At 71.7% G+C, this 57476-nt stretch carries 48 protein-coding genes, 3 pseudogenes and 2 riboswitches (2 of these 53 running past the window's edge); of the genes and pseudogenes, 33 read left to right on the top strand and 18 right to left on the bottom strand.

What is annotated here, in order from left to right:
* Positions 1-957, top strand: partial view of a hypothetical protein gene (locus M6G65_RS08435; protein WP_238199000.1) — the 3' portion only. Its footprint begins 186 nt before the window's first position; the window shows 957 of its 1143 coding nt (coding positions 187-1143); its start codon lies beyond the left edge, outside the window; its stop codon occupies positions 955-957.
* Between the two features lie 37 nt (positions 958-994).
* Here M6G65_RS08435 and M6G65_RS08430 read toward each other — a convergent pair whose 3' ends face one another.
* The gene (locus M6G65_RS08430; RefSeq protein WP_238198999.1) at positions 995-1888 is read right to left on the bottom strand and encodes an AraC family transcriptional regulator; all 894 of its coding nucleotides are present in this window, start codon (positions 1886-1888) and stop codon (positions 995-997) included.
* A 97-nt stretch (positions 1889-1985) separates the two neighbouring features.
* On the opposite strand from M6G65_RS08430, the gene M6G65_RS08425 reads away from it, so the two are divergent.
* Positions 1986-2732, top strand: a complete 747-nt coding sequence (locus tag M6G65_RS08425) for an SDR family oxidoreductase (protein WP_238198998.1) — start codon at positions 1986-1988, stop codon at positions 2730-2732.
* Between the two features lie 683 nt (positions 2733-3415).
* Here the strand turns inward: M6G65_RS08425 and M6G65_RS08420 are convergent.
* The 6 genes from M6G65_RS08420 to M6G65_RS08395 all read right to left on the bottom strand — a co-directional run bounded on the left by M6G65_RS08420 (position 3416) and on the right by M6G65_RS08395 (position 10777).
* Positions 3416-5125, bottom strand: coding sequence for a DEAD/DEAH box helicase (locus M6G65_RS08420; RefSeq protein ID WP_250103817.1), 1710 nt, complete (start codon positions 5123-5125; stop codon positions 3416-3418).
* 9 nt (positions 5126-5134) lie between these two features.
* Positions 5135-5923: a precorrin-6A synthase (deacetylating) gene (gene cobF, locus M6G65_RS08415; RefSeq protein WP_238198996.1), complete on the bottom strand. Its 789-nt coding sequence runs from the start codon at positions 5921-5923 to the stop codon at positions 5135-5137.
* A 47-nt stretch (positions 5924-5970) separates the two neighbouring features.
* On the bottom strand, positions 5971-6909 hold the full coding sequence (locus tag M6G65_RS08410) for an ornithine cyclodeaminase family protein (protein WP_238198995.1): 939 nt from the start codon (positions 6907-6909) through the stop codon (positions 5971-5973).
* 143 nt (positions 6910-7052) lie between these two features.
* Positions 7053-8174, bottom strand: coding sequence for a DSD1 family PLP-dependent enzyme (locus M6G65_RS08405; RefSeq protein WP_250103816.1), 1122 nt, complete (start codon positions 8172-8174; stop codon positions 7053-7055).
* 44 nt (positions 8175-8218) lie between these two features.
* Complete coding sequence (locus tag M6G65_RS08400; RefSeq protein WP_238198993.1) at positions 8219-9358, bottom strand: pyridoxal-phosphate dependent enzyme; 1140 nt, start codon at positions 9356-9358, stop codon at positions 8219-8221.
* Between the two features lie 156 nt (positions 9359-9514).
* The gene (locus tag M6G65_RS08395) at positions 9515-10777 is read right to left on the bottom strand and encodes a D-amino acid dehydrogenase (RefSeq protein ID WP_238198992.1); all 1263 of its coding nucleotides are present in this window, start codon (positions 10775-10777) and stop codon (positions 9515-9517) included.
* A 67-nt stretch (positions 10778-10844) separates the two neighbouring features.
* A riboswitch (glycine riboswitch) is annotated at positions 10845-10954 on the bottom strand.
* Positions 10955-10957: 3 nt separating this feature from the next.
* A riboswitch (glycine riboswitch) is annotated at positions 10958-11060 on the bottom strand.
* Between the two features lie 151 nt (positions 11061-11211).
* On the opposite strand from M6G65_RS08395, the gene M6G65_RS08390 reads away from it, so the two are divergent.
* The 4 genes from M6G65_RS08390 (at position 11212) to M6G65_RS08375 (ending at position 13463) form a co-directional block, all read left to right on the top strand.
* Entirely contained in the window at positions 11212-11547 is a 336-nt protein-coding gene (locus tag M6G65_RS08390; RefSeq protein ID WP_238198991.1) for a hypothetical protein, read from the top strand.
* A gap of 345 nt (positions 11548-11892) precedes the next feature.
* Complete coding sequence (locus tag M6G65_RS08385) at positions 11893-12261, top strand: hypothetical protein (protein WP_238198990.1); 369 nt, start codon at positions 11893-11895, stop codon at positions 12259-12261.
* A 252-nt stretch (positions 12262-12513) separates the two neighbouring features.
* On the top strand, positions 12514-12759 hold the full coding sequence (locus M6G65_RS08380) for a hypothetical protein (RefSeq protein WP_238198989.1): 246 nt from the start codon (positions 12514-12516) through the stop codon (positions 12757-12759).
* Between the two features lie 98 nt (positions 12760-12857).
* On the top strand, positions 12858-13463 hold the full coding sequence (locus M6G65_RS08375; protein WP_238198988.1) for a glutathione S-transferase: 606 nt from the start codon (positions 12858-12860) through the stop codon (positions 13461-13463).
* A 21-nt stretch (positions 13464-13484) separates the two neighbouring features.
* On the opposite strand, the gene M6G65_RS08370 is transcribed toward M6G65_RS08375, so the two are convergent.
* On the bottom strand, positions 13485-13958 hold the full coding sequence (locus tag M6G65_RS08370) for a DoxX family membrane protein (RefSeq protein ID WP_238198987.1): 474 nt from the start codon (positions 13956-13958) through the stop codon (positions 13485-13487).
* A gap of 97 nt (positions 13959-14055) precedes the next feature.
* Positions 14056-15270, bottom strand: coding sequence for an acetylornithine deacetylase (gene argE, locus M6G65_RS08365; protein ID WP_250103815.1), 1215 nt, complete (start codon positions 15268-15270; stop codon positions 14056-14058).
* A 181-nt stretch (positions 15271-15451) separates the two neighbouring features.
* Here argE and M6G65_RS08360 point away from each other — a divergent pair, with 181 nt between their 5' ends.
* From M6G65_RS08360 to M6G65_RS08330, 7 genes and pseudogenes are all read left to right on the top strand, one after another.
* The gene (locus M6G65_RS08360) at positions 15452-15766 is read left to right on the top strand and encodes a hypothetical protein (protein ID WP_238198985.1); all 315 of its coding nucleotides are present in this window, start codon (positions 15452-15454) and stop codon (positions 15764-15766) included.
* A gap of 72 nt (positions 15767-15838) precedes the next feature.
* The gene (locus M6G65_RS08355; RefSeq protein ID WP_238198984.1) at positions 15839-16339 is read left to right on the top strand and encodes a GlcG/HbpS family heme-binding protein; all 501 of its coding nucleotides are present in this window, start codon (positions 15839-15841) and stop codon (positions 16337-16339) included.
* Between the two features lie 66 nt (positions 16340-16405).
* Positions 16406-17271: pseudogene (locus M6G65_RS08350) on the top strand (alpha/beta hydrolase).
* A 348-nt stretch (positions 17272-17619) separates the two neighbouring features.
* Positions 17620-19371, top strand: coding sequence for a sensor histidine kinase (locus M6G65_RS08345; RefSeq protein ID WP_238198981.1), 1752 nt, complete (start codon positions 17620-17622; stop codon positions 19369-19371).
* Positions 19372-19740: 369 nt separating this feature from the next.
* Positions 19741-20052: a hypothetical protein gene (locus M6G65_RS08340; protein ID WP_238198980.1), complete on the top strand. Its 312-nt coding sequence runs from the start codon at positions 19741-19743 to the stop codon at positions 20050-20052.
* Positions 20053-20211: 159 nt separating this feature from the next.
* Positions 20212-20889, top strand: a complete 678-nt coding sequence (locus tag M6G65_RS08335; RefSeq protein WP_238198979.1) for a carbonic anhydrase — start codon at positions 20212-20214, stop codon at positions 20887-20889.
* A gap of 133 nt (positions 20890-21022) precedes the next feature.
* A complete protein-coding gene (locus tag M6G65_RS08330; protein ID WP_238198978.1) occupies positions 21023-21331 on the top strand; it encodes a hypothetical protein in 309 nt (102 codons plus the stop codon).
* A gap of 31 nt (positions 21332-21362) precedes the next feature.
* Here the strand turns inward: M6G65_RS08330 and M6G65_RS08325 are convergent, their stop codons facing one another.
* From M6G65_RS08325 to M6G65_RS08315, 3 genes are all read right to left on the bottom strand, one after another.
* Complete coding sequence (locus M6G65_RS08325) at positions 21363-21599, bottom strand: hypothetical protein (RefSeq protein ID WP_250103814.1); 237 nt, start codon at positions 21597-21599, stop codon at positions 21363-21365.
* A gap of 158 nt (positions 21600-21757) precedes the next feature.
* On the bottom strand, positions 21758-22447 hold the full coding sequence (locus M6G65_RS08320; protein ID WP_238198976.1) for a winged helix-turn-helix domain-containing protein: 690 nt from the start codon (positions 22445-22447) through the stop codon (positions 21758-21760).
* A 121-nt stretch (positions 22448-22568) separates the two neighbouring features.
* Complete coding sequence (locus M6G65_RS08315; protein ID WP_250103813.1) at positions 22569-23666, bottom strand: replication protein RepA; 1098 nt, start codon at positions 23664-23666, stop codon at positions 22569-22571.
* A 739-nt stretch (positions 23667-24405) separates the two neighbouring features.
* Between M6G65_RS08315 and M6G65_RS08310 the strand changes: the two genes are divergently transcribed.
* The 4 genes from M6G65_RS08310 (at position 24406) to M6G65_RS08295 (ending at position 28380) form a co-directional block, all read left to right on the top strand.
* A complete protein-coding gene (locus tag M6G65_RS08310) occupies positions 24406-25251 on the top strand; it encodes a TrmH family RNA methyltransferase (protein ID WP_238198972.1) in 846 nt (281 codons plus the stop codon).
* 162 nt (positions 25252-25413) lie between these two features.
* Entirely contained in the window at positions 25414-25668 is a 255-nt protein-coding gene (locus tag M6G65_RS08305; RefSeq protein ID WP_238198970.1) for a hypothetical protein, read from the top strand.
* A 199-nt stretch (positions 25669-25867) separates the two neighbouring features.
* Entirely contained in the window at positions 25868-27298 is a 1431-nt protein-coding gene (locus M6G65_RS08300; RefSeq protein WP_250103812.1) for an MFS transporter, read from the top strand.
* Between the two features lie 224 nt (positions 27299-27522).
* Positions 27523-28380: an amidohydrolase family protein gene (locus M6G65_RS08295; RefSeq protein ID WP_238198966.1), complete on the top strand. Its 858-nt coding sequence runs from the start codon at positions 27523-27525 to the stop codon at positions 28378-28380.
* A 105-nt stretch (positions 28381-28485) separates the two neighbouring features.
* Here M6G65_RS08295 and M6G65_RS08290 read toward each other — a convergent pair whose 3' ends face one another.
* Together M6G65_RS08290 and M6G65_RS08285 are read right to left on the bottom strand one after the other, a co-directional pair.
* Positions 28486-30534 carry a methyl-accepting chemotaxis protein gene (locus M6G65_RS08290; RefSeq protein ID WP_250103811.1) on the bottom strand — a complete coding sequence of 683 codons (2049 nt, stop codon included), beginning with the start codon at positions 30532-30534 and terminating at the stop codon, positions 28486-28488.
* Positions 30535-30635: 101 nt separating this feature from the next.
* The gene (locus M6G65_RS08285) at positions 30636-30995 is read right to left on the bottom strand and encodes a winged helix-turn-helix transcriptional regulator (RefSeq protein WP_238198964.1); all 360 of its coding nucleotides are present in this window, start codon (positions 30993-30995) and stop codon (positions 30636-30638) included.
* 110 nt (positions 30996-31105) lie between these two features.
* On the opposite strand from M6G65_RS08285, the gene M6G65_RS08280 reads away from it, so the two are divergent.
* Positions 31106-32125 (top strand): zinc-binding alcohol dehydrogenase family protein, encoded by a 1020-nt coding sequence (locus M6G65_RS08280; RefSeq protein WP_238198963.1) that lies wholly within the window; start codon positions 31106-31108, stop codon positions 32123-32125.
* Between the two features lie 10 nt (positions 32126-32135).
* Positions 32136-32561 (top strand): cupin domain-containing protein, encoded by a 426-nt coding sequence (locus M6G65_RS08275; RefSeq protein WP_238198962.1) that lies wholly within the window; start codon positions 32136-32138, stop codon positions 32559-32561.
* 3 nt (positions 32562-32564) lie between these two features.
* On the opposite strand, the gene M6G65_RS08270 is transcribed toward M6G65_RS08275, so the two are convergent.
* A complete protein-coding gene (locus M6G65_RS08270) occupies positions 32565-33743 on the bottom strand; it encodes an MFS transporter (RefSeq protein ID WP_238198961.1) in 1179 nt (392 codons plus the stop codon).
* A gap of 419 nt (positions 33744-34162) precedes the next feature.
* Between M6G65_RS08270 and uvrA the strand changes: the two genes are divergently transcribed.
* From uvrA to M6G65_RS08220, 10 genes are all read left to right on the top strand, one after another.
* Complete coding sequence (gene uvrA, locus M6G65_RS08265; protein ID WP_238198960.1) at positions 34163-37321, top strand: excinuclease ABC subunit UvrA; 3159 nt, start codon at positions 34163-34165, stop codon at positions 37319-37321.
* Positions 37322-37854: 533 nt separating this feature from the next.
* A complete protein-coding gene (locus tag M6G65_RS08260) occupies positions 37855-38838 on the top strand; it encodes a transporter (RefSeq protein ID WP_238198959.1) in 984 nt (327 codons plus the stop codon).
* Between the two features lie 247 nt (positions 38839-39085).
* Complete coding sequence (locus M6G65_RS08255; protein WP_238198958.1) at positions 39086-40060, top strand: S1C family serine protease; 975 nt, start codon at positions 39086-39088, stop codon at positions 40058-40060.
* A gap of 166 nt (positions 40061-40226) precedes the next feature.
* Positions 40227-40487: a GCG_CRPN prefix-to-repeats domain-containing protein gene (locus tag M6G65_RS08250; protein WP_238198957.1), complete on the top strand. Its 261-nt coding sequence runs from the start codon at positions 40227-40229 to the stop codon at positions 40485-40487.
* Between the two features lie 276 nt (positions 40488-40763).
* The gene (locus tag M6G65_RS08245; RefSeq protein WP_192711280.1) at positions 40764-40910 is read left to right on the top strand and encodes a DUF1127 domain-containing protein; all 147 of its coding nucleotides are present in this window, start codon (positions 40764-40766) and stop codon (positions 40908-40910) included.
* A 75-nt stretch (positions 40911-40985) separates the two neighbouring features.
* Positions 40986-42413, top strand: a complete 1428-nt coding sequence (gene trmFO, locus M6G65_RS08240; RefSeq protein ID WP_238198956.1) for a methylenetetrahydrofolate--tRNA-(uracil(54)-C(5))-methyltransferase (FADH(2)-oxidizing) TrmFO — start codon at positions 40986-40988, stop codon at positions 42411-42413.
* 50 nt (positions 42414-42463) lie between these two features.
* The gene (locus M6G65_RS08235) at positions 42464-43681 is read left to right on the top strand and encodes a Zn-dependent hydrolase (protein WP_238198955.1); all 1218 of its coding nucleotides are present in this window, start codon (positions 42464-42466) and stop codon (positions 43679-43681) included.
* Positions 43682-44248: 567 nt separating this feature from the next.
* Positions 44249-45064, top strand: coding sequence for a glycosyltransferase family A protein (locus tag M6G65_RS08230; RefSeq protein WP_238198954.1), 816 nt, complete (start codon positions 44249-44251; stop codon positions 45062-45064).
* 78 nt (positions 45065-45142) lie between these two features.
* Entirely contained in the window at positions 45143-46405 is a 1263-nt protein-coding gene (locus M6G65_RS08225; RefSeq protein ID WP_238198953.1) for a glycosyltransferase family 4 protein, read from the top strand.
* Between the two features lie 2 nt (positions 46406-46407).
* Positions 46408-47589 carry a DegT/DnrJ/EryC1/StrS family aminotransferase gene (locus M6G65_RS08220; protein WP_238198952.1) on the top strand — a complete coding sequence of 394 codons (1182 nt, stop codon included), beginning with the start codon at positions 46408-46410 and terminating at the stop codon, positions 47587-47589.
* Positions 47590-48151: 562 nt separating this feature from the next.
* Here the strand turns inward: M6G65_RS08220 and M6G65_RS33425 are convergent.
* A complete protein-coding gene (locus M6G65_RS33425) occupies positions 48152-48994 on the bottom strand; it encodes a CatB-related O-acetyltransferase (RefSeq protein WP_284042373.1) in 843 nt (280 codons plus the stop codon).
* A pseudogene (locus M6G65_RS33420) lies at positions 48991-52924 on the bottom strand (glycosyltransferase). Before M6G65_RS33420 ends, M6G65_RS33425 begins: the two are co-directional and overlap by 4 nt.
* 346 nt (positions 52925-53270) lie before the next feature.
* Here M6G65_RS33420 and M6G65_RS08195 point away from each other — a divergent pair.
* The 4 genes from M6G65_RS08195 to M6G65_RS08180 all read left to right on the top strand — a co-directional run bounded on the left by M6G65_RS08195 (position 53271) and on the right by M6G65_RS08180 (position 56882).
* Positions 53271-53903, top strand: coding sequence for a PadR family transcriptional regulator (locus tag M6G65_RS08195; protein ID WP_238196456.1), 633 nt, complete (start codon positions 53271-53273; stop codon positions 53901-53903).
* Positions 53904-53927: 24 nt separating this feature from the next.
* The gene (locus M6G65_RS08190; protein WP_238196455.1) at positions 53928-54848 is read left to right on the top strand and encodes a glycosyltransferase family protein; all 921 of its coding nucleotides are present in this window, start codon (positions 53928-53930) and stop codon (positions 54846-54848) included.
* Positions 54845-55825, top strand: a complete 981-nt coding sequence (locus tag M6G65_RS08185; protein ID WP_238196454.1) for a glycosyltransferase family 2 protein — start codon at positions 54845-54847, stop codon at positions 55823-55825. Before M6G65_RS08190 ends, M6G65_RS08185 begins: the two co-directional genes overlap by 4 nt.
* A 157-nt stretch (positions 55826-55982) precedes the next feature.
* On the top strand, positions 55983-56882 hold the full coding sequence (locus tag M6G65_RS08180) for a DUF2142 domain-containing protein (RefSeq protein ID WP_238196453.1): 900 nt from the start codon (positions 55983-55985) through the stop codon (positions 56880-56882).
* Between the two features lie 7 nt (positions 56883-56889).
* Here the strand turns inward: M6G65_RS08180 and rutD are convergent.
* Positions 56890-57476, bottom strand: a pseudogene (gene rutD, locus M6G65_RS08175) (pyrimidine utilization protein D) (it continues 204 nt past the right edge of the window).

Below are 57476 nucleotides of genomic sequence, written 5' to 3'. Positions count from 1 at the left end.
TTCGCGGATTTCGGCGTGCCGGGGGACCTGCGGCTCTCCGTGAGTTCCGGCGGCACCTATTACTGCCACAGCGTGGCCTACAACATCTGGGCGAACACCGGGCACCCGGCCGGCTCGATCGAGCCGGAGGTGCTGCTGGAGCGGGAATACGGCCGGCTGGCCCATCTCAAGCGCAAGATGCTGGATGACCTCGCCGACGGCTCGAAGATCCTGGTGCGCAAGGTCGGCCGCGACGAGCCCGAGGCCGACTTCGCCCGCCTGGCCGAGGCGGTCTGGGCGCACGGGCCCTCGACGCTGCTGCGCGTGACCGAGGCCGGCCCGGACTGGGCTCCCGAACCGGCCCGGCGCGTCGCCGACCGGCTGATCGCGGGACAGGTCCGCCGCTTCGCGCCGGTGGAGCAGGCCTGGGACGTCGACCTCGAACCCTGGATGCACCTCGTGGACAGCGCCTACGCGCTGGAGCGCGGCGCGGCGCCGACCCGCCTCGACGCCGCCGCCTTCCCGGAAGCGCTGACGCTGCCGGGGCGCCTGCGCCGGCATGTCGGCCGGCACCGGGCGACGGCGCTCAGCGCCTACACGCGGGCGGTGGACCCGGCCGGCCTCCGCGCCGACACGGTCCACGTGTTCTCGAGCTGGGTGTGGATTCCGGAGGATTTTGCCGGGGACCGGGTCTTCGCGGCGGCCGGCTACGCGCGGCTCGGCTGGCGGGATGCCGACCTGTCGCGGCGCCGGTGCTGGCAGCGCGTCTGGGCGGCAGGGCGTCTGCGGCCCGACGCGACGCGCGAGCCCGTCGGGCTCGGCATGATCGGCACGCGGCGGGACGGGTTCTGGTCCGCCGGGGCGCGCTTCGCCGAGGGCCCCATCCCGGGCGATGAGCCCGCGCCGGATCTGCCGATGCCGCCGTTCCGGTTCCCGGGCCGGGATCTCCTCGGCCGGCTGCGGCCGCGGTTCCTGTAAGAGCGGACGCTCCGCTCTTCCGCCTCAGCCTCGCCCCTCAAGCTCCCCGGGCGTAGAGCGCGGGCGGCGTCCCCACATGGCGTGTGAAGGCCACGCTGAACGTGCTGGCGGAGCTGTAGCCCACCCGTCCGGCCGCCTCCGCGACGGTGATCCCCTCCCGGCGGAGGAACGCCTTGGCCAGCGCCATGCGCCAGCCGGTGACGTAGGCCATCGGCGCGACCCCGACCGCGCGCTGGAACCGGTCGAAGAAGGCAGACCGTGAGAGCGCGGCCTCCCGGGCGAGGGCGGCCACCGTCCAGGCCTGAGCCGGCCGGTCATGGATGCATCGCAGAGCGGCGGCGAGATGATCGTCGTGAAGACCGCGCAGGAGCCCGGCCGATGCGGACGGACCCGCGGCCGAACGCAGCGCCTCGATGAGAAGAACTTCGAGAAGCCGCCCCAGGATCGCCTCCCGACCCGGCCGGTCCGAGCGCGTCTCGTCATTCACGAGTTCCACCAGCGCGATCAACCGCGGCTCGCCGCGCACATGCACATGGTGCGGCAGGAGCGAGACCAGCAGGCCGGCGGCGTCCGAGGCGAAGGCGCAGTGCCCGACCAGCATGCGGATGTCGGGCTCGGCGTGCTCCGGCCCGAGCTGGAACAGGCCGGGACTCGTCTCGACATGCGCCGTCGGCGCATCTGCTGGCGGCGGCTCGAGGCTGGAGACCGCGAAGGCGCGGGCCGCCGGAACCAGGATGAAGTCGCCCGCTTCGAGCACGATCGGCGCGCACCCCGCCACGTCCAGACGGCACCGCCCCTCCAGGATCGCGCCGTAGAAGGGCCGGCCGGCATCCGCGCGCGTCACCCGCCACGTGCCGCCCGCAACGACGCGCTTCGCGATGTCGGGCTCGGGCCGGAGCAGCCCGACCATCTGGCTCAGGGGATCCGTCATATCTGGACGATCGCAAATGTAATCCGGACTTTCAATCATAGATCGTCCGGCTTTGACCGCCTACTCTCGGGGCGCCACCGTCCGGAGATCATCGTCCATGCGCACCATCCTCATCACCGGTTGCTCGTCCGGCTTCGGCCTGGAGACAGCCCGCTTTTTCCTCGACCGGAATTGGTCGGTCGTCGCCACCATGCGGACGCCGCGCCCCGACATCCTGCCCGCCTCTGACAGACTCCGCGTCCTGCCGCTCGACGTGACGGAGGCGGACAGCATCGCGGCGGCGGTTGGCGCGGCGGGCCCGATCGATGTCCTCGTCAACAACGCCGGCGTCGGCCTGCTCAACGCCCTCGAAGGCGTGACACCCGACAGGGCCTACGAGGTCTTCGCGACCAACACGCTCGGGACCATCGCGGTGACCCGGGCGGTGCTGCCGCAGTTTCGGGAGCGGCGCGCGGGCGTCATCGTCAACGTCACCTCGGCCGTAACGCTCCGGCCGCTGCCCTTCCTGTCGGTCTACACGGCCAGCAAGGCGGCGGTGAACGCCTTCACCGAAGCGCTCGCGGTGGAGCTGGAACCGTTCGGCGTGCGCACGCGCCTCGTCATCCCGGGGCGGGCCCCCGACACGGCTTTCGGCGAGAACGCCCGCGCCCGCATGGGGATGGACATTCCCGAGGCCTATGCAGACCGGGCGGCCACGCTCTTCGCCGAAATGCGCCGTTCCACTGAGCCCCTGACACGGCCGCTGGACGTGGCGGCCGCGATCTGGCGGGCAGCGACCGATCCGGCTTGCCCGATGCGCCTTCCGGCCGGCGCGGACGCCGAGGCCTGGGCCGCGGCTGCTTGACGTTGCTTCGCTTCCGGCGTCGAACGAGATCCAACGGCCTGCCTCGGGGAGGGCGGGCCGGGCAGAGGACGGCCGGGCGCGCCGATACGGGCCTTCCGCGCCGAGCACCCGAGGCCAGCGGACGGGCGCGCGTGACGCGTTCGCGGGGAGGGGGCCCAGACCGCCCTCGCCCGGTCCGCCTGGCAGGGCCCAGCCGGTCGTCCGCGGTCATCACCGCCCGAGGCGAACCCAGCATAGGCCGGTCATCCACCCTGTCGCATTGAGGATCGAGGCGCGGCCAGCTCTCAGGCGTCGATGTCTCAAAGGCACGAATCGCTGCGGTCACGAAGCCTCCGGCGGGAGCTCGCTAGGTATCGTTCGGCTTTTATTCTCTTTTTGTTCCAAGGCTGACAACTCTGTACCGGCTCCAGCCGCCCCCACGCACCGTCCTCCATTATTCGCATAAGATATATTATGGAACATACGAGCCGGTAGGATCGGGCGAGGGGGTTGGCATGCCAGTTTAGCCGCCAGATTGCGAGCCCCGCTCAGATGCCGCTTCGGACCGTGTCCAGTTCCATGCAGCACGACCTCCAGACGACGTGACTTCGGCGTTGCCAGACGTGCGGCCCGGATCGCGCCCCGATCGGGTGAGGGCGGTCCGAGCCCCCTCCCCGCGGCGGCCATTGCACCAACGCGTGGTCTCACGCGGCACGGCTCGCCAAGCGGCGCACATCGCCGAGGATCCGGCCGTCCTGCGTCCGACAGTCGATGTGCTCCGACAATCGGCCGGGCCGGATCCGGATCGCCGCTGGCCGGGCCAGAAGCGCGGCGCGCTCCACGAATTCCGCGGCGCTCATCGGCGCGTCACGGCCGCCGCCGAGGCCGCGCCACCAGGACACCGCCTTCTCCCGCTCGTAGCCGCTGCGCTCGGGCCGCAGGCGGACGCGCCACGCTGCCTCGGCGGGGCCGTCCCGCCAGCCGAGGACGAGGTCGAGCCCGTCGGGCGCGGCCTCCAGATTCAGGGCCGTGACGGGATGCCAGACGGCCTCGTGCCAGCCGGTCTCCGCCATCGGGGCAGGGCCGGCCGGTTCGGGGCCGGGTCGGCCGGGGTCCGCCGAGAGGATCGCCAGCTCGTCGTCGGCTGCGGCTTCGTGCGGCGCCTCCGCATCCGGGTCTGCCTCCGGCTCGATCCAGCAGGCCTCGCAGGTGGAGGCGTTCAGCGCGATCAGGGCGCCGCAACCGGGGCAGGGCTTGGCGCGCGAGGCCCCTGCCCCGCCCAGGCCCTGGGTGGCGCTCCGGACCGTCACGGCGTCCACGGGCCCGTGCATCCGCACCAGCCCGGCATAGTCGAGGATCAGCGCGTTTTCCTTGCCCGGGGCGCGGCGCAACGCCCGGCCGACCTGCTGCACGTAGAGCCCGGTGCTGCGGGTCGGGCGCAGCAGCGCCACCAGATCGACCTCGGGCACGTTGAAGCCGGTGCCAAGCACACCGACCGAGGTCAGGCAGCGGATCTGTCCGGCCCGGAACGCCGCCACGATCCGGTCGCGCTCCCGGCGGGGTGTCTCGCCCGAGACGCTCTCGCAGGAGTACCCTTCCGCCCGCACCGCGTCGCGCACGGCGTCCGCGTGGGCGAGCCCGGCGCAGAAGGCGAGCGAGGCCCGTCGGGAGCGCCCGTATTCCGCGAGTTCCGCGACCGCTGCGCGGGTGATCCAGTCGCGGTTGACCGCCGCCTCCAGCTCGCCGGGGATGTAGTCGCCCCCGCGCCGGCCGACCCCCGACACGTCGAGCTGGGTGAGCGTCGCCTTGGAGACGAGAGGCGCCAGGAAGCCGTCCCGGATCAGCGTGAACGTGTCGGCCTCGTAGGCGATGCCGGAAAACAGCCTGTGCTCGCCTTCGCCGAGGCGGCCCGAATCGAGCCGGTAGGGCGTGGCCGTGAAGCCCGCCACCCGCAGCCCGGGTGTCAGCGCCCGCAGGCCGGACAGGAAGCGGCCGTAGCGGGTATCGGCGGCGCGGGGGATCAGGTGGGCCTCGTCGACGATCACGAGGTCGCGGGCTCCCACCGCGTCGAGCCGGTCGGCCACCGATTGGATGCCGCAGACCAGCACCTGCGCTCCGGCCTCGCGCCGCCCGAGCCCGGCCGAGAAGATTCCGGCCGGCGCCTCCGGCCAGGACCGGGTCAGCTCGGAGAAGTTCTGGGCGACCAGCTCGCGGCTGTGGGTGACGATCGCCACCCGGGCGAGGGGGTTCTCGTCCAGGGTCTCCCGGGCGAGGGCCGCGATCACGAGCGCCTTGCCGGCGCCGGTGGGCAGCACGATCAGGTGGCCGGGCGCCGCGTCGTCCGCCCCTCCCCGCGCCCAGGCGGCCGAGAGTGCGTCGAGGCTGGCGCGCTGATAGTCCCGCAGACGCAGCATGGCGGCGGTCTAGCCGGCCGCGCCGGCGCTGTCCGTGGCGGCGCGGTCACGGCGCAGCAGGTAGATGTCCATGATCCAGCCGTGCCGGGCCCGGGCCTCGGCGCGGACGCGGCGGATCTCGTCGCCCGCGTCGCTCAGCCGGCCGGAGACCAGGATCTCGTCCGGGCTGCCGAGATAGGCACCCCAGTAGATCGTCAGGTCCGGGTCCAGATGCGCGAAGGTCGGGTCGCCGTCGAGCATCACCACGACGCTCTCCGCCTCCGCCGGCCACCCCGCGGCGAGGCGACGGCCGGTGGTGATCAGCACCGACCCGCCGATGCCGTTCAGCGGCACGCCGTGGCGGGCGGCGAGGACCTGCACGCTGGACAGTCCGGGCACGACGAGGCGCCGGAACGGCACCCGTCCGCGGGCCAGGATGTGGTCGAGGATGCGCAGGACGCTGTCGTAGAGGGCCGGGTCCCCCCAGGCCAGGATCGCCCCCACCTCCCCGGCCCCGAGATGGGCCGCGAAGGCCGCCTCCAGCCGCTCGGCCCGGGCCGCGTGCCAGGCCTCGACGGTGCGCCCGTAATCGGCCGGGCGGCGCTCCCGGGGCGGGTCCTCGACCGTAACGACCCGGTGGGGTTTTCGGATATGGGCCGCGCAGATCCGGCGGCGGATCTCAACCAGGTCGGCGGTCTCGGCGCGCTTGTCGAGGACGAACACCGCGTCGACGTCGGCGAGCGCCCGCACCGCCTGGAGGGTCAGGTGCTCGGGATCGCCCGTGCCGATGCCGATGACCCGGATCTGCCTGTCCTGCATGCCGTCCTGTCCTCCGCCGGGGCGGGGAGGGCCGGCGCCGGCCTCCCCTACAAGCGCGCGTCGGCTTTGGCGAGGATCGCCTGGGCGATGGTCAGGTCCTGCAGGGCGATGCCGGAGGAATCGAACACGGTGATCTGGTCCCGGTCCGTCCGGCCCCCCTCCCCGCGCCGCAGCACATCGCCGAGCGCCGTGAGGCCGCCTTGAGCCTGCGCGGAGGCGTGCTGGAACTCGCCGATGGTGCGCGACTGCTCCGGCAGGTCGCAGAACAGGGCCGCCCGCTCCAGCAGGGCCGGGGGCAGCTCCTGCTTGCCCTTCGCGTCCGCGCCCATGGCGGCGACGTGCGTGCCGGGGCGGACCCAGTCGGCCTCGAACAGCGGCGCGCGGGCCGGCGTCGCCGTGACGATCACGTCGGCCGCCGCGCAGGCCTCCCGGGCGGAGGCCGCCCGCACGTCGATCCCGGACGCCCCCTGCCCCGCCAAGCGCTCGGCAAAGCCCGCGACCTTGGCTGCGTCTCGGGCGACGACCAGCACCGTCCGGATCGGCAAGACCCGGGCGAGCGCCGCGCACTCGAACTCGGCCTGGTTGCCGGCCCCGAACACGGCGAGCACCGCCGAATTCGGCCGCGCCAGGACACTGGCCGCCACCGCGTCGGCGGCGGCGGTCCGGTAGGCGTTCACCCGCCCGGCCTCGATCACCGTGTCGACCCGGCCGACGGCCTGGTCGAACAGCAGGATCACCGAATTGTGCCGCGGCAGGCCCCGGTCGGGGTTGCCGGGCCAGAACGAGCCGACCTTCAGGCCGGCATAGTCCGCCGTGGAGCCCGACTTGATCGAGAACCGGTTGGCCGGCTCCGAGCCGTGGCCGAGCACCGCCGGGAACAGGGTGGTGCCCGGCGCGACAGCGGCGATCAGCGCCTCGCGGGCCGCGTCGAACGCCATGGCGTGATCGACCAGGGCGGCGGATTCCTCCTCAGAGATGAAGCGCATGGATTCAGGGACCTCCCAAGTCATGGTTTCAAAAGGTCTTCGACCTTTTGCGGGTGCAGGGCAGAGCCCTGCCCTCGGGCGGAGCCCGGTGTCGGGGCGCCGCCCCGACACCCCGCCGAAGGGCTTCAGCCCTTCGGAATCCCCTACAGGGTCATGCCGCGGGCGGTGACCGGCCAGATCGCCTCGACGCGGCCGTTCCGCACGCCGACATACCAGTCGTAGACGTTGACCGTCGGGTCGCAATGGCCGGGGATCAGCTTCAGGCGCTCGTTGAGCTTCAAGACGTTGCCGGGGTCGCTGATCACCCCGTGCTCGTCCGAGCACTTGATGTACTCCACGTCGTCCCGGCCGAAGACCACCGGCAGGCCGCTATCGATGCTCTGTGCCTTCAGGCCGGCATCGCAGATCGCGACGTCCGCCTTCGCCTTGCTCATGATCGCCGTGTAGATGAACAGGCTGTTCTCGAACTCCGCGATCGGCCGGCCCTCGGCGTCCTTCACCCGCTGGTAATCCGCGTCCATGAAGACGTAGGAGCCGCATTGCAGCTCGTTGTAGACGCCGCTGCCGCCCTCCATGGCGAAGCTGCCGGTGCCGGCCCCCGCCACGATGGCGCAGTCGAGGCCCACGGCCTTGAGCAGGTCGACGGTGCGCCGGGTCTCGTCGATCGCCGTCTGGATCAGGGCTTGGCGCTCGCCGAAGTCGCGCACGTGCTGAGCCTTGCCCTGGTAGGCCTGCAGGCCGGCGAAGCTGAGGCCCGGCGACGCCGCGATCTTCTGCGCGATCGCCACTGCGGGCTCGCCCGGGGCGACGCCGCAGCGGCCGGCGCCGACGTCGATCTCCACGAGGCACTCCAGGGTGACGCCGTACTTGACCGCCGCCGCCGAGAGGTCGCCGACGTTGCCGAGGTCGCCGACGCAGACCAGCACCCGCGCCCGGGTGGCGAGCGCCGCGAGGCGCTCGATCTTCTTCGGCGCCACCACCTGGTTGGAGACCAGCACATCGCGGATGCCGGCGCTCACCAGCGCCTCGGCCTCGCTGACCTTCTGGCAGCAGACGCCGCAAGCCCCGCCCCGCTCGATCTGCAGGACCGTGATGTCCGACGATTTGTGGGTCTTGGCGTGCGCCCGGTGGCGCAGGCCGTGCGCCTTCATGAAGCGGCCGAGCTTGTCGACGTTGCGCTCGAGGGCGTCGAGGTCGACCAGCAGGCAGGGGGTGTCCACCTCCTCGACCGGCATCCCGACGCTGGCGGGAATGTTGTTGCGCATGGTGTGTCCTCCTGATCGCGTGCGGATCTCGTGACGGGGCTCGATTACGGGGCGAGGCCCAGAAGCTCGGCGATGCGCGGCGTCGCCTTGATGCCGGTGCCGGTGAGCACCACCACGGTGGTCTCCTCGGGCCGGATCGCGCCGCGCGCGGTGAGGTCGGTGAGCGCCGCCGCCGCCATGGCGCAGGTCGGCTCGACGTAGAGGCCCGACCGGGCGAGCTCCATCAGGGCCGCCTCGATGGATTCCTCGGAGACCGCCACGGTGCCGCCGCCGGAGCGGCGGAGCGCTGCCAGTACCTCCCGGCCGCGGACCGGCTGGGCGATCGAGGCGCCCTCGGCCAGTGTCGGGCGCGGGGTGACCGGCACGAAATCCGCGGCGCCGGCCTCGAAACCCGCGTGCAGGGGGGCGCAGTGGGCCGGCTGGACCGCGTAGAGCCGCGGCAGGCGGGCGATCGCCCCGCGGCGCAGCAGCTCCGAGAAGCCGATATCGCAGCCGAGGATGTTGCTGCCGGCCCCGCACGGGATGATCACGGCGTCGGGCGCGGTGAAACCCAGATCCTCCCACAGCTCGTAGGCGAGCGTCTTGGTGCCCTGGAGGAAATGGGCCTGCCAGTTGTGGCTGGCGTAGAAGATCGACTCCGCTTGGGCAACGGCCGCGTCGGCGGTGTCCTGGCGGGTGCCGGGGATCAGCTCGACTTCGGCGCCGGCGGCCCGCATCTGGACGGTCTTGGCCGGCGAGGTCGAGGCCGGGACCAGGATCTTCGCCCGCATCCCGGCGGCGGCCGCGTAGGTCGCCACCGCGGCGCCGCCGTTCCCGGAAGAATCCTCCAGCACCGCGTCGATCCCCTGCTGGCGCAGGATCGACAGCATCACGGACGCGCCCCGGTCCTTGAAGCTGCCCGAGGGCGCGAACCACTCGAGCTTGAAATGGGCGTGGCCGCCGCGCCAGGGCCGGCGCACCAGCGGGGTGCAGCCCTCCCCCAGCGAGACCGGGTCGGCCACCGCCACCGGCAGGGCGGCGGCGTAGCGCCAGAGGGAGCGCCGGCCCGTGTCGATCTCCGCCCGCCCGATCCCCGGCAGGTCGCTGATCATCAGCGGACCGCCCGTCTCGGAGCGCCAGCGCGGCGTCTCGATCGGGTAGGTCGCCCCGGTCGCGGGGTCGAGATAGGCGGGAGACGAGGGCATCGCGGCTCGGTTTCCGGGGTGGCTCGGAAAGAGAATACAAAATAATCTGCGACGGCGCGCCCCCCGGTTGGGGGACGGGTTGGCGCGCCGTGCCGCGCGTCAGGGCTCCGCCCTGACAACCCGCCGAAGGGCCTCAAGGCCCTTTGGAAACCCGGGTCAGGCTGCGAGCGGCAGGACCATCGGCTCCGGGGCGTGCTCGGCGGCGATCGCGCCGGCGACGAGTTCGGCGGTGGCGCCCGAGAGGGTCCAGCCGAGATGGCCGTGCCCGGTGTTGTAGAAGATTCCGGGCCGGCGGCCGCGACCGACCTTGGGCAGCATGTTCGGCAGCATCGGCCGCAGGCCGCTCCAGGCCACCACCCGGTCGGTGTCGACCAACGGGAACTGCTCCCGGGTCCAGTCGACCAGCGGCTGGATCCGGTCGTGTCGGATGTCGCGGTTGAAGCCGTTGAACTCGGCGGTGCCGGCGACCCGCAGGCGCTCGCCGCCGAGGCGGCTGGTGACGATCTTGGCCGCCTCGTCGAGGATGCTCACCTCCGGGGCCGCCGCCTGCGCCTCCGGGGTCAGCAGGTTCACGGTGATCGAGTAGCCCTTCACCGGGTAGACGTTGACCCGGTCGCCCAGCATCGCCGCGAAGTGCCGGCTGGCGCAGCCCGCGCAGATCACCACCGCGTCGGCCCGCAGGACCCGCGCGTCGCCGGCCGTCTGGCCCGCGTCACGCCAGCGAACCGCGTAGCCCCCCTCCCCCGGCGCGATCGTCTCGACGCTGGCGTCCTGGACGAAGCGGACGCCCTTGCGCGCGCAGGCGGAAGCGAGGCCGCGGGTGAATTTGTGGATGTCGCCGGTGGCGTCCGAGGGCGTGAAGTAGCCGCCGTGATAGCGCCCGGCCAGCGTCGGCTCGATCGCCCGGATCTCCTCGGGGGTCACGGCGTAGCGCTCCAGGCCGCCCTCCCGCAGCAGAGCGTTGACGGCGGTGGCCTTCTCGAAGCTCGCCCGGTCCCGGTAGAAATGCAGGATGCCGCGGGTCTTCAGGTCGAACTCGATCCCCTCGGCCTCGGCCATGGCGAACAGGGCCTCCCGGGCCTTCAGGGCCAGCCGCACCGTCTCCACGGTGTTGGCGCGATAATGGGCGATCTCGCGGACGAACTCCGCCATCCAGGACAGCTTGTGCCAGGAGGGCTTGGGATTCATCAGCAGCGGCGCGTCCCGGCGCAGCATCCAGCGCAGGCCCTGCACCACCGTGGAGAGCTTGTTCCAGACCTCGGCGTTGCAGGCCGAGAGCTGGCCGCCATTGGCGAAGGAGGTCTCCATGGCGGCGTAGCGCTGCCGGTCGAGGACGGTGACGCGGTAGCCGCGCTGGGCGAGCGCGTAGGCGGTCGTCACGCCGGTGATGCCGGCGCCGATCACGGCGATGTGGGTCATGGTTCGGGACTCCGAGACGTCGGGACGCGGGAAGGCCGCCCTGTGCGGTCGGCCGGTTGCGCGCCCCATCTGTCCCGATGCCTGAGAGCTTGATCCGGCCGCGCCCTGGCGAGGCGAAGCACGGACGTCCCCTTCGGCGGGTGCCCACGGGTCCACCCGCTGCACCACTCTCCAGATCGCCCTGACGACACGGTTCCGGTGCCTGAGAGTTTCCGGGGCGGTTGCTCCGTCGGCGCCGGGTCCCCTCTGCTGGGAAGATCCCGGTCTCTCCCGCATCGTCGCGATGGGCTGCTTCTCGGATACGCCGGTCGCCCGTCGGGGAGAAGCCCGCACGTCCCGGCCGGGACGGATTTCGCCGACAGCCGATCCCGGTTGTCACCGCCGGGAGCGATCCCGGCCACCGTCGGTTGACGGAGGAATTCAGGGAGCGACCGATGCTGACGAGGACCGCGATCTACGAGGGCACGGTGCGCGACGGTCGCGAGGAGGAGTTCTTCCGCCGGGTCCGGGATGAGCTGGAGCCGTTCTGGCGGCGCTTCCCGGGCGTCACCGCGGTGCGGGTGCAGCGCCTCGTCTCCAAGGACGCCGACGCGCGGCCGATCGCCATGATCCTCGAGATGGACTTTCCCGATCAGGCGACGCTGGACGCCTGCCTCGCTTCCCCGATCCGCCCGGAATCGCACGCCGCCACCGAAGCGGTGATGCAGATGTTCGAGGGGCGCTTCTATCATCTCGTCAGCGAGGGCCGGACCCTGCCGCCAAGCCGTTAGGGCTTGGTGCGGAAACGCGGGATCTGGCTTCCCCGATCTGATCCCGCGCCGGCAGAGACCCGGGCCTGCCGCCGTTCCGGTGCGTCAGCGGCGGGCTCTCAGGATCGGACGCAGCCCGCCATCCGGACGGTGCGCGCCCTGGAGCTCACGCCCTGGAAAAAGCCGCGTACCGGTAGCGTTCTCTCAGTGCGCCGAGGCCGTTCGCCCCCATATCGCCGTCTCGGGACGCTGCCTGACAGCCTCTCGAAGCCCGGCGCCCTGTCGTGGTTGTGCCGGGCGCGCCCATTCGGTTCGACCCGGACGCGATGAGCCGCGACTTCGTCTCGCGAACTTGCAGAGGAGACCATGAACCGACTTCGTGACGCGGTGCTCGCACCGGCCCTGATCCTCGGCCTCGCCTCGGGGGCAGCCCACGCGTCGAACCGGTTCGATGGGGCTTGGTCGGTCGTGGCGATGACCGAGAGCGGGACCTGCACCGGGCCCTATCGCTACCCCATCGTGATCCGGGACGGGCAGGTGGATGAGGCCGGGGGCAACGGCGTTGATGCCTCCGGCCATGCCGGAGAGGACGGCCGGATCACCGGCACAATCCGCAAGGGCCTCGCCAACGTCGCGGTGTCCGGCCGCCTCAGCGGGGCCGCGGGACGGGGGCGCTGGACGCTCTCCGGTCTGGGCTCGTGCTCGGGACGCTGGACGGCCCGCCGCACGGGGTAGCGCGGGTCGGAGGTCGGAGCCGCCGCGTCGGATGCGCGCCCGGCCCGATCCGGTCGCTCCCGCCTGTGACGCAAAATCAGGCACTCCAAGTCAATACAGGATCTGTATTTACCCTCTATAAACCTCGATCAACTGATTGATCTACCACGATAACAAATCTCAGCACGATCGCTTCAGCCGCGCCAACTTCTTAAGGGTCTCGGGTCAGCTTCTGTCGACACGACAGCACCTTCAGATTTGGCAGGCGGCACGATGGCGAAGTGGATACCCGGCGCGGCCGTCTTCGGCCTGCTGTGCCTGATGATCATCCCGGCTCCCGGGATCTGGGGCGTGCTGATCGGGGCCGCCTGCGTGCTGGCGATCGTCGGCAGCCTGTGCATGCTCGCCCTCGATCGGGTGGCGAGCGCCATCCTGGCCTGGCGCGATCGGGTGCGGGCGCGACGCCTGGGCCGGGCCCGGGCGGTCCGTGCCGGCTTCGGAGTGACCCGGAAGGCCTGAGTGCCGGAAGGGGGCTCGGCGGGGACTGGATTCCGCGCGGCATCGGTGCAAGGTCCCGGCGCCACGATCACGGCGCCAAGACCAACCGGGACGGTCCGATGAAGCTCCTCTACTCCCCCGCCTCGCCCTATGCCCGCAAGGTGCTGGTCCTCGCCCACGAGGCGGGACTGATCGACCGGATCGACGTCACCGTCGCGGGGGCCTCGCCGACCGGCCCCTCCGCGGAGGTCGCCGCCCACAACCCTCTTGGCAAGATCCCGGCCCTGGTGCTGGAGGACGGCACCGCCCTCTACGACAGCCGGGTGATCTGCGAGTATCTCGACGGTCTCTCGGCCGGGCCGCGCCTGTTCCCCGAGGGCGCCGCCCGCTGGGACGCGCTGACCCGGCAGGCGCTCGCCGACGGCCTGCTCGATGCGGCGCTGCTGACCCGCTACGAGCGCGTGCTGCGCCCGGAACCGCAGCGCTGGGACGCCTGGGAGGCCGGCCAGATCGGCAAGATCCGGTCGGCGCTGGACCGGTTCGAGACCCTGGTCGCCGGGATGCCGCCGCTGGATATCGGCACCGTCGCGTTGGCCTGCGCCGTCGGATACCTCGATCTGCGCTTCCCCGACCTCGGGTGGCGCGAGGGTCGTCCGGCCATCGCCGCGTGGTACGCGGAATTCGCGCGCCGGCCGTCGATGGAAGCCACCGTGCCGAAGGGCTGAGGATCCCGCCCGCGGGACCGGCTACGGCCGGGCCCGGTCGGCGGTCGCGTAGGGGTGCGTGGAGCCGAGCGGGTCGGCGAAGAAGCTCTCCACCGTCCCGGCGCCCGTGCCGAAGGTTATGAGCAGGAAGCCGCCCGCGAGCGCGAAGTTCTTGAGGAAATCCCAGAACAGCTCGCGGCCCTTGCCGCCGGTCCGGAAGTCGCCCGGCACCCAGAACTGCTTCCACAGGAGCGCCGTGACCCCGCAATAGCCGGCCATCACGAAGGCCGCCGCCCGGTCGGCGGTCCCGGTCAGGATGCAGAGCGACATCCCGATCTCCACGCAGAGCCCGATCAGGATCAGCGCCGTGGCGGGCGCCGTGGCGTGCACGGCCTGCCGCGCCTGGCCGACCGCGCCCTTGAAGTTCAGGATCTTGTCGAGCGCGCTGAACGGCAGGAACAGCAGAACCAGGAGCAGGCGGGTGCCGAACGCGATCGCGACGCTGAGGCTGGCCATGCGCTGAGACGACTCCCGATCCGGCCCGCTTCGGGCCGCTGATCCAAGCCGCGAGCGGCGCAAAGGTTTCTTCCCCGCCCCCGCCCGGCGGCGCGCCTCAGCCCCGGCAATCCCGGATCAGCCGCCGCACGAAGCCCGCGCAGGCGTCCAGTTCGTCCCGGGTCACGTACTCGTCGGCCTTGTGGGCGCGGGCGATGGAGCCGGGGCCGATCACCACGGCGGGCACGCCGCCGAGCCGCTCGAACAGCCCGCCCTCGGTGCCGTACGAGACCTTGGCGTGGCCGTTCCGGCCGGCGAGCCGCTTGGCCAGGGTCACGATCGGCGCCTCCGGGTCGGTGTCGAGGCCCGGATAGTCGATCAGCGGCTCGACCGTCACGCCGCACGCCGCGTCGACCGCCCGCATCAGCGGCACCAGGGTGTCGGTGGCGTAGGCGATGGCCGCGGCCGCCAGCGCCCCGGCATCGTCCGCGCCGATCGCCCGGTACTCGAACGCGACGCTGCAGCTATCGGGGACGATGTTGAGGGCCGTGCCGCCCTGGACCACGCTCGACAGGCCGGTGGTGTGGGGCACGTCGTAGAGCGGGTCGCGGGCGCCGTCCCGGGCGAGCGCCTCCGCGGACAGGCGGACATGCTCGATGAAGCGGGCGGCATATTCCACCGCGTTGACGCCCTGGGGCGCCAGGGCCGAATGGCTGGCCCTGCCCCGGAAGGTGAGGCGGGCGGCCGACTTGCCCTTGTGGCCGACCACCACCTCCATCCCGGTGGGCTCGCCCACGAAGCAGCCCAGCGGGCGGGGCATGCAGGCCAGCATCCGGTCGATCAGCGGCCGCACCCCGAGACAGCCCACTTCCTCGTCGTACGAGATCGCGAGGTGGATCGGGGTGGCGAGCTCCGCCGCCACCATCTCGGGCAGGAGCGCGAGGCAGACCGCCAGGAACCCCTTCATGTCGGAGGTGCCGCGCCCGTAAAGCCGGCCCTCGGCCTCCCGCAGGATGAACGGGTCCGACGACCAGGGCTGGCCCTCGGCCGGCACCACGTCGCTGTGGCCGGAGAGCACGTAGCCGGGTCGGCTCGCGAACGGGCCGACGCTGACGAGGAGCGCCGCCTTGAGCCCGGTCGGGTCGGCGACGCGCTCCACCGCGGCGCCGTGGCGGCGGCAATAGGCCTCCACCCAGTCGATCAGCGGCAGGTTCGAGCGGGCGCTCACCGTGTCGAAGGCGACGAGCCTCTCCAGCAGCGCCACCGGATCGGGCGCATCGGAGGGCGGGGGCGCGGCGTTCCGTTCGGGCTTCGTCGGTCCGGGCTCTGACATGGTTGCTCGCGCGCGAATCGTCTCGGGGAAAGCCTGCGGCTTCTACGGGGTTTTCGACGATCCGGGGATGCCGGGAAACGCCCTGGCTGCCCGCCGGGCCCCGAAAAGCGCAGGTCCCGGAACCGGAGCGGCCGCCGCCGCGTAGCTGCCGGTGACAGCCCCGTCCCCGCGAGCCCGAACCATGCGCGCCGGCCCGAACACGATCTCCGCGATGGTCACCGCCGCGATCCTCGCCGTCGCGATGCTGGCGAGCGGCCCGGCCGTCGCGCGCCCGCATCCCGGCCGCCACCCCGGGCCGGCCTCCGGCTCCGACATGGACCGGACCCTGGCCCGCATGGCCGCGCGCGACCGGCTCCGGGGCTGGCGGGAGAGCTGGCAGGAAACCCGGCCGCTCGCCCTGGTCTTCGCACCGGCCACCCGGGAGCGGGTCGCCGCCCCACCCTTCACGGGCTGGGGCTACGGCGGCACGATCCCTGGCGCCGGGCCCGGATTCTGAGCCGCCGGGATGGCCCGGGCCGTGCCCGGATCCCCCGTGCGGCCCGCTTCATGATCGCCCGATGATCACGCCATGACCGACAGCCCTGCCGCCGCCACCCGCCGCGTCCCGCAACTCACCCATGCGGCCGCGCTGGCCGCCCTGCAGGCGGCCGTCGCCCACGCGGAGGCGATCGGGGTGCCGGAGAACGTGGCTGTGGTGGACCAGGGCGGCAACCTGCTGGCCTTCCTGCGCATGGACGGCGCCAAGCTCCTGTCCCGCGAGAGCGCGCTGGCCAAGGCGGTGACCGCCGCCTCCAACGGCGTGCCCACTGGCCGTCTGCCCGCCGATCTTGCCGTGACCGTGGCCCTCGCCTCCCGCGGACGGCTCACCAACCTCCCGGGCGGCCTGCCGATCCTGATCGACGGCGCCTGCCTGGGCGGCATCGGCGTCGGCTCGGGAACCAGCGACCAGGACGTGGCGGTGGCCCGCGCCGCCCTGCGGGCGATCGGCGCGGAAGATTTGGATGTACGAGATCCGAATGTGCGAGGTCCGAACGGGCAGGCTCGGGGCGCGGGCGGCCCGGAGCCCTGATCCGCCTCGACCCCGGCCCGGCACCCTGCCATGGTGCGGCGGATGGGGCGCCGGAGACAACCCACGATGGTTCTGGATTTCCGCCTGGACGACCCGACCCCCGCGGATCCGCGCCGCCGCTGGGCCGACCTCGACCAGGCCGGGCGGGACGCCTGCTACGACAACACCCGGGCGGTGGCCGACAGCGCGCGGCAGGTGGAAGCGCGGGACGAAGCCTCGGCGGCCTACCGGGCCGCCCATCCGGCCGGCCTCGACATCACCTACGGCCCAGGCGCCCGCAACGCCCTCGACCTCTACCCCGCGCGGGACGGAGCGGCGCCCTGCTGGTCTTCCTCCATGGCGGCTACTGGCAGCGGGGCGCCCGGGAGCTGTTCGCCTGCTTCGCGGAAGGTCCGAACGCCGCCGGCTGGTCGGTGGCGATGGTCGGCTACACCCTGGCCCCGGAGGCGAGCCTCACCCGGATCGTGGCCGAGACCGGCGCGGCCCTCGACTGGCTGGCCGCGAACGGCGCCGCGCACGGGATCCGCGGTCCCCTGATCCTGTCGGGCTGGTCGGCGGGCGGATTGCTCACCGCGATGCAACTCGCCCATCCGGCGGTCGCCGCGGGACTCGCGATCTCGGGCGTCTACGACCTCGCGCCGATCCGCCAGACATATCTCGATGCCAAGCTCGGCCTCACGGATGCCGAGATCGCGGCGCTCTCGCCCCTGCGCCTGCCGGCAGTCGGCAAGCCCCTGTGCATCGCCTACGGCACCCGCGAGCTGCCGGCCCTGGTGCATGACGCCCGCAACCTGCACGCCCTGCGGGCGGCGGCTCACGCCCCCGGCCCCCTTCTGCCGGTGCCCGGCGCCGAGCATTTCTCGGTGCTCGACGCCCTGCGCCGGCCGGACGGGATCCTGGTCCGGGCGGCCCACGCCCTGCTGGGGGCGTGACCGGGACGGGCCCGGCCGGAGCTCGATGGGGATCCAAAGGCGTGGCGGCCCAAGGGCGAGACTGACATCGCCGGCTGCATATTTGCAACTCTCGATAGTAATAGTGCATCGCCGGGAGCCGAACCTGTCTTGCTGACCCTTCCGGCGCGTGCTCTGAACGTCTCCTGAGCAGGCTTGGTGGGCGCGATCTCCGGAGGCGGGCGCGATCTCCGGGAGCGGACCGAGTCCGGGGGGCGGATGCAGGCGGGCGCGCAATCGGAATTGCCTGCAGCGGCGCGTGCGGCGACGTCTCCGGCAGCTCCTATCGGTCGGACCGCGCCGCGCCGCGGGGCGCCGCGGCTGCGTGTCGTGCTGGCGGTGAGTTTCGGCGCGATCGGCTTCCTGGCAACCCTGGCGCTCGCCGCCCTGGTCAGCCGCGAGGCGAGCCGCCGGCTCGAGGCGGAGGTCGGCGGCCAGCTCGCCGAGATCGCCGGCCAGATGGCGCGCGGCCTCGACCTCGGCATGTTCGAGCGCTGGCGCGACATCCAGATCGCCGCCGCCTCGGACAGCCTGCGCGATCCCGGGGTGAGGGCGGACGCCAAGCGCGCCCTGATGGAGCGGCTCCAGGCGACCTACCCGGCCTACTCGATCATCGGGCTGATCGACCCGGACGGCCGGGTCGCGGTGACCAGCACCGGCGCCCTGGAGGGGGCCGACGTCTCGGGCCGCGATTATTTCCGGGCCGGCCGCGAGCGGCCTTTCGTGGGCGACGTGCACCCCGCCAAGCTCCTGCAGGCGCTGCTGACCCCGGACGCGGCGAGCGGGGGCGCCACCGCCCGGGAACCGCTTCGCCTCCTCGACGTCGCGGCCCCGGTCCGGGCCGCGGACGGGCGCGTCCTCGGGGTGCTGGCCGCCCATCTCGACTGGACCTGGGCGCGCGACATGGCGCGCATCCTCGAAGGCTCGCTGCGGGGCCACCGCCAGGGCGCCGAGATCCTGATCCTCGGCCATGACGGAACCGTGCTCCTCGGGCCACCCGCCCTGCAGGGCGGGGCCCTGCCCCCGGCCGTGCTGACCGGCAGCCAGTCCCTCGATCCGCACGGCACGAGCCGGGTCGGGCGCTGGCCGGACGGCCCTGCCGCGTATCTCAGCGCGCGGGCATCCACGGCCGGCTACCGCGACTATCCCGGCCTCGGCTGGCAGGTGGTGGTGCGCCAGACGGCCGACCGGGCCCTGGCCTCGGTCGCCGCCCTGCGCTGGAGCATCCTGAGTGCGGGCAGCGCCGTGGCTTTGGCCTCGGCGCTGCTGGCGTGGCTGCTCGCCGGCCTGATCGCCCGGCCTCTGCGGGACTTGGCGGCCGCCGCGGGGGCGCTGGGCCGCGATCAGAAGCTGCCGCCCCTCCCCCGCTCCCTCGTGCGCGAGGGCGCTATGATCGCCGACGCCCTCGGCGCGGCGGCCGACGAGCTCGCCCGGCGCGCGGATGCCCATCAGCTGCTGGTCGATGAACTCAACCACAGAGTGAAGAACACCCTCGCCACCGTGCAGTCGATGGCGGCGCAGAGCCTGAAGAATCTCGGCGGCGGTGCCGCGGCCGGGCGCGACGCCTTCGAGGCGCGGCTCCTCGCTCTGTCGCGGGCCCACGACATCCTGACCCGCGAGAGCTGGGCGAGCGCGGACCTGCGCGGCATCGCCGATCAGGCCGTGCGCCCCTTCCTCGACCAGGCGCATCCGGGCGCGCCGACCCCGCGCATCACCCTGGACGGACCCGACCTGCGGCTGCCGCCCGAGGGGGCGCTCGCGCTCACGATGATCCTGCACGAATTGTGCACCAACGCGGTCAAGCACGGCGCCCTCTCGGTTCCGGGTGGCCGGGCGGCGCTGGCCTGGACGCTGGAGCCCGGCCCGGAAGCCCGGATTCTGCGGATGAGCTGGCACGAGCGGGGCGGCCCTCCGGTCGTCGCCCCGTCGCGGGTCGGATTCGGGAGCCGCCTTCTGGAACGGGGTTTCGCGGGCCGGAACACCGCCAGCCTCGCCTACGAGACCTCAGGCCTGATCTATCGGGCGGTCTGCCCCCTGCCCCCTGCCACCCGCACGGAGGCCGGTTCGGCCCCGGCGCGGTAGATCCGGGCCGGAGGGGCCTGAGGACGGTTCCGGCGAACGTCGTCAGGGCGGTCTCCGCCGGGGTGGTCCGGGTGCGTGGCCGCCGGACTTGAGAGCCCTCCACAAACGGTCCGCGGTGCCGCCATCGCCCCGGGGAGGGACTCCCGGTGATCCGCGCGCCTCGCGAGACGGTCTTAATCCCGCTGATCCGATGCTGCCGAGACCCTGTTGTGCGTGCCCGCACCAAGTAAATCAGAAGACAAGGATTAAATTTTACGCTTATCGACTGTGCCTATCCACACATAAGCTCTGCGCGATCACGATTATGTTCTGGCTATCGGTCGGGGGCAGGGTGTTCCCGACCAGAAGACGAACATGTGAGGAAGCGCCATGACGAAGACACGGCACCGTTTGGGCCTCGGCCTTGCTCTCCTGGCCGGCGCATGCGCGCTGCCCCTGGCCGCCCAGGCTGGCGAGGGCGGCGGCGGAAGCCGCCAGGCCGCGGGCGGCGGCCATATGAGTTCCTACATCAGCGATCCCCATCACGATCCGCGCTCGCTGCACTCGCAGCGCCTCGGCACCGGGCAGATCCTCGGCGCCCCGATGGTCCACGAGCGGGCCGGAGCCCTGGTCGCGCGCCGCCGCGTGGTCGATCCGCACTGGGCCTCCGGGTCCGCCGAGCGCCACCGAAGCCGCCGCTGAGATCCGCCGGCCGCCCGGATGGGGCTCCCGGTCTCCAGCCGGGCGGCCGGGCACGACGGCCCCTGACATCCGGACCGGCCGGCGGCGCGGCCGACCGCACGGGCTGCGCACCGCGCCTCTCTCCGACTTCGCGTTTCGTCCAGTGTCAGGGATTCCTTCATGAACAGCCTCATCCAGGGCATCGCGACCTTCCAGGGCAGCGTCTTCCCCGGCCAGCGCCAGATGTACCGGCAGCTCGTGCGGGACGGTCAGCACCCGAGCGCGCTGATCATCGCCTGCGCGGATTCCCGCGTCGCGCCCGAGCACATCACCCAGGCGGGTCCCGGTGAGCTGTTCGTCTGCCGCAACGCCGGCAACATCGTGCCCCCGGCCTCCGACGTGGTCGGCGGCGTCTCCTCGGCGATCGAGTACGCCGTCGTGGCGCTCGGCGTGCGCGACATCGTCGTCTGCGGCCATTCCGATTGCGGCGCCATGAAGGGCCTGATGAACCGGGACCTGCTCAAGCGGATGCCGAGCGTTGCGGCCTGGCTGCGCCACGCCGACGCCGCCGAGCGGATCGTCTGCGAGGCCTATCCCGAGGGAATGGACGCGAAGGACCGCCACCACGCCCTGGCCCTGGAGAACGTCGTGGTGCAGCTGGCCAACCTGCGCACCCATCCGAGCGTCGCGGCCGCCCTCGCCAAGGGCGCCCTGCGCCTGCACGGCTGGTTCTTCGAGATCGAGACCGGCGAACTCCTGGCCTATGACGGCGCGCGCGGCCGCTTCCGGCCGATCGCCGAGGCCGACATGCCGGTGGCCGAGACGTCACACGCCGGCAGCCGCCTGCGGGCCGCGTGAGCGGCGCGGCCTTCAAGAGCGGTTAATCCTGAATCTTTGCGCGCCCTTAACGCGGGGCCACCAGACTCGCCCCGTCGACCGGTCCGCCGCGCGGGCCTGGTTCGGCGGATCAATTTCGGCAGGAGCTTCGCCGATGCTCAGGTTCCTCGCGGCCCCGGCCGCCTGCCTGGCCCTGTGCGGCGCCGCCACCGCGCAGGACATGCCCGGACTTGCGACCTTGAGCCCGCCCGATCTGGCGCAGTCAACCCTCACGCCGGGCGTCGCGTCAGGTCCGGCGAGCCCGGAGGCCGGACGGGCGAGCGTCGCCAGCCTGACGCTGCGCGGCGGCGATCCGGGCCCGGCACGGATCGCCGATCTGAAGACCCCGCCCGGTCCGGCGAAGCCCTGGTGCGCCCAGGAACGCCGGGTCGGGACCGGAGCGGGCTTCTGCTTGGTCAATTGAGGCGGCCGTCCGGAAGGCTGAGGCTCGCGGCTCACGAGGCCGCGTAGACCGAGACCTCGCCGAAGGTCTCGTCCGGCCCCGGCGCGTAATCCAGGGACGCCGCGAGCAGAACCAGCACGGCTGCCGCGATCGCCACCGCGGCGAGCAGCCGCGTGAGGATTGCGGCATGCGCGCGGGCGGCATGAATCACCGCGCAGCCGAGCACGAAGGCGCAGGCCTGCGCGGCCGGGCTCACCAGGGCCGCCGTCACCGCCCGTCCCCGGAGCACCGATCCCGGTCGATCCTGCCGACGCCGTCCATGACCTGCCCTCCCCGCCCGCTGCGGCCGGCACGATGCAGGCTTTCCGGACGCGCTCGACCCCAATATGGGGGATGCCCCCGTCCGGCCGGCACAGCGTCACGCTTTCGTGACCGGCCCGCCGCAGCTCACGCCGGCGACGGACCCGGCCCCGCCAGCGCGTAGGTGGCCTCGCCGACACGGCGCAACGGGCCGCCGGGGCCCGTCCGCTTCCACAGGCGGGTGTTGAGCGCCGCGACCGGATCCCGGCCCGGCAGGGTGAAGCCCTGCGTCAGGAGGACCTCCAGGATCTCGGCGGCATGCAGCGGCCGGCCCGCTTGCGCGATCGCCCGACAGGCCGCCTGCACCACGGCCCGGCCGTAGCGGCGGGCCCCGGCGGCATCGTCCGTGAAGGCGACCGGCGGCGGGATTGCCCCGGGTGGCCCGTCATCTTCGGACTCGGTCCGGGCGTGAGCCTCGGGCCACGCCTGGGGCCGCGCCTCCGACAGAACGGCCGACGGGCGTTCGGAGCTCCGAACCGGCGGTGCAGCCCGCGGCCCGGGCACCGGGTCGTCCGCGGGATCGGATCGCCCGACCGCGGCCTGATCGGGGACCCGACCCGCGGCCGGACTTGGAGGCCGATTTGGGGCCGGCGCGGCCTCGCGCGGGTCGTCCGGGCGGGCAGGCCGGGGCGTCGGGTCGGGGATCATCCCGGCGGCACCCAGGCGGCGGCCGAGCTCCAGGTAGAGCACGAGATCGGCGATCTCCCGATCGAGCACCTCACGCTGGCGTCGCAGGGCGGCGAGCCGCGCCGTGATCTCGGATTCCGACAGACCCACGCCCTGTTCCCTCCCCGCGGTCGGAACGTCTAGCGTGTTCCGTTCTTACAGGGAATGTCCGACCGTGAAATTCCATTTGTTCCGTCAGCAGGGGATCTTATTCCCTGCGTGTATTCCGAACTTATGTTCCCTGACGCCGGATCCGTGTTCCCCTCCCCGCCGGGCGCGGCGGCACCAGCAGCGCTCCCGGATCGGCCGGATGGAGCGTCAGCCCGCCGTCGCCGAGCACCAGGGGCAGGCGCGGGAAGACCTCACGCAGGTGGGCGAGATCCGCCTTGAACGCCTGCCGGAAGCTGCGGATCGAGGCGTTCTCGGCTCCGAACTGCGCATGCAGGTTGGTCCAGGTCAGCCGCAGCGGGCGCTGCAGCGACCGCAGCCGGTAGCCGGTCCAGAACAGCAGGTCGAGCTTGCGCGCCGAGCCCGAGAAGGCCCGGGCTGCCCGCACGTCCACCGGCAGGGCGTGCCGGATCAGCGTCTCGTAGAATTCGGGGTCGAAGCGCACCGTGCGCCCGGCCTCGTCGTCGCCCTCCCCGGCCCGGGGGCGCCACAATTCCAGGCTGCGGAATGGCGGGACGTTGAGGGTAGTGGCGCTGTCGCGCCCGTCCCACAGGCCGATCTGCATGGAACAGGCGGCCAGCCGGTTCAGCTGCTCCTTGAACTGCCGGATGGTGCCGCGCTCGCCGCCGGTGACCGCGAAGCCCATCTCGCGCATGAAGCCCGACAGGGTCTCGGCGACCTTCACGGTGGGGCTGCGCTGGCGTACGGCCTCGGTGCAGAGGTGGAGCAGCACCAGCCGGGCTTTGGGCCCGTAGGGCAGCCCCTGCGGCGCGAAGGCGCCGGTCTCCGGATCCTTGATCCGGCCGGCGATCAGGCTGAGCGAGTTGCGCCCGTAGGTGCGGGTGAACTCGCGCACCGGCCCGGGATCGCGGTAGGGCAGGCCGCACAGGGCCAGCACCGAGTGGATGTGCTGAAGGCTCGACGGCAGCGCCGGCTCGCTCTCGATCACGAGGCGCACCGCGTCACGGCGGCGCTGGTCGCGCGAGAGCCCGGCGCGGCGGCTCTCCTCCTCACCGAGGAGCGCGGCCTGGGCGTCGCGCTCGCGCTGACGATGCAGCACATGCTCGACGATCTGCGCGAACAGGAAGCCGCCGCGCGCCGCCTCGATCTCCGCCCGCAAGTCCGGGTCGTGGATCCCGGCGATCTTCTCCTCGATGCTCATCGCCCCTCGGCCCGCGTCAGACGGGGTCCCCTCCGGCGAACGGGAGGGCGGCCCGATCCTGCCATGCCACGATTCGGCCTCCGGGATCCCGGCCCGGTCCGGCTTGTCCCGGCAATCCACGCTTCCCCAAGCAGGGTGTGCGGCCGGCACAGGAGGCCGCCTGCGCAGAGTTGCATACGGGCCGCCTCGCCCTGTTCGACCCGCGCAGAGTCCGATACGCCGGGATCCGCCCGTTCCGTCCCCGTTATCCACCGCGTCAAGCCGGAATCCGCGCCGAGTCCGATACGCGACCGCGCAGACTCCGATACGCCGACCCGCCGATCCCGCGCAGATTCCGATACGCCGCCACGCAGAGTTCGATGCACCATCGCGCAGAATGGGATACGGGAAACCCGATCAAGCCACTGAGATGGAACGCGAATTCGCCACACCATATAACCTGCTGAACTGACTCTCTGAAAGACTCTTCTAGATAACTTTCCTAGTGCGGACGGGCCTGTTCGTTCTGACGAACGAACGTCGGACGCGGCGGCGTGCACATGGTTGGAAGGGAATATCCAGGATTTTTCCACATTCCGGACCGCGTCGCGGGGCCGATCGGCAGGGCTGTCTCGGGCGGTGTCAGGCCGGTCCGTGCGGATCCGGCTTGACGCGGACCATGCCGCCCGGTTTGTCGGGACTTCCCGACAGGCCCGCCAGAGAAGGCCGTGCCGATGCCCCGCTTCCCGATCGCGCTTCGATGACCGACCGCCGCAACGACGGACGCCCGCCGCAGGGCCGCCCGCACCGGCCGGGCTCACGGCCCGGACACCGGCCCTTTTCGGCGGGTTCCCGGCGGGACGCCGGCGGCCGAGCCGGAAACCAAGCCGGCGCAGACGGATCCGCCGTGCTCTACGGCTGGCACCCGGTGGTGCAGGCTCTGGGCAACGCCGCGCGCGGGCTGCACCGCCTGCTGGCCACCGAGAATGCGGCGGCGCGGCTCGAGGCGGAGTTCGGTGGCGCCCTGCGGATCACCCCCGAACTGGTGCGGCCGAGCGAGATCGGCCGGCTGCTCGGGCCCGACGCGGTCCACCAGGGCCTGTATCTCGAGGCGGAGGCCCTGCCCGCCCCCGGCCTCGACGACCTGCCCGCCGACGCCCTGCTGCTGGCGCTCGACCAGATCACCGACCCGCACAATGTCGGGGCGATCGTGCGCACCGCCGCGGCCTTCGGGGTGGCGGGGATCGTCACCACGGCACGGCACGCACCGGGCGCCACCGGGGTCCTGGCGAAATCCGCCTCCGGCGGCCTTGAGCACGTGCCGTTCGTGACCGTCCGGAACCTCGCCGAGGCGCTGATCGCCTTGGGCGAGCGCGGCTTCACGCGGGTCGGTCTCGACTCCGACGCGCCCGAAAGCCTCGACGCGCTGACGGTCGCCCGGCCGCTGGTGATCGTGCTGGGTGCCGAGGGCAAGGGCCTGCGCGAGCGCACCCGGAGCTGCTGCGACGTCCTGGCCCGGATCCCGTTCTCGGGGGCGATCCGCAGCCTCAACGTCTCGAACGCGGCGGCCATCACCCTCTACGCCCTGGGCCGGATTCCGGCTTGAGGCGGCGTCCGGGACACAAGTCCGGGTCAGTGCCTGTCTGCCGCCCGGATACATCCGGAAACACGGAAGCGGCAGCGGAGCTGGTCGCTCTACCTAGTCAATATCTGCAACCTGCCGTAGAGTGACTGGCGAGGGGGGCGTAGCCTTGAGGGCGTGCGCCGGATGCTGGACGATACATTGACCTACGGGGGCTGGGCTTTGAGCCTGTTCGCCCTCTTGGTCTGGGTGTGGCTCGCCCGGCGGGCCTTCCCGAACTTCGACGCCTTCGTGAAGGGGTTCGACGACGAGCTGCATCTGGGTGCCAGCCCGGAGGAGCGCGCGCGCAGCGCCCGCTGGTATCAGGTCCGGCAGGCCGCCGTGGCCCTGACCGCCGTCGCCGCCCTGAGCCTGTCGATCGGCTTCGCAATTCCCGACTGATCGGACTGCTCCGGGACCCGCGCGCTCAGCCGCCGGGATGGATCTGCGCGACGATGGCGCCCCTCCGCGGCGACCCAATTCAGTCCCGCCTGGCGGTTCCTGCCCTCGCCCCTATCCCTGTTCCGGCGGCCGGGGGTGATGTACCGGGTCGCCACGAGCGCCCCGGGACGGTCCGGGGCGCGGAGGACGAGAGCCCGCCGTGCCACCCACCGTCGACATCCCGGCCGCCCGCCCTCAGGAGGACGCGCGGCCGCGCGTCTCCGATATCGCCGCCCGTCTGGAGCGGCTGCCCATGTCGGGCTACCAGCGCAGGATCTTCGCGATCATCGCCTCCGCGTGGCTCGCCGACCAGATCGACGTGGCGCTCCTGACCTTCCTGCTCGGCTCGATCGTGGTGGCGTTCGGCCTGACCCCCACGGAGGCCGGCCAGCTCGCCGCCATGACCTTCGCGGGCCAGCTCGTGGGCAACATCCTGGCCGGCACCGCCTCCGACCGGTTCGGCCGCAAGGCGGTGTTCCAGGTGACCATGGTGGTCTGGGGACTGGCGAGCCTCGCGGCGGCGGCGGCCTGGAGCCTGCCCGTGCTGATGGCCTGCCGCTTCCTGATCGGCGCCGGGGTCGGCGGCGAGGCGCCGGTGGCCCAGGCCATGGTCTCGGAGATCGTCCCCGCCTCCGTGCGCGGCAAGTACATCGCGATCATGGAGGGGTTCTGGGCGGTGGGCTACGTCCTGTCGGGGGCGATCAGCTTCTTCGTGCTGCCCTATCTCGGCTGGCGCTGGGCCTTCGTGGTGGTGGGGCTGCTGTCGCTGGTGATGCTGGCGGTCCGCCGGTCCATGCCGGAATCGCCCCGCTGGCTCGCCGAGGCCGGACGCGGAGCGGAGGCGGAGGCCGTGATGGCCACGATGGAGCGGGCCGTGGAACGCGCCACCGGCCGGCCCCTGCCCCCGGTCCCCGCCACGATGGCCGTGGCCGCGGTGAGGCCCGCCCCGCGGCTCGGCGCCGTCGCGACCCTGTTCGCGCCCGAATACCGGCTGCGCACCGTGATGGCGTTCGGCCTGTGGTTCTTCGCGCTGATCGGCTTCTTCGGGCTCAATTCCTGGATCGCCGTGCTGCTCAAGGAGCGCGGCTTCTCGATCGTCGGCTCGGTGGGCTTCGTCACCCTGATCACGCTCGGCGGCATCCCGGGCTTCGCGGCGGCGGCGCTGCTGCTCGAGCGGGCCGGCCGCAAGCCCACCACCGCCCTGTTCCTGGTCTGCGCGGCGGCGTCGGCCTACCTCTACGGCAATGCCGGCGGGGACGCGGTGCTGACCGTCGCGGGGGTCGCGGTGACGTGGCTGTTCGTCGCCGGCTTCGTCATGCAGTTCTTCATGTTCGGCATGTGGAGTTGCCTCTACGCCTACACGCCGGAACTGTATCCGACCCGGGCCAGGGCCACGGGTGCCGGATTCGCCTCGGCCTTCGGGCGGATCGGCGCGATCCTGGGGCCGATGATCGTGCCGGTGCTGGTGCGTGACCACGGCCCGGCCACCGCCTTCCAGGTCGGCGCGGGTGGCTTCCTAATCGCCGCCCTGCTGGTCCTGATCCTCGGTGTCGAGACCCGCGGCAAGGTGCTGGAGGCCGTCTCGCACTGATGGTGGCCGGCTTCACGCGGTCGGGCCGAGCGGCTCCAAGGTCTTGACCGAACAAGACCGGTTTCGAGAGGTCCGGGACAGGGCGAAGCCCTGCCCGTCGGGGCTCCGCCCCGACACCCCGCCAAAGGGCCCGCCGGCCCTTTGGAAACCCGGGACTTTTTAAAACCCCGGACTTGGCCGTACACACCCGACGATCCCCCAGCCTCATCGGAGAGTCGCAAAAAATGCCCGTCGTGGACATGCGCAGCCGGCCGACCTTCCTGCACCGGTTCTTCGGCGCCGAGCCCGACACGCCGGAATTCGGCGTCGCCCGCTGGCTGAACGCCCGGGTCGGCAGCCGGGAGGTGGAGCACTTCACCCGCGGCACGACGATCGCGGGCTTCCGCGCCGAGATGGACGGCGCCGGCATCGATGTCGCCGTCATGGTCGCCCGCTCGGTGCCGGGCGTGCGGATCACGAACGACGCGCTGGCGGAGGCCGCCCGGCATGACCCGAAGCGCCTGATCGGCATCGCCTCGGTGGATCCGGTGAAGCTCGGCCGCAAGGCCGCGGTCGCGGAGGCGCGGCGCGCCGTGACCGAGCTCGGCTTCAAGGGCATCAACCTCGATGCCGGCTTCTACCGCGAGGCCATGACGGCCGACGACGAGCGCCTGATGCCGCTCTACGAACTGTGCCAGGATCTCAAGGTCCCGGCCTTCGTGATGTCGGGGCCGACGACGCCGGACCTGCGCCTCAACGACCCGCTCGCGGTCGACCGGGTCGCCCGGACCTTTCCGAAGCTGCCGATCGTGTGCTGCCACGGGTTCTACCCGCGCGTCGCCGACATGGTGACGGTGGCGTTCCGCAACGAGAACGTCTTCGTCTCGCCGGACATGTACACGTTCGCGCCGGGCGGCGGCCTCTACGTCGAGGCGGCGAACGGATTCATGAGGGACCAGTTCCTGTTCGGCTCCTCGTTCCCGTTCCGCCCGATGGGCCAGGGCGTCGCGGATTTCCGCGGCCTCGGCCTGTCCGAGGAGGCCCTGGACGCCGCCCTCTGGCGCAACGCCGACCGGCTCCTCGGGCTCGGCCTCGCCGCGTAGGGACAGTCCGGTTTCGAAAGGCCGAGACCTTTCGCGGGCGCGGCCCGGATGTCGGGGCGCCCCCGACACCCCGCCGAAGGGCCGAGCCCTCCGAAAATCCCGTCCTCAGGCCGCCCGGACCTGGGCCAGGAAATCCTCCACCGCGCCGCGCAGGTCGCCCGCCTGCCGGGAGAGGTCGCCGGCCGCCTGGAGCACCTGGGCCGAGCCCTGGCTCGCCGTTCCGGCCGCCGCGCCGACGCCCGCCATGTGCTTCGAGACCCCGCCGGTGTCCTGCGAGGTCTGTGCGGTGGTCCGGGCGATCTCCGCGGTCGCGGCGCCCTGCTGCTCGACCATGGCGGCGATCTCGGCGCCGATCCGCGCCAGGGTGCGGATCACCTCGGTGATGCCGCCGATGGACCGGACCGAGGCCTCCGTCGATCCGGTGATCTCCGCGACCTTGGCGGCGATCTCCTCGGTGGCCTGAGCCGTCTGCTCGGCGAGGTGCTTCACCTCGGCAGCCACCACCGCGAAGCCGCGGCCAGCCTCGCCCGCGCGCGCCGCCTCGATGGTGGCGTTGAGCGCCAGAAGGTTCGTCTGGCCGGCGATCTGCGAGATCATCGCGACGATCTCCCCGATGCTGCCGGCGGCCTGGGCGAGGCGGTGCACCTCCCCGGCCATTCCGTCCGCATCCCGGGTCGCCGCGGCGGCGAGGTCGGCCGAGGCCCCGACCTGCACGCCGATCTCCCGCACCGAGGCGGTGAGCTCCTCGGTGGCTGCCGCCACCGTGTCGGCCGAGCGCGCGGCGGAATCCGCGGATTCTGCGACTGTGCGGCTGAGATCGGTCGTGTCCTGCGCGGCCCGGGCCATGCCGTGCGCGGCGGCCTCCAGCCGTCCGGCCGCCGCCGAGACCGCCGCCACGATGCCGCCGACCTGGCGCTCGAAGCTGTCGGCGAGGCCGCGGGCAGCCACCTGCTGGGCGGCGCGGGTCTCGGCGGCGAGCCGCTCCTGCGCGGCCCGGGCCGCCCGGCGCTCGGCGACGCTGTCGCGGAAGGCGAGCGCGGCGGCGGCGATCGCCCGGACTTCGCGCGGGCCGCCGGACGGGATCGCCAGATCCTCCGTTCCCGCGTCGCGGCCGATCGCGGTCAGCACCCGCGCCATCCGGGTCAGCGGCCGGGCTATCGCGGTGCCGAGCCAGGCCGCGAGGCCGGCCGAGAGCGCGAACAGGACGAGCCCTCCGGCGATCCAGAGGGTCAGCATCCGGTCGGCCCGCGCGCGCACCGCGCCCGCGGCCGCCACGAGGTCGGCGGTCAGCCGGTCCTCCACGCCCTTCAGGGCGTCGATCCGCTGCGTGGCGAGGCGGAACCAGGCGGGCGCGTCGCGGAAGGCCAGTGGCGTCCCCGGCATCGTTGCCTGCGCGCCCTCGCGCAGGCGCGCCACCTCCCGAGCCGGCTCGGTCGCCTCGGCGGCGTCGAGCAGGGCCGCCTGTCCGGCCTCGGCCCCGGCCCGGAACAGGGCGGCATGGGTCGCCTGCTCGGCCGAGAGCGTGACGAGCCGGCGCGCGGCCGCGAGGTCCAGGCTGCCGGACGCGAAGGCGGCCGAGACGGCGGCCCGCTCCTGACCCGCGGCCTCCTTGAGCGCCAGGAAGGCCGCGTAGGCGTTCGCCCGGGCGGCGAGGCCGGCCTCGCCGATCACCCCGCCCATCGCCCGCACCAGGCCGAGCCCCTCGCCGATCAGGCCGGTGTAGAAGGCGGCCGCCTGCGGCGCGCTCGGGCCGAGGGCATCGATGGCCCGGCGCTGCGCCGCGAGCCCGGCCAGCGCCGTGGTGAACCCCCTGGCGCGGGCCGCGAAGACCGGGCCGAAGCCGGTCGCGCCCGCCATGGCCTCGGGCAGGCCGGCCAGCGCCGTGTCGGTGCGCCCGCGCTGGGTCCCCAGTTCCGGCCCGAACTGCGCGCCCTTCGCGCTCAGGAACAGGCTGGAGGCGCCGCGCTCGCGCTGGGCCTCGTGCACGAAGGCGCTGATCCGCGAGGCGAGGCCGACCAGGCTCTCGACCCGGTCCATCTCGGCCCGCCGCGCCCACTGGTCCGACACCGCGAGGCCCGCCGCCCCCGCGAAGGCGAGGCACGGGGCGAGCGCCACCGCCAGGATGCGGGCGCGGAGCGAGGCGAGGATCGGCATCGGTGGATCTGGAAGTGTCCGAAAGGAGACGATCCACCATCCGGCCAAGTCTTAAAGAACCCGTTATAGGTTTGCCGCCGTCGCCGGCTCGATCTGCCCAATCAAGCGGCGTCGTGGACGGTCGCTGCCTGATCGGCGTGCAGGTCACCCCAGGTCTTCAGGGCGCGGATGACCGGTTCCAGGGAGCGCCCGCGCGCCGTCAGGCTGTATTCGACCTTGGGCGGGACTTGAGCGTAGACCGTCCGGGTGATCAGGCCGTCCGCCTCCATTTCGCGCAGCTGGTTCGTGAGCATGCGCTGGGTCACGCTGGTCAGCCGCCGGCGGATCTCGTTGAACCGCAGAGTCCCTTCCAGCAGGTGATAGAGGATCACGCCCTTCCACTTGCCGTCGATGAACCGGAGGGTCGCCTCGACGGCGCAGCCGGGGCTGCAGGCGCCGGTGTGATGGCGGGTGCGCGGCATGGCGATGTCTCCGACGGTATCGTTTTCGGTACTATTGGCGTTTTATGTGCGTACTTGCGGTCCGTGAAGGCGGGCGGCATCTCCTGCGGCGACAGCTCGAGGAGATCACGATGCGCGCCGTCGGCTACCGCAAGTCCCTGCCGATCACCGATCCCGAAGCCCTGGTCGATTGCGACCTGCCGCAGCCCGAGCCCGGCCCGCGCGACCTGCTGGTGAAGGTCGAGGCGGTCTCGGTGAACCCGGTCGACACCAAGGTCCGGCGTCGGGCCGCGCCGGAGGAGGGCGGCGTCAAGGTGCTGGGCTGGGACGCGGCCGGCACCGTCGTGGCCGCCGGCGCGGAGGTCGCGGGCTTCGCCGCGGGCGACGCCGTGTACTACGCGGGCGATCTCACCCGGCCGGGGACGAACGCCGCGTACCATTGCGTCGATGCCCGCATCGTCGGGCACAAGCCCGCGAGCCTCGACTGGGCGCAGGCCGCCGCCCTGCCGCTCACCGCAATCACCGCCTGGGAGACCCTGTTCGACCGTCTCGACGCAGGAAAGCCCGTGCCCGGGGCCGCCCCGGCGATCCTGATCGTCGGCGGCGCGGGCGGCGTCGGCTCGGTGGCGATCCAGCTCGCCCGGGCGCTCACCGACCTCACCGTGATCGCCACCGCGTCGCGGCCCGAGACGGCGCAATGGTGCCGGGACCTCGGCGCCCACCACGTGGTCGACCATTCCAGGCCCCTGGCGGCGGAGGTGGCGGCCCTGGGGCTCGGCGCGCCGGGTCTGGTCTTCTCCACGACCAACACCGACGCCCATCTCGCCGCGATCGTGGATCTCATCGCCCCGCAGGGCCGCCTCGCCCTGATCGACGATCCGGAGCGCCTCGATGTCGGGCTCCTCAAGCGCAAGAGCCTGTCGCTGCACTGGGAGTTCATGTTCACGCGCTCGATGTTCGCCACCGCCGACATCGCCGCCCAGGGCGCGCTCCTCGACGAGGTCGCCCGCCTCGTTGATTCGGGGCGGCTGCGCACCACCCTGGGAGAGCATTACGGCCGGATCGACGCCGCGAACCTGCGGCGGGCCCACGCGCTGATCGAGAGCGGGCGGGCCAAGGGCAAGATCGTGCTCGAGGGCTTTGCGGATTGAGGGGGACGCGATGGCGGAGTCGGCGGGGACCGGGATCTTCGACGTGGCGGCGCTGGCGGCGGCGCTGCCCGACAGCGCCCAGACCCTCCTGGTCGATACCTACCTGACCGACCGGGAGGCCGCGAGCGCCCGGGTGTTCCGGGTCTACCGGCCGACCCCGCCGCACTACCACGCCACCTGCGACGAGTACCTCTACTGCCTCTCAGGCCGGGGCACCTTCTGGATGCGCGATCCCGCTTCGGTGACCGCGTTCGGCCCCGGCCAGCTCCTGTTCTTCGAGAAGGGTACGGTCCACGCGATGCCGGAGATCGCGCCCGGGGCGCCGGTGGTGTTCCTGTCGATCGACACGCCCCGGCGGGCGCCCACCGACATCGTCTTCGTGAACCCGGAGGACGGCAGCCCCGCCACCTTCATGGCGCGCAACGCCGAGGCGTGAGCCTCACACCCGCAGGGACCGCCCGGCCGCCGCCACGCCGAGGAGCAGGGCCGCCACGATCAGGAGCACAGCGGACAGGCCGAGCGCCTGCGCGGCGAAGCCGATCAGCGCCGGACCCGCCAGCACCCCGGCATAGCCCAGCGTCGTCACCGCCGGCACGGCCACGCGCGCCGGCATCGCCCTCTGGCGGCCGGCGGCCGTGAACAGGACCGGGACGATATTGGCGCAGCCCGCCCCGACCAGGGCGTAGCCGGCCAGTGCCGCCTCCCAGGCCGGCACCAGGACCGAGAGCGCGAGACCCGCGGCCGCCAGCAGGCCGCCGAGGACCACCACGCACCGCCGGCCGAGCCGGGCCACCACCCGGTCGCCGCCGAGTCGCCCGGCCGTCATGGTCACCGAGAAGGCCGCGTAGCCCAGCGCCGCCCAGGCCGGGTCGAGACCGCGCTGCTGGATCAGGAACACCGCGCTCCAGTCGAGGGCCGAGCCCTCGGTCAGGAACACCACGAAGCACAGCAGGCCCAGCACCAGCACCGGGCCGCGGGGCAGCGCGAAGGCGGGCCCGCCGCTTCCCCCTGCCCCGCTGGCCGGCAGGATGCCCGGCCAGGCGGCCGCGAACAGGGCCACGATGCCGGCCACCAGGATCAGCACGCTCCAGCCGGCGCCGAGGCCGGTGCCCAGCAGGACGCTGGCCAGCAGCGCCCCCAGGATGCAGCCGAGGCTGTAGAGGCCGTGGAAGCCCGACATCATCGGGCGCCCGGCGGCGCGCTCCACCGCGACGGCCTGCAGATTCATGACGCAGTCCACCGCCCCCATCCCGGCCCCGAACAGCAGCAGCGCCCCGGTGAGCGGCACGAGCCCGGAGCCCACGGCCAGCACCGGCAGGGCGAGGCCGATCGCGAGCGTGCCGGCGAGCAGGACCGGCCGGAAGCCGAGCCGCGCGGCCGCCACCCCGGCGCTCGGCATGGTCAGGATCGAGCCGATGCCGAAGGTGAGGAGCAGCAGCCCGAGCCCGGCCGCGTCGAGGTCGGCGCGGTCCTTCACCAGCGGCACCAGCGGCGCCCAGGTGGCGTTGGCGAGGCCGACGATCAGGAACAGCAGCCGGGTGGACAGCCTCTGCTGGGCTGCGGCCCGGTCGTCGGCTCCAGGGATGGCGACCGGAGCGGTCAGGTCGAGCGCTGGCATCGATACCGGTCGGGATGTGGATCTGAGGGCGGGATTCGGCGACGTGGATCTCAGCTTCCGCGGTGCAACACCGAAGGTGGGCCAAGGTTTGGCGAAGATAGGGCCGCCGGACTCTGATGGCGGCCGTTGGCTGCGCCGCGTCCGCGCGAGCGCAGCGAGTTGGCCCAGGGTAGCGCGCGACTGGTCAGCGTGGCGCTCTCCGGATCGCTTCGCTGCGCTCGCTGAGACGGGTGTTCGTTCACCGAGTGGTTGCCGCCGTACGCGTTTCGTTCTAGCAAGGGCGGCGCATGACGGGCCTGCGTCCCGCCGGCCGCATCTTGCCGTGAGCCTCCTCGGGCTCGACATGAGGCCGTTGCGGCGGCTGGCCCGCGCGCGAATCCGATCTGACCGCGTCGACGCCTCGAAAGACCGCCGCCCTCATGGCCAAAGCCCAAGCTGGAAGTCGTGCCGCAAGCCGCGCCGACGCCGCCAAAGCCGCTCCCAAGTCGCCCGTCAAGGCGGTCCCGCCCAAGGCAGCTCCGGCCAAGACAGCTTCGGCCAAGGTAGCCCCTGTGAAGGGAGTTCCGGTCAAGGCAGCCCAGCCCAAGCCGGTCCGCGCGAAGGGCGAGGTGTCCGCCGCCCGGACCGAGGCTGCCGTCGACGCCAAGCTGGCCGCCCTGTTCGATGCCGCGCCGGCTCCTGCCGAGGACCGGCGGGTTATCGCGATCCGCGGCGCCCGCGAGCACAATCTCAAGAACGTCGACCTGACCATCCCCCGGGACAAGCTCGTGGTGTTCACCGGGCTGTCGGGCTCGGGCAAGTCGTCGCTGGCCTTCGACACGATCTACGCCGAGGGGCAGAGGCGCTACGTCGAGTCGCTCTCGGCCTATGCCCGCCAGTTCCTGGAGATGATGTCCAAGCCCGACGTCGACCAGATCGACGGGCTGTCGCCGGCGATCTCCATCGAGCAGAAGACCACCTCCAAGAATCCTCGCTCCACCGTGGGGACGGTCACCGAGATCTACGACTACATGCGCCTGCTCTGGGCGCGGGTCGGCATCCCCTACTCGCCGGCCACCGGCCTGCCGATCGAGAGCCAGACCGTCCAGCAGATGGTCGACCGGGTGCTGGAGCTGCCGGAGAAGACCCGGCTCTACCTGCTGGCGCCCGTGGTCCGCGGCCGCAAGGGCGAGTACCGCAAGGAAATCGCCGAGTTCCAGAAGAAGGGTTTTCAGCGGCTGCGGGTGAACGGCGAATATTACGCCATCGACGACGTGCCGAAGCTCGACAAGAAGTTCAAGCACGACATCGACGTGGTGGTCGACCGCATCGTGGTCCGCGCCGATATCGGCTCGCGGCTGGCCGATTCCTTCGAGACCGCGCTGGAGCTCGCCGACGGCATCGCCGAGATCGTGTTCGCCGACGCCCCCGAGGGCGAGGCGCCCCGGACCGTCACCTTCTCGTCGCGCTTCGCCTGCCCGGTCTCGGGCTTCACCATCGCGGAAATCGAGCCGCGGCTGTTCTCGTTCAACAACCCGTTCGGCGCCTGCCCGACCTGCAGCGGCATCGGCCACGAGATGCGGATCGACCCCGAGCTGGTGATCTCCGATCCGGCCCTCAGCCTGAAGCGCGGCGCGGTCGGCCCCTGGGCGAAGTCGACCTCGCCGTATTACGGCCAGACGCTCGACGCGCTGGCCGAGCATTTCGGCTTCAAGACGAGCGTGCCCTGGCAGAGCCTGTCGGAGACGGCCCGCGCCATCGTGCTGTACGGATCGAGCAGCCAGGCGATCCGCTTCGCCTACGACGACGGGTTGCGCAAGTACACGGTCACCAAGCCGTTCGAGGGCGTGATCCCGAACCTGGAGCGCCGCTACAAGGAGAGCGATTCCGACGCCGTCCGGGAGGAGATCGGCCGCTTCATGAGCGAGACGCCCTGCGCCGCCTGCGGCGGCAAGCGGCTGAAGCCCGAGGCTCTGGCCGTGAAGGTCGCCATGGCGGACATCGCCGACGTGACGGCTCTGTCCGTCTCGGAGGCCCATCGCTGGTTCTCCGAGCTGCCGGGGAAGCTGACCACGAAGCAGAACGAGATCGCGGTCCGAATTCTCAAAGAGATCCGCGACCGACTGACCTTCCTGGTGGATGTCGGCCTGGAATACCTGACGCTCGCCCGCGGCTCCGGGTCGCTCTCGGGCGGCGAGAGCCAGCGCATCCGGCTCGCCTCGCAGATCGGCTCCGGGCTGACCGGCGTGCTCTACGTGCTGGACGAGCCCTCGATCGGCCTGCACCAGCGCGACAACGAGCGATTGCTCGGCACGCTGAAGCGCCTGCGCGACCTCGGCAACTCGGTGATCGTGGTCGAGCACGACGAGGACGCGATCCTGCAGGCCGATTACGTGGTCGATGTCGGCCCGGGCGCCGGCATCCACGGCGGCGAGATCATTGCGCAGGGCACTCCGGCCGAGGTGCTGGCGAATCCCGCCTCACTCACCGCGAAATACCTCACCGGCGCGATGGCGGTACGCACGCCGACCGCCCGGCGGAAGGGCCGGAAGGGCAAGCTCGGGCTGTTCGGCGCGCGGGGCAACAACCTGAAGGACGTGGATGTCGAGATCCCGCTCGGCACCTTCACCTGCATCACCGGCGTCTCGGGCGGCGGCAAGTCCACCCTGGTGATCGACACCCTCTACAAGGCCGTCGCAAAAAAGCTGAACGGCGCCCTGGAGCACCCGGCGCCCTACGGGCGGCTGGAGGGGCTGGAGCATCTCGACAAGGTCATCGACATCGACCAGTCGCCGATCGGGCGCACGCCGCGCTCGAACCCCGCCACCTATATCGGCGCCTTCACGCCGATCCGCGACTGGTTCGCGGGCCTGCCGGAGGCCAAGGCGCGCGGCTACCAGCCCGGCCGCTTCTCGTTCAACGTCAAGGGCGGGCGCTGCGAGGCCTGCTCGGGCGACGGCGTCATCAAGATCGAGATGCACTTCCTGCCGGACGTCTACGTCACCTGCGACGTCTGCAAGGGCAAGCGCTACGACCGCGAGACCCTGGAGGTGAAGTACCGGGGCAAGTCGATCGCCGACGTGCTCGACTCCACCGTCGAGGAGGCGGCCGAGCTGTTCAAGGCTGTGCCGGCGATCCGCGACAAGCTCGAGACCCTGAAGCGGGTCGGCCTGCACTACGTCCATGTCGGCCAGCAGGCCACGACCCTGTCGGGGGGCGAGGCGCAGCGGGTGAAGCTGTCCAAGGAGCTGTCGAAGCGCGCCACCGGCCGCACCCTCTACATCCTCGACGAGCCGACCACCGGCCTGCACTTCCACGACGTCGCCAAGCTCATGGAGGTGCTCCACGAGCTGGTCGACCAGGGCAACACGGTGGTGGTGATCGAGCACAACCTCGAAGTGATCAAGACCGCCGACTGGGTGATCGACATGGGTCCCGAGGGCGGCGACGGCGGCGGCCGGGTGGTGGCCCAGGGCACGCCGGAGCAGATCGCCCGCTCGACCGCGAGCCATACCGGCCGGTTCCTGCGCGAGGTGCTGGAAAGGCGCCCTGCCCCGCAGGCCACGCCCCGCGCTGCCCGCCGCAGCGCCGCCGAATAGGCCCGGGCGTCCACGTCCCCCGAGAAGCCCGTAGCGACGCGGCAAATTCTGCCCGGTCCAGGCCGCCAAGGCCGGCCGGGCGCCCGCGGCCGAACCTGATTCGGGCTGTCGGATACCGGTCCGGGTCCCACACGGCCCATTTCGGCTGGCCGTTCCGGTCCCGGCGCCCGGTCGCCCCGACGGCGTCCCGCCCGCGCCGGATTTGCCGGATTCTCCCGTGACCCGGGGGGACAACAGCTTGACCATTCAACGATATTTTGCCGAACCGACGATTGTGGGCCGGGCCTGTGGACAGTGTTGCATCGCCGCAAAAATGCGGCTTTTGCGCAACGGTTCGGCCGGTTTTGCCGTTTCGGCGAGCATTCCACTGTCTTTCCGCAGGTCTCTGTAGAATAGTCGCAGACGTTGAGACGGGCAGGCTCCGTGGGGGCGCTCGGCAGGTCCGAAGCCGGCAGCCGCGATAGGCGAGCAGACCGGCAGGGAAATGCCGAATGCGGGACGGATGCCTTGAGACCTTGGGAAGGAATGAGAAAATGATGAAGAACTGGCTCGCGGCCGGCACGGTCGCGCTCACGGTCGGCATGGCCTCGACGATCGCGCAGGCGCAGACCACGACGGTTCCGGGCGAGCAGGTCGGTCTCGCCGTCGGCGCGCCGCTGCCGGAAGGCATCTACGCCATCAACACGTTCACCTACCGCCGCACCGACGGCCGGAACGATCCCGACACGGCCGTCAACATCCCGGTCCTCGTGTGGTCGACCCCGTTCGTGCCGTTCGGCGGCCGCGTCGAGCTGCTCGTGGCGCCCCCGACCGTGTTCGCCTTCACCCGCAACCCGGCGGGCGTGCGCAACAAGGACATCTCGATCAACGTCGGCACCTTCGTCGGCGGTATCTGGGCGTTCGACCTCGGCAACAACTTCGGCGTCAGCTTGCTCGGCGGCGCGTACCTGAACGACCTGAACGGCGACCGCGGCTCGATCATCACCGCGAACGGCACGACCGCCACGCCGGTCCTGCCGCAGCTCTCCTCCAACACCTACCGCTTCGGCGTCGCCGGCAGCTACACCGGTGACGGCTGGAACATCACCGCCAACCTGACCGCCAACATCTACGACTCGCCCGGCCGTTTCCCCGGCCAAGTCGGCGCTGCTATCGGCCCGATCCGCCTCTCGGACGCCCTGAACTTCGACCTCACCGCAACCAAGAAGTTCGGCAACTTCGAGATCGGTCCGATCGCCTACGGCACCTACAACTTCGACATCAGCCAAGCCAGCGCGGCGGCCGGCAACCGCGGCCGCTTCGCCATCGGCGGCCTGATCGGCTACGACTTCAAGGTCTTCACCGTCCAGGCTTACGTCGCCCGCGACGTCGTGACCGGCGCGCAGATCGCCGCGACGCCGTTCAGCCGCGCTCGCAGCGACTACTCCACCGACGGCTGGATCCGGTTCATCGTGCCGCTCTACTCGCCGGCCCCGGCCGCGTCGCCGGTCCCGGCTGCGCTCGTCCGCAAGTACTGAGGCTCTGGTCTCCCGCCGCAATCCGGCGGGAGATCCGGTCCCTCCGAACACGCCGTCCCTCCGGACGGCGCACCGCCCGGCTCCGGCCGGGCGGTTTTCGTTCGTGCCCATGCGGCGAATGGCGTGCCGGTGCCGGTCCGTGGGTGTCACGGGCCGCGCGAACATCCTATCTTGTGCCCTTTCGCGCGGTCGGTGCCAGCCAGGACAGGGCCAGCCAGGACGCGGATGGACGAGCCGAAGGACGATCATGGCGACGCAGGGCGAGTGGAAGATCCCCGCGCAGGCCCAGCCCAGGCCTGCCGATTACGGCTACGACCTCGACCGGGCCCTGTCGGCGGTGCTGGCCCTCTCGGCGCGGATCCCGGAGGGTGCCTTCACGGCCGAGACCCTCGGCACCGAGCGGGCCGGCAACGGCGTGGTGATCCGTGAGGACGGGCTGGTGCTCACCATCGGCTACCTCGTCACCGAGGCCGAGAGCGTCTGGCTCACCACCCGGGACGGCCGCTCGGTGCCGGGCCACGTGCTCGGCTTCGATGCCGCCACCGGGTTCGGCCTCGTCCAGGCGCTGGGCGATCTCGGGGTCCCGGCCCTGTCGCTCGGTCGTTCGGCCGGGCTGAAGACCGGCGACCGGGCCGTGCTGGCCGGCGCGGGCGGACGCCAGCGCTGCGTCGCCGTCGAGGTCGTCGCCCGGCAGGAATTCGCCGGCTACTGGGAATACGTGCTGGACGAGGCTCTGTTCACCGCCCCCGCGCACCCGCATTGGGGTGGCACCGCGCTGATCGGCCCGGAGGGCGACCTGCTCGGGATCGGCTCCCTGCAATTGCAGCAGGGCGGCGCCAGCGGCGCGCGCCCGATCAACATGGTGGTGCCGATCGACCTGCTGCCGCCGATCCTCGACGACCTCGCCACGCGCGGGCGCGCGAACCGTCCGCCCCGGCCCTGGCTCGGCCTCTACGCCACCGAGAGCGAGGAGGGCATCGTCGTGATGGGCCTCGCCGATGGCGGACCGGCCGAGACCGGCGGCCTCCAGGCCGGCGACGTGATCGAGGCGGTGGCGGGCGAGCCGGTGGCGGACCTCGCCGCCCTGTTCCGCAGCGTCTGGGCGCTCGGCGAGGCGGGGGTGCGGGTGCCGCTCACCGTCCGGCGCGAGGGGCGGGGCGTGAAGCTCGCCCTGGTCTCCGGGGACCGGGAACGGTTCCTGCGCACCCCGTCCCTGCACTGAGGCCGCCATCGCCGCGCCGCAACCTCCGCGGTGCGGACGGCGTTGCCGGGATGCCGCCGCGAGCCTGTACCGGACACAACTTCTGGCTCAGCGTCGGTTCAGGTGGCGGGGCCGAATCTTCATCGACCGGCTGCCGATCCGCCGGACGTAATGAGGAGATCGAGTCATGACGATTCTGAGCGCGCCGCGCGCGAAGGCGCTCGTGATGGCCGCCGCGATCGCCGGCGGCCTGGGGCTCGCGGGCACCGCCGAGGCGGCGGGCGGCTGCGGCCCCGGCTTTCATCCCAATCCCTGGGGCATCTGCCGTCCGAACTGGGGGCCCCGCCCCTACGGCTACTGGCGCCGGCCGGTCTATTATGGCGGCTACGTCCGGCCGCGCCCGTTCTACCGACCCTACGGCTTCTACGGACCGCGCCCGTTCTACTGAGACCCGGAAGCGGTCGATCGGCGTATCGGGGGGCGTTCCGCCGCGAGGCGGGACGCCCTTCGCGCGTCCGGGACCGCGTTTCTACATGCGCCCAAAGAATGACCATCCGGAATGGTTGGCGGTTTCTTAAGCCGGTTATGCAATTCCCGCAGGGCTGATGCTTGACCTTTCGACTCCTGTTGCGCTGCGGTCGGCCTATATGTGCATTGCACCAACAAGAGGCAGCGATGCGCAATGAGGCGCCATCGTCTGCCCGAGCAGAGGTCACAGCACACCATGTCCGCCGCCCGTAGCGTCCTGAGCCGCGTCCGCGCTTATCTCCGGTACCGCGACACCATCACCCAGCTCTCCCGCCTGTCGGATCGCGACCTCGCCGATCTCGGCATCAACCGCAGCGAGATCCGCGGCATCGCCCGCGTCTGATCCCAGCCATCGCGAGAGCCGTCCGAAGGACCGCCGCCCGTTGATCCGGACGGCGGTCCTTCGCTATTCTCAGACATGACACAGACCATCCACATCGTCGGCGGCGGTCTCGCCGGATCCGAGGCGGCCTGGCAGGTGGCGGAGGCCGGCCACCGCGCCGTCCTCCACGAGATGCGCCCGGTGCGCGGCACCGAGGCCCATCAGACCGACGGGCTGGCCGAACTCGTCTGCTCGAACTCGTTCCGGTCGGACGATCCGGAGGGCAACGCCGTCGGGCTGCTCCATCAGGAGATGCGCAGCTTGAGTTCGCTGATCATGCGGGCGGCCGATGCCAACCAAGTGCCGGCGGGCGGGGCGCTGGCGGTCGACCGCGAAGGCTTCTCCGCCGCGGTGACCCGCGCCCTGGAACAGCATCCCAACGTCACCCTCGTCCGCGGGGAGGTCGAGGGCCTGCCGCCGGAGGAATGGGGGCCCTGCATCGTCGCCACCGGCCCGCTGACCGCCCCGGCGCTGGCCGAGGGCATCCGTGCGCTCACCGGGGCCGAATCCCTCGCCTTCTTCGACGCCATCGCGCCGATCGTCCACCGCGACTCGATCGACATGGACGTGGCGTGGTTCCAGTCCCGCTACGACAAGCCGGGTCCCGGCGGCACGGGGGCCGACTACCTGAATTGCCCGATGGACCGCGCGCAGTACGAGGCCTTCGTGGACGCCCTGGTGACGGGCGAGAAGATCGGGTTCAAGCAGTGGGAGGGCACGCCCTATTTCGACGGCTGCCTGCCCATCGAGGTCATGGCCGAGCGCGGCCCCGAGACCCTGCGGCACGGCCCGATGAAGCCCGTCGGCCTCACCAATCCGCGCGATCCGCTGGTCAAGCCCTGCGCGATCGTGCAGCTGCGCCAGGACAACGCGCTCGGCACCCTCTACAACATGGTCGGCTTCCAGACGAAGCTGACCTATGCCGAGCAGGTGCGGATCTTCCGCACGATTCCCGGCCTGGAGCGGGCCGAGTTCGCCCGCCTCGGCGGCCTGCACCGCAACACCTATCTCGACAGCCCGCGCCTGCTCGATGCCACGCTCCGGCTGAAGGCGCGCCCCGCCCTGCGCTTTGCCGGCCAGATCACCGGCTGCGAGGGTTATGTCGAGAGCGCCGCGGTGGGGCTGATGGCCGGCCGCTTCGCGGTGGCCGAGGCCGCCGGCCACCCGCTCGCGCCCCTGCCCCAGACGACCGCCCTGGGGGCGCTGATCGCCCACATCACCGGTGGCCACGTGGCGGCGGACGGTGAGGCCAACGCCCCGCGCTCGTTCCAGCCGATGAACGTGAATTTCGGCCTGTTCCCGCCCCTGGAGCGGGCGCCCCGCAACGAGACCGGCCGACGCCTCCGCGGGCCGGAGAAGGCCGCCCTGAAGAAGCGGGCGCTGACCGACCGGGCTCGGGCCGACCTCGCCGCCTGGATGGGCGGTGCGCAGGGTGCGGCGTCGAGACCTGCAGCGGCGGAATAGCCCGCCGCACGGGGCTTGCACGGCCGGAACCTCCAGCCCCCGGGGACCGCATGACCGAGATCGACACGCAAGCCCTCATCGATACTGAAGCCTTCCTGGCCGACCTGTACGCCCTGCGCGAGATCGGCCGGTTCCGCACCGGCGTCCACCGCCCGACCTTCTCGGCCGAGGACATGGAATCCCGCCGCTGGCTGATGGCCAAGCTGGAGGCCTGCGGCCGGGAGGCCTCCATCGACGGGATCGGCAACGTCCTCGGGCGGCACCGCGGCCCCGGCCCGCATCTCCTGGTCGGCAGCCACATCGAGACCCAGAACGAGGCCGGCTGGCTCGACGGGGCGCTGGGGGTCGTGGCCGGGGTGGCGCTCGCCCGCGCCGGCCTGCCGGTCGACGTCGTCGCCTTCGCCGACGAGGAGGGGCATTTCTCGGGCGGCTTCCTGGGCAGCCGCTCGGCGATCGGCGACCTGACCGAGGCCGAGATCGACGAAGCCCGCAACCGCACCGACGGCACGCCCCTGCGCGACGCCCTGGCGAATGCCGGGCTTGCCGGCCTGCCCCGGATGCAGCTCGACCCGGGCCGCTACCGCGGCTTCCTGGAGATGCATATCGAGCAGGGCACGCAGCTCGAATCCGCCGGCCTGCATCTCGGGGTGGTGAGCGGCATCGTGGCGATCTGGCAGTTCCGGATCGATTTTTCCGGCAACCAGGACCATGCGGGCGGCACCACCATGGCCGAGCGCCGGGACGCCGGGCTCTCGGCGGTGCGACTCCTGGCGGCGATCGACCGTGAGTTCCCGAAGGTCTGCGGCCCGCGCAGCACTTGGACCACGGGGCGGATCACCCTGGATCCCGGCGGCTTCAGCATCATCCCGGGCCGCGCCGAGGTGTTCTTCCAGTTCCGCGACGTGTCGATGCCGGTGCTGGAGCGCATGGAGGCCTGCCTGGAGGCGCTGGTGCGCGAATCGAACCGGCGCGAGCTCTGCCCCGCCACGCTGACGGCCCTCTCCAAGGCGATCCCCGCCCCCTGCGACCCGGCGCTGATGCGCGCGCTCTCGGAGGCCGCCGAGGCGGTCAGTCCCGGCGGCTGGCAGGTGATGCCCTCGGGCGCCGGCCACGATGCCCAGAACGTCGCCCGGATCCTGCCGGCCGCGATGCTGTTCGTGCCCTCGATCGGCGGCATCAGCCACCATTGGGCCGAGGATACCAGCGACGCCGACCTCGTGTTGGGGGTCCGGGCGCTCGGCGCGGCGGCGGCGCGGGTGCTGAGATGATCGGTTCGGTGTGAGGAGCCGCCTGTCGAAGCACCGGTCTGTGCGCTGAGCGGGCTCGCCGCGCCGTTCCGATAGGTTGCAGGACAAGCACAAGCCGCGGCTCGGCCGCCGCTCCGGCTTGGAGGGCGGCGGAGCGTTATCCGGATCTGAGGATCTGCCGGATCCTTCGGATTCCGTGCCGATGCCATAAACCACGTCTGCATCCGGCTTCCGGACGCGGCAGCCGCGTGATGTCCGGTTGCAATTTTTTGTTCTTGTTCAATCTGCTCATACCGACAGCATTGACTGATGTAGAACTACCTATCTGCCTTTCTTATAAAATATGTTCATTACTGGGTATCCAACACGTCCATATACGTCTTAATTTTGTAAACTTGACGACAAATTTTCCAACCTGTAACACAGACAGCGCGATCAATGTCTGAACCGGGTCAAAATATCTGATCTATACACGCGCGGAATTATTTTTATTGCTTTATAAAACTTATCTCTCGTTTTAATTATCATGGTACTGGAAAAGTATTACCAATGACGCCCTTTCGATGATCGTACGAGGGAAGATTTGAGATGTTGCAACCTTTGTCGGTCGGGGTGATCATCCCGTCCCGTCTTCAGCACGTCGCCGCCGGCGCTCAGACCGACAGATATTTTGTCGACCGGGCAATCACCAGCGCGCTCGACCAGATAGCCGTTGCGGAAGGTCGCGCGCGGCTGACCTTCATCATCGGCATCGATGCCGATGCGGACATCCCCGTGTCCCTTGCGGAGCGGAGCGATGTCATCTGGGCGCGCAGCGAGACCCGCTCGCAGGCCGGAGCCCTGAATGCGGGAATCGACGCGGCGGCGGATCGTTTTGACTACATGGCCTTCTTGGAGGACGACGATTGGTGGGACCGGAATTACCTGACCTGGGGTCTCAATGCTTTGAAACGTTATGATTTTGTTTCCACGACCCAGCTTGAGGTCGATGAGAATGGCACGATCATGCGCATCAACGACTTCCCGACGCCCTCAGGCTGGCTGATGCCGTCCAGCACCCTCCGGCAGGTTGGACGGTTCGATCCTACCATGCGCTGGCATCTCGATAACGAATGGCTCGGTCGATTGGGCGACAGCGGCTTGAAACGTTGCCACCTCATCGACGCCTTGGCCCCGGCGACCTTCGCGATGGCGGAACAGGTCCGACCCTGGATCACCAATGTCGTGCGCTTCGGTGGAGCGAGCTTAGAGCTGCAGCGCCACACGATGCTGGCGCCCCTTGTCACCCGGCTTGTCCATGCCCGCTCCGGCATGGCCCGCATCGCCGCCGATCCGGCCTTCGCGGAGCAGAGTGCGGCGGAATATGCAGTTCTGACGCGCCGGTACGGCCGCATCCCCTGGTGAGAACAGCTCCGGACAAGGATCGGGTCTGATGAGTCGTGCGCCGGAGATGGCGCGCAGGACGACCAAAAGGACTTTGCCGTGTCAGAGCAGCTTCACGTCGCGATCGATGCGCGACCGGCCCTGGGTGCTGCTGGCGGGGTGGCCGAGATCACGCGTGGCCTGATCAACCATCTCCATCACCTTCCGGCGGACCAGTTTCGCTTCTCCCTGATCGTGGACTCGGACGCGCGCGACGATCTGCGTGCGATCATGTCGGATCATTGCAAGCTGCTGCCGTTGAACACTAGCGCCCTGCCGATCCGCGAGCGCGCGTTCAGGCTGGCTGGCACGTCGCTGGCCCAGCGGATCTTCAAATTCCAAGACGAGAGTGCGAACCTCCGGATCAACCTCCACGACGCGACGGGACTCTTGCGGGAAGCGGGCGTGGAGGTGGTGCACGCCCTGTCGCAATTCGCGCTCGATTCGGACCTGCCGCTCCTCTATCACCCCCACGACCTCCAGCACCTTCACCTGCCGCAGTTCTTTTCTGACGGCGATCTTGAGCAGCGTGAGGTCATCTACCAGTATTTCTGCAGCCTGGCGGCGGTCGTGCCGGTGGCTTCGCGCTGGATCGCCGAGGATCTCCAGCGCCAATACCGCGTACCGGCCGAGAAGCTGGCCGTCATCCCGTTCGCGCCGCCGGCGGCCGACCGCACGCCTCCGACGCCCGCAGAAGTGCGGGCCCTCTGCGATCGCTTCCAAGTCCAGCCGGGCGGCTTCCTGATCTACCCGGCGGCCGGCTGGGAGCACAAGAACCATGTCGGCCTCGTGGAGGCCGCCGCAATCCTGCGGGCCCAGGGTATCGAGCCGCCCCTCATGATCTTCACGGGGGCACTCGTGCCGTTCTCGTTGCGTGTTCTAGAGCGGGCAGCCGCCCTGAACGTGACGGACCGTTTCCGGTGGGCCGGCTACATCGCCCAGCGCGATCTGATTCTGCTCTACCATCTGGCCCGGGGCGCCGTCGTGCCGACCAAGTTCGAGGCCGCCAGCGCGCCGATCTGGGAGGCCTTCGCGACCGGGTGTCCCGTCGCCTGCTCCAACGTCACATCGTTGCCGTCGCAGACCGATGGCGGCGCGCTCCTGTTCGACCCCAACAACAGCGATGACATCGCCGGTGCAATCTTCAAGCTGTGGTCGGAAGCTCCGCTTCGCGACCAGCTCGCTGCGCGCGGGCGGGAGGTCGTCGCCCAGCACACCTGGGAATCGGTGGCGCGCCGGTTCGGCGTCCTCTACCGCAAGGCAGCCGGCCGGCCTCTGAGCGCGGCCGATGAAGCACTGATCGCCACCGGACCGGCGGTTTGATCATGGCCGACCGCAATTTCATTCCCGTCGCTGCTCCGACCCTGGGTGGGAACGAGCGCGCCTACGTGCTCGAATGCCTCGACAGCACCTGGATCTCGTCGAGTGGCCGCTTCCTCGACGCTTTTGAGGCCGATTTCGCGCGGTTCTGCGGCGTCTCGCATGCGGTGGCGGTCAACAATGGCACGACCGCCCTGCATCTCGCACTCACGGCCCTCGGGATCGGCCCCGGCGATGAAGTAATCGTGCCGAACCTCACCTACATCGCGTCGGCGAATGCCGTGACCTATTGCGGGGCCAAACCGGTCTTCGCCGACTGCGAGCCCCTGACCCTGAACCTCGACCCGGATTGTATCGAGGCGCGGATCACCCCGCGCACCCGAGCCATCCTGCCGGTCCACCTTTACGGCCATCCTGCCGATATGGACCGGATCATGAGGCTAGCCGCGCGCTACGACCTGCACGTGGTCGAGGACGCCGCGGAGGCGCACGGGGCCACCTATCGGGGGCGGCCGGTCGGCTCATTCGGGGCCTGTGCGACCTTCAGCTTCTATGGCAACAAGATCATCACCACCGGCGAGGGCGGCATGGTGGTGACGGACGACGCGACTCTCGCGGCGCGGCTGCGTCTCTACCGCGGGCAAGGCCTCGACCCGCAACGCCGCTACATTCATCCGGTGGTCGGTTTCAACTACCGTATGACGAACCTCGCCGCCGCGATCGGCCTCGCTCAGCTCGAACGGATCGACACAATTTTGGCCGCCCGCCGCCAGGTCGCCGCTTGGTATGCCGAGCGGCTCGCCGGGATCGAAGGCCTGCGCCTGCTCGGCTCCCAGCCATGGGCGGTGCCCGTGCCCTGGCTCGTCACCGTGCTGCTTACCGGGGGCGGTGCCTGTGAGCGGGACGCGGTCATGGCGGCGCTCCTGGCCGACGGCATCGACAGCCGTCCGATCTTCTACCCGACGCACCAGCAGGCCCCCTATCACGAGGAGACTTGCTATCCCGTCGCCGAGACATGGTCGGTCCGTGGGCTCAACCTGCCGACCTTTGAGGCCATGACCGAGGCCGATGTCGCGGCGGTCTGCGCTTCATTGGGGCGGGCCATGGCCAAATGCGCCGCGGCGCTCCGCAGCGCGGAACAGAATCACGTCCACGAATCCCATGCCAGACGTATCCGAGTCATTTGATGACGCGGCAACTCGTGATGTGTGGTGGCGGCAGTCTGGCGGTAGAGGTCGCCGCTCTCCTCCATGACCTCGGTGCATGCGGACGCGGGGACGGTTACTTCATTACGGACGTGGTCGCCCCTGGGCCGGTGCGGACCGCAGATCTGATTTCCATCTGCAGCAGTCCCTTCGCGACGCACACAGACATCTCCTCCGTCTCAGACAGGGATCAGAAGGCATTCATAGTCTGCACGGGCGACCCTACGATCCGGCATAAGGTCTATCGTGAACTGGTCAGCATGGACCTTACCCTGGCGCGTATCGTTCACCCGATGGCCTACATCGCGCCTTCAGCAGTGATCGGGGCCGGGGCGATCATCTACCCCGGTGTTTTTGTCGGTCCCTTCGTGCAACTCGGGGCCAACGTGGTGTTGCATGCGCAGGTAGCGGTTCATCACGACGCGCGGCTCGATGCATCTGTCGTTCTGTCGCCTGGCGCACTCCTATGCGGCCATACCGTGTGCGGGACGGCCGCATTCCTGGGAACGGGCGCATCGATCCTCCCGAAAATGCGCCTGGGCGCTTATAGCAAGCTCTCGGCCGGATCGGTGCTTAGACGGCCGGCCGGTGACGGATGCCTGTTGCATGGTAATCCCGCGACGGTGCGCCGGACATGGCCCGTTGCCTTCGAGGATGAGACGTAAGCCTCACCCCCCGGCACCAGCGACTGGATCGGGATCAAGTCCGGCCGGTATTCCTGCATGCCGCCGGCGATCCGCTCCTCCACGGCGTCGAGGAATTTTTCCGGGTCGGTGATCGAGCACTGGCGCAGGTCCCAGAAGGCGTAGCGCCACCATTGCACCTTCAGGTAACGCTCGATCAGCGCGTCGGGGAAGCGCATCTTCACGATCCGGGCCGGGCTGCCGGCCACGATCGCGTAGGGCGGCACGTCCTTGGTCACCACCGCCATGGCGCCGATGATCGCCCCGTCGCCGATCGTGATGTCGGGCATCAGGAAGGCGCCGTGGCCGATATAGACGTCGTTGCCGATGCGCACGCGCTTGGGCCACAGGTAGGGGCCGCAGATCTCGTAATCCTCCGCCCGCGGCTCGAGGCGGTCGAACACGGCCGAGTGGTGCGTGTAGAACAGCGGCGAGGTCGAGCCGCAATGGACCGGGTGGCTGCCGCGCCCGACCTGGACGCTCTCGCCGATCGAGCAGTAGCGGGCGATGTCGGCGCCGAAATAGTAGCCGCTCACCGCGTACGAGAAGGCCCCCATGGTGAGGCAGTAATCGATGCCCATCCACTTGATGCTGCACGGCGGCTCGAAGGTGCAGTCCTCCGGCAGGCCGAACGGGGCCGGGTGCAGCACCGAGATGCCGCGCCGCAGCATCTCCTGCTTCATGTCCTCGTTGACGGAGATCATGCGGCGTCCTCGTCGATGGGGCGTTCCGTCCCGGCCGGCGCCGGGTCCAGACCGTAATAGGCGTGCCTCAGATCGCCGTATTCGGCGGCCTGGATCGGCCCGGAGAGCCGCCCGGTTTCCGAGACGTCGATGGCCAGCAGCCGGTCGTTGAAGGCGGCCGGGTCGGTGACCAGTGCGTAGGGCAGGCGGTGGCCGTTCGGGTAGGCGGAGAGCCGTTCGCCCGGGGCGCCGAGGTCGAAGGCCACCACCGGCAGGCCGGTGCGCAGAGCCAGTGTCAGCGCGTACGAGTAGGTCTCCGGCCAGATCGCCGGAAGCAGGACCAGGTCGGCCGCGACGCGCCAGACCATGTCGAGCGCTTCGTGGTCGCCGACATAGCGCCCCGTCTCGGTGACCCCGGCGCGTTCCAGGCCGCCCGTGAGCGCCGGGTCGGAGAAGCCCACGATCGAGAACCACAGCGGCAGCTTCCGGTCCTGCGCGTCGGTTGCCAGCGCCTGCAGGAACAGGCCGCCCTTCGTCGCGCTGATGGCGCCGAGCACCGCGACCCGCCGGACGCGTCCGGGCCGCTGCAGGGTGGTGTCGCGCACCGTGCGCTCCGGCTCCAGATGCGGCCGCACCGTGATCGCCAGGTCCGGGTACACCCCCGGATCCGCGCCGCCGTGTCCGACGAGGGCGCAAACACCCGCGCCGCCCCGGCCAGGAACGCCCCGAACGCCGCCCGCCGCTCACCCGGATCCGGCTCCTCGAACCCCTCCGCATCCGCCGCCAGGCACGCCCGGCATTCGGCGACCGGCGCCAGGCCGCAATAGCGCCCGTCCGGCTGCACCAGGTGGTTGCGGTGGCAGACCGGCGAGTAGTCGTGCAGCGTCCAGGCATAGGGCCGGCCCGAGCCCGCCACCAGCTCCATCAGCGCCCGCGCCGCCGCCCAGCGCAGCCCCGCCAGCGAGTGCACGTGGATCAGGACCGGCGCCAGCGCCGCGATGAAGCCCGACACCGTCGCGGCGTCGCGCGGCAGGTACAGGCTGCCGAGGTTGGGCAGGTACAGGAACTCGGCGCCGCGGTAGGCGACCTGGACCTCGAGGTTGCGGGTCCGGTCGATCTGCAGCAGCACCACCGACAGGCCCTCGGCCCGGGCCTTTGCGATCATGTCGTCGATGTGCCGCTGGATGCCCCCGCCCCAGCTGTGGGTCACGTACAGCAGCGCCCGGCCGGCGCAGTGCCGGGCCAGCCGGGCGAGGTCGAGGCGCGCCCGCCCGCCCCGGCCCGGATCGGCCTGGACGAACTGCCCGACGCGGGCCGGGTAGTCGGGGTGCTTGGACAGCAGCGCCGCCGGCCCTGGTCGTACTCGCCGCCCTCATCCAGCCCGAACGAGATCTGGCCGGCATGGTAGACGTAGATGTCCTCGGCGAGCAGGTTGACGAAGCCGGCCTTGGTAGCGCGCAGGCACCAGTCGTTCTCCTCGCCGTAGCCCTTGCCGAAGGCCTCGGCGTCGAGGGGGCCGACGGCGTCGAGCGCTTCGGCGGTCATGTACATGCAGAAGCCGACGCCGGTGGGCACGGGCACGGCGCGGCCGCGGTTGATCCGGGCGGCCAAGCGGTCGAGATCGGGCCGGTCGATCTCCAGCGGCATGGTGTTGTTGGCGTTGAAGCGCGGGTAGGAGCAGATCGTGGCGTTGTTGGACAGCGGCGTGACGCTGCCCACGCGCGGGCGGGCGGCGTCCGCGGGTTCAGCCTCGGGTTCGGCATCGGGCTCGGCATGGGCGACGAGGCGGTCGAGCCAGTCGCCGAAGACCTGGGCGTCGGAGTTGAGCAGGACGACGGCGCGGCCCTGGCGGAGGCTGAGGGCGCGGTTGACCGAGCGGACGAAGCCGAGGTTCTGCTCGTTCTCGGCGAGGTGGAACAGGCCCTTGCGGGCGAGGTCGGCCAGCTCGGCGGTGAGCTGCGGGTCGGGGGAGCGGTCGTTGACGGCCAGCAGGGTGAAGGGGGTTTGCTGCGGGGCCGACAGGCAGGCGTGGATGGCGCGCAGGGTCTCGCCGCGTCCCTTGTAGACGGGGACGATGACGACGACGCGGGCCTGAGCGATGGGCAGGGCTTGCGGCAGGCCGTCCCAGTCCTGGGCTGCGGGGGCGGTCATGGGCGGGGCGGTGCCCAGATCCTCGGGCGCGGCCAGCAGCCCGGCCGCCCGACCGGTCCGGACGTAGTGCAGGAACGGCGACTCCCCAGGACCCAACAGGTGACCGTAGGTCTCCGCGTAGAAGGCGGTGGAGAACGCCGCGCTGGGATCGCGCCCCTCGTGCTGACCGTAGGCGACGAAATGCGCGAGCGGCCCGCCCTCGGCGGTGGCGGCGTCGGGATTGCGCTTGGCGTAGTAGGCGGCGTCGAAGAACGGCGCGATCTCCCGGGTCTCGTCGGCGAGCGCCGCCTCCCGCGAATCCGGCGTCCCGGAGCGCGGGTCGAAGGCCCCGGCCGCGATGTCGGTGCCGTGCATCAGCGCCGTGGCGAGGAAGTGGACGAAGGGCGCGAGGCCGGTCTCGCGCACGCCCGGATGCGCTTCGAGATAGGCCTGCCCGTTGAAGTCGGGCCGTGGGTTTCGGCCCCTGCGCCAGCCGGTGTCGCAATAGTCGCGCACCGCGTCGGCCTCCGCGGGCAGCCCGTAGCGTGCCCGGTAGAAGCCGTGGTCGAAATGCCCCGCCACCAGCCGCGCCTGCAGGTCCAGGAACGCCGCCCGCTCCACCGGCTCGGCCCCGATCGCCCCCAGCCAGCCCGTGTCCTCGACAGGCGCCCGCGCCGGACGCAACCCGCACACCCGCAGCAGCGCCGCCAGCGTCGAGCGCCCCGGCCCCGGATCGCGCAGCTCCCGCCAGCCCAGACCGGCAAAGTGCAGGTACGGCTCACGCCCGCCCACATCCGGGTAGGTCGCCCGGTACCAGGCCTCATCCACCGCCGGCACGTTCAGCCGCTCCGGCTCGGCAAACGGCTCCCGCCCGGACAGACGCGTCTCGGCCACGTAGCGGAAGAACGGGTCGTCCGCGACCGCCCGGCTGCCGGCGCGCGCCTGCACGAAGCCGGCCGGGTCGAAGTCCGGACGCGGGCTGACGAGCCGCCGCCAGCCCTCCGCCACGTAGAAGCGCAGCAGCTCCGCGTCCGTGGCGCCGGCCCACGCCTCCGGCTGCGCGGCGTTCAGGCGCCGCCGGTAGTGGGCGGCGTCGAAATAGGGCGCGAGCGTCGCGACCCGCAGCGCCAGCGCCTCGGCCGGCTCCGGCCGGGCGGCTCCGCCGTGCAGGACGTAGTGCACCAGCGGGTTCTGGGTGGCGTAGGTGATCCCGCGGGTCAGGCAGTAGGCCAGGGTGTCGAAGCGGGGCGACGGCTCGCGGCCCTCGCGCCAGCCCGAGGCCATGTAGTGGTCGACCGGATCGACGCCGGCTTCCCGCAGGTCGGGGTTGCCGGCGAGGTAGAACGGCCCGTCGGCGAGGCGGCGGGCGAGGCGCTGGACCTCGGCGGTGTCGGGCTTCGGCAGGGCCGCGCCTGCGCCCGTGTCGGCGCCGCCGGCCGCACCGGACCGGCGCCTGTGTGTCGAGAGGGCGTGCAGGAACGGGTTGATGCCGGCTTTGGCGAGATGGGGCCGGGCGGCGAGGTAGGCGGCGGAGGAGAAGTCGGGCCGCGGGTCGCGGCCCTCGCGCCAGCCCTGGACGAGGTAGTCGCGCACCGGATCGGCCGTGATCCCGTACCAGCTCGCGTAGAAGCCCGCGTCGAAAGACGGCGCCAGCGCCGCGACCAGACGGGTCTCGAGGTCGTCGGTCTCCGTCGCGTCGGCACCGGCCCAGAGCCGGTGCAGGGCCGCCGGGCTGGCCAGCGGATCGCGCAGCCGGCCGAGGCGGCGCCCGATCCGCCGCAAGGCAGACATCGGGCCATCTCCGTCGGAGTCGCGGCGCATCTCAGGACTCTGCGGAGGAATATTCGCCGCGGGCCGTCACGGGGCGCGGCATCCCTCGGCCGCCCTCGGGGCGGGCGCGGTCGAGGCGCAGGTCTCGGATCGGTTCATGGGCGGCAGCCGGCGGGCAGCGTCGGGAGCGCAGGGCGCGCGAAGGGATGAGGGCGTCGATGACCCGTCGCACTAACGGAACCGGCGGAATCCGTAAACCGTGGTCGACCGAGGGGGACCGCGCGCCGCTGCGGCGGCAAGCCCGAGGAGCAATGCCTGCCGCTTAGCCCTTTCTCTTGCTGGCCACGATTTTTCGTTATATCTAAAAATACGACATATCGAAATTGGATCGAAATAGATGCACCCCCCGTTCTTGGACGCGTTCCACGCCGACCCCTTCGACGCCTATCGCGTCCGCGCGCATCGCGGCCCGATGGGCGCGGATCCGCGCGGGCGGCCCGGTCCCCACGGACCTCACGGCCGCGGTCCCGGCGACCGGCGGATGTTCGGCCGCGGCGGCCGCGGCGATCTCGCGCGCTTCTTCGCCCATGGCGACCTGCGCCTCGTCATCCTCCACCTCATCGCCGAGAAGCCGCGGCACGGCTACGAGATCATCAAGGCCATCGAGGAGCGGGTCGGCGGCGCCTACAGCCCGAGCCCCGGCACGGTCTACCCGACGCTCACGCTCCTGGAGGAGCTCGGCCACGTGACGGTCACGCCCGGGGAGGGGACCAAGCGGCTGCACACGATCACCCCGGAGGGGCAGAGCTTCCTCGACGGCAACCGCTCGACCCTCGAGGCGATCCTCGCCCGGATGGCCGAAGCGGAGGCCGCCCGCGGCGACGGGCCGCCGCCCTCGGTGGTGCGCGCCAAGGAGGGGCTGAAGCTCGCCCTGCAGATGCGGCTCGCCCGCGGGCCGCTCAGCTCGGACCAGGCGGCGGCGATCACGGCGGCCCTGGAGGCGGCCACCGCCGCGGTGGAGCGGGCGTGAGGCGACGCGATCGGGAGAGCGCCGGTGCCTGACCCGCGGCTGAGCCGCCTCGTCCTCGGGATCACCCTGTTCCGGCCGGGGCGGGACCAGGTGGACCGGGCCGTGGCGCAGGCCGCGGCGGGATACGCCGCGGTGATCGCCTTCGACAATGGCGGCCTCGCCGTCGCGGATGCGGCACGCCTCGCCCGGGCCGGCGTGACCCTGCTGTCGGAGGGGAGGAACCTCGGCATCGCCGAGGCGCTCAACCGGATCGCCGGGGCCGCCCGCGCGGCAGGGGCCGAGACCCTCCTGCTCCTCGACCAGGACGCCGAGCCGCCCGAACACCTCGCCGCCGCCCTGCTGGGCGCCCGAGACCGGCTGCGCGGCGCCGGGATCCCCGTGGCGGCGGTGGGACCGGCCCCCGCGCCCACCGCCGGCCACAAGGCGCCCGCCTACCCGCCGCGCCCGGCCGCGCCGGAGCGCGACGACCTCGCCCCGGTGCAGTTCCTGGCGACCTCGGGCTCGCTCATCGACCTCGACGCCTTCGCCCGGGTCGGGCCGTTCCGGGCCGATTTCTTCATCGACGGGGTCGAGCTCGAATGGTGCTTTCGCGCCTGGGCCTGCGGCTACGGCTGCTACGTCGCCCGCGCCGTCGCGATCCCGCACCGGGTCGGCGGCGGGGTGATCCGTGCCTTCGGGATCGCCAAGCTCGGGATCGTCATGCCGCGCCAGCCCCTGTTCCGCATGGGCACCTACCTGCGCAACGCCGTCTATGCCTGGCGCCTGCCGCACGTGCCGCTGCGCTGGAAGCTCGCCCAGGCCGCCTACCTGCCGCTCCAGGCCGGGCTGTACTGGGCGGATTCCGGCTGGCGGCCCGCCGTGCTGATGCGGCTCCTCGCCGCCGCCCGCGACGGCGCCCTCGGGCGCCTCGGCCCGCCCGAGGATCTGCCTCAGGACCGACCGTGACCGACCGCCCTGCCCTTCGCCCGGTCCTCGACGTGGTGATCGTCAACTGGAACGGCGGCGCGCTGCTGCGCGCCTGCCTCGCGGGCCTCGCGGCCGTGCGGGACGCCGAGGCGGTGCAGGTCACCGTCGTGGACAATGCCTCGGAAGACGGCTCCACCGAGGATCTGCCCGCCCTGCCCCGCCCGCTCCGGCTGATCCGGAACGACGCCAATCTCGGCTTCGGCCGGGCCTGCGATCAGGGCGCCGCGGCAGGCGATGCCCCCGCGATCCTGTTCCTCAACCCGGATACGCAGGTCGCGCCGGACGCCCTCCGCATCGCCCGGACCGCCCTCATGGCCGATCCGCGGACCGGGATCGTCGGGGCGCGGCTCGTCGATCCGGACGGGCGGACCGCGCGCTCCTGCGCCCGGGCCCCCTCGGTGCCGGGCCTCCTCGGCCGCGCCCTGGCGCTGGACCGGCTGGGCCTCGCGCGGCCGCACTTCCTCCTCGAATGGGACCACGAAGAGGACCGCGCCGTCGACCAGGTGATGGGCGCCTTCCTGATGATCCGCCGCGACCTGTTCCAGGCGCTCGGCGGGTTCGACCCGCGCTTCTTCGTCTACTGGGAGGATGTCGACCTCTGCACCCGTGCCCGGTCTGCGGGCTTCGCCGTGCGGCACGTGGCCGGGGCGGTCGTGCGCCATGTCGGCCAGGGCACGACCCGGCAGGTGCGGGCGCGGCGGCTGTTCTACTTCCTGCGCAGCCAGATCCTGTATGCCGGCAAGCATCACGGCCCGGCCGCGGCCCTTGCGCTGACGGCGGCGAGCTTCGGCGCGCAGGTGCCCCTGCGGCTCGCCCTGGCGCTCGCCCACCGCTCCCCCGCGGAGGCCGCGGAGGTTCTGCGGGCGGTGGCCCTGCTGGCCGCGGCGCTGCCGGATCTCGTAACGGGCCTCCTGTCGGGCCCTCCGGGCGCTTCGCGCGTGCGGAGGGCCGGCTGATCCGGTACGCCGCGGCCCGGTGGGCCGTGGCGGACGGCTGCGCCGAGCCTGGATCCGCGATGCCGCACGCGACCCCGAGCGCCACTGAAACAGCCGCCGGCCTTCCGACCGGCGGAGCTGCCCGGGATGATGGCGCCGCGCCGATGCCGGTGCGGCCGTGAATCGGCTCTCGGCCGATGGCGCCCGGTTCTGGGGCCTCGCCTTCCTGGGCCTCGGCCCGCCGGTCTGCGTCGCCCTGGCACTGACCGGCCCGCCCGGCCCGGCCCTGGACACCGTCGGCCGGCTCGCCCACGTCGCCCTGTTCCTGGGTCTCGGCCTCTCCGCCCTGGTGCTGGCCGCCCGGGGGCGCGTGGCGCTGTTCGCGCTGCTCTGCCTGCCGGGCTCGCTCGCGGCCGCGACCGGCCCGGAGGGTGTCGTGATCGCGCTGGCCGCCCTCGCGGCCGCGCTGCTCACGCCCCGGCCGCTGACGGGCCGTGGAAGGCCTGCGCGCCTTGCCGCCGCGACGCTGGCGATCGCCCTGGCGGTGCTGGCCCGGCCGGCCTGCGCGCCGCTCGCCGGGATGCTGCTGGTGCCGTTCCCGCCGACGGGGCGGTTCGGCCGCTTCGGCCGGGATCGCCTGGCACCCGCGGTTCTCGCGCTCCTGCCCGCCCTTCTGCCTACCTTCTTCCGGACGTCGCTCGCCGCCGGGGCCGGGGGCGAGGCCGCCCCGTCCCCGTCCTGGCCCCCTGTCCTCTACGGCGTCTGGGCTCTGGCCCTGCTGGTGACGCCCCTCGCCCTGCGGCGCGGCCCCCTGGCCCCACTGGCGGAGCGTCTCTGGCTCGTCGGAGGCGCGGTGCTGGGTCTGTGGCTGGTGGTGCTGGCGCAGGCGCTCGCCCCCGCCGGACATGCCGACGGACTGCAGGTCGGCGATCTGCTGCCGCTGGGAGCGCTGCTGGTTCCGGCCTTCGCCCGGGGGCGGATCGGCACCGCGGCCTCCCTGCGCTGGCCCGCCCTGCTCCCGGTGCTCGCGGCGGCGGCGAACATCGCGGCACTGGCCGTCGTGTTTCGGTTGGCGTGAGGGCGGTTCAGGGCCGGTCGAGGAAATCCAGCAGCACCCGGTTGAAGGCATCCGGCCGGGTGACGCTATGGGCGTGACCGCCCTCGGGGGCGAGGTCGAGGCGGGCGTTGGGCAAAGCCGCCGCGAGGCGCTCGGAGCGCGTGTAGGGCACCAGCACGTCGTCCCGGGCGGCCATGACCAGGGTCTCGTGCGGGATCTCCCCCAGGCGGTCGGCGATCGCGAAGCGCTCCAGGGCGCCGATGCGCGTGAGGACGGTCTCCGGCCCGGGGAAATGCGCCAGCGCGTGCGCCTCGTCGGCCGCGACCCGCTCGGCCTCGGCCGACAGCCAGGGGGCCGGGTACAGGAAGATCGCCTGCGCCCGCACGAAGGCCTCCGGCCCGCCCCCGGCCAGGATCGCCCGGCGGGCCGCGAAGCAGCGGCTTGTGGCCGGGTCCAGCGCGTCCCAGCCGTTGATCACCACGATCCGCCCGACCCGCTCGGGGGCGGCGAGGGCCATCTGCAGGGCGATCAGGCCGCCCAGCGCGTGGCCGACCACGTCGGCCTGGTCGAGGCCGGCGGCGTCCAGCACCGCGAGGGCGTCCCGCGCCATGGCCG

It is taken from the genome of Methylobacterium tardum (genome assembly GCF_023546765.1).
In the GTDB taxonomy this organism is placed as follows: Bacteria; Pseudomonadota; Alphaproteobacteria; order Rhizobiales; family Beijerinckiaceae; genus Methylobacterium; species Methylobacterium tardum.
The sequence above is the reverse complement of the archived record's forward strand: the minus strand, read 5'-3'. Positions and strand labels throughout refer to the sequence as shown.

Bases quoted from the DNA above. Each gene is read 5' to 3' on its own strand.
- M6G65_RS08360 (WP_238198985.1), top strand. From the start codon at position 15,452: ATGCGCGCCGGCCCGAACACGATCTCCGCGATGGTCACCGCCGCGATC.
- M6G65_RS08290 (WP_250103811.1), bottom strand. From the start codon at position 30,534: ATGCCGATCCTCGCCTCGCTCCGCGCCCGCATCCTGGCGGTGGCGCTC.
- M6G65_RS08260 (WP_238198959.1), top strand. From the start codon at position 37,855: ATGATGAAGAACTGGCTCGCGGCCGGCACGGTCGCGCTCACGGTCGGC.
- M6G65_RS08305 (WP_238198970.1), top strand. From the start codon at position 25,414: ATGCTGGACGATACATTGACCTACGGGGGCTGGGCTTTGAGCCTGTTC.
- M6G65_RS08395 (WP_238198992.1), bottom strand. From the start codon at position 10,777: ATGACCCACATCGCCGTGATCGGCGCCGGCATCACCGGCGTGACGACC.
- M6G65_RS08355 (WP_238198984.1), top strand. From the start codon at position 15,839: ATGACCGACAGCCCTGCCGCCGCCACCCGCCGCGTCCCGCAACTCACC.
- M6G65_RS08340 (WP_238198980.1), top strand. From the start codon at position 19,741: ATGACGAAGACACGGCACCGTTTGGGCCTCGGCCTTGCTCTCCTGGCC.
- M6G65_RS08275 (WP_238198962.1), top strand. From the start codon at position 32,136: ATGGCGGAGTCGGCGGGGACCGGGATCTTCGACGTGGCGGCGCTGGCG.
- M6G65_RS33425 (WP_284042373.1), bottom strand. From the start codon at position 48,994: ATGATCTCCGTCAACGAGGACATGAAGCAGGAGATGCTGCGGCGCGGC.
- M6G65_RS08420 (WP_250103817.1), bottom strand. From the start codon at position 5,125: ATGCTGCGTCTGCGGGACTATCAGCGCGCCAGCCTCGACGCACTCTCG.
- M6G65_RS08270 (WP_238198961.1), bottom strand. From the start codon at position 33,743: ATGCCAGCGCTCGACCTGACCGCTCCGGTCGCCATCCCTGGAGCCGAC.
- M6G65_RS08230 (WP_238198954.1), top strand. From the start codon at position 44,249: ATGTTGCAACCTTTGTCGGTCGGGGTGATCATCCCGTCCCGTCTTCAG.
- M6G65_RS08330 (WP_238198978.1), top strand. From the start codon at position 21,023: ATGCTCAGGTTCCTCGCGGCCCCGGCCGCCTGCCTGGCCCTGTGCGGC.
- M6G65_RS08310 (WP_238198972.1), top strand. From the start codon at position 24,406: ATGACCGACCGCCGCAACGACGGACGCCCGCCGCAGGGCCGCCCGCAC.
- cobF (WP_238198996.1), bottom strand. From the start codon at position 5,923: ATGCAGGACAGGCAGATCCGGGTCATCGGCATCGGCACGGGCGATCCC.
- M6G65_RS08285 (WP_238198964.1), bottom strand. From the start codon at position 30,995: ATGCCGCGCACCCGCCATCACACCGGCGCCTGCAGCCCCGGCTGCGCC.
- M6G65_RS08235 (WP_238198955.1), top strand. From the start codon at position 42,464: ATGACCGAGATCGACACGCAAGCCCTCATCGATACTGAAGCCTTCCTG.
- argE (WP_250103815.1), bottom strand. From the start codon at position 15,270: ATGTCAGAGCCCGGACCGACGAAGCCCGAACGGAACGCCGCGCCCCCG.
- M6G65_RS08405 (WP_250103816.1), bottom strand. From the start codon at position 8,174: ATGCGCAACAACATTCCCGCCAGCGTCGGGATGCCGGTCGAGGAGGTG.
- M6G65_RS08430 (WP_238198999.1), bottom strand. From the start codon at position 1,888: ATGACGGATCCCCTGAGCCAGATGGTCGGGCTGCTCCGGCCCGAGCCC.
- M6G65_RS08385 (WP_238198990.1), top strand. From the start codon at position 11,893: ATGAACCGACTTCGTGACGCGGTGCTCGCACCGGCCCTGATCCTCGGC.
- M6G65_RS08335 (WP_238198979.1), top strand. From the start codon at position 20,212: ATGAACAGCCTCATCCAGGGCATCGCGACCTTCCAGGGCAGCGTCTTC.
- M6G65_RS08425 (WP_238198998.1), top strand. From the start codon at position 1,986: ATGCGCACCATCCTCATCACCGGTTGCTCGTCCGGCTTCGGCCTGGAG.
- M6G65_RS08315 (WP_250103813.1), bottom strand. From the start codon at position 23,666: ATGAGCATCGAGGAGAAGATCGCCGGGATCCACGACCCGGACTTGCGG.
- M6G65_RS08375 (WP_238198988.1), top strand. From the start codon at position 12,858: ATGAAGCTCCTCTACTCCCCCGCCTCGCCCTATGCCCGCAAGGTGCTG.
- M6G65_RS08295 (WP_238198966.1), top strand. From the start codon at position 27,523: ATGCCCGTCGTGGACATGCGCAGCCGGCCGACCTTCCTGCACCGGTTC.
- M6G65_RS08245 (WP_192711280.1), top strand. From the start codon at position 40,764: ATGTCCGCCGCCCGTAGCGTCCTGAGCCGCGTCCGCGCTTATCTCCGG.
- trmFO (WP_238198956.1), top strand. From the start codon at position 40,986: ATGACACAGACCATCCACATCGTCGGCGGCGGTCTCGCCGGATCCGAG.
- M6G65_RS08250 (WP_238198957.1), top strand. From the start codon at position 40,227: ATGACGATTCTGAGCGCGCCGCGCGCGAAGGCGCTCGTGATGGCCGCC.
- M6G65_RS08370 (WP_238198987.1), bottom strand. From the start codon at position 13,958: ATGGCCAGCCTCAGCGTCGCGATCGCGTTCGGCACCCGCCTGCTCCTG.
- M6G65_RS08220 (WP_238198952.1), top strand. From the start codon at position 46,408: ATGGCCGACCGCAATTTCATTCCCGTCGCTGCTCCGACCCTGGGTGGG.
- M6G65_RS08410 (WP_238198995.1), bottom strand. From the start codon at position 6,909: ATGCGCTTCATCTCTGAGGAGGAATCCGCCGCCCTGGTCGATCACGCC.
- uvrA (WP_238198960.1), top strand. From the start codon at position 34,163: ATGGCCAAAGCCCAAGCTGGAAGTCGTGCCGCAAGCCGCGCCGACGCC.
- M6G65_RS08390 (WP_238198991.1), top strand. From the start codon at position 11,212: ATGCTGACGAGGACCGCGATCTACGAGGGCACGGTGCGCGACGGTCGC.
- M6G65_RS08280 (WP_238198963.1), top strand. From the start codon at position 31,106: ATGCGCGCCGTCGGCTACCGCAAGTCCCTGCCGATCACCGATCCCGAA.
- M6G65_RS08380 (WP_238198989.1), top strand. From the start codon at position 12,514: ATGGCGAAGTGGATACCCGGCGCGGCCGTCTTCGGCCTGCTGTGCCTG.
- M6G65_RS08195 (WP_238196456.1), top strand. From the start codon at position 53,271: ATGCACCCCCCGTTCTTGGACGCGTTCCACGCCGACCCCTTCGACGCC.
- M6G65_RS08255 (WP_238198958.1), top strand. From the start codon at position 39,086: ATGGCGACGCAGGGCGAGTGGAAGATCCCCGCGCAGGCCCAGCCCAGG.
- M6G65_RS08400 (WP_238198993.1), bottom strand. From the start codon at position 9,358: ATGCCCTCGTCTCCCGCCTATCTCGACCCCGCGACCGGGGCGACCTAC.